Source organism: uncultured Campylobacter sp., assembly GCF_938045205.1.
In the GTDB taxonomy this organism is placed as follows: Bacteria; Campylobacterota; Campylobacteria; order Campylobacterales; family Campylobacteraceae; genus Campylobacter_B.
Genome location: NZ_CALIMY010000168.1, coordinates 1 through 57,197 on the forward strand (window position 1 = coordinate 1; position 57,197 = coordinate 57,197).

57 protein-coding genes and 1 pseudogene (1 of these 58 running past the window's edge) are annotated in these 57,197 nt (G+C 48.8%); 30 read left to right on the plus strand and 28 right to left on the minus strand.

Annotated elements, in window-relative coordinates; translation table 11 throughout:
- Window positions 1-181: hypothetical protein (locus Q0198_RS10390; protein ID WP_297897878.1), on the plus strand; the 181-nt coding region annotated here is incomplete at its 5' end.
- 262 nt (window positions 182-443) lie between these two features.
- On the opposite strand, the gene Q0198_RS10395 is transcribed toward Q0198_RS10390, so the two are convergent.
- The 19 genes from Q0198_RS10395 to Q0198_RS10485 all read right to left on the minus strand — a co-directional run bounded on the left by Q0198_RS10395 (window position 444) and on the right by Q0198_RS10485 (window position 18,648).
- Entirely contained in the window at window positions 444-1,580 is a 1,137-nt protein-coding gene (locus tag Q0198_RS10395) for a PLP-dependent aspartate aminotransferase family protein (RefSeq protein WP_297897880.1), read from the minus strand.
- A gap of 25 nt (window positions 1,581-1,605) precedes the next feature.
- Entirely contained in the window at window positions 1,606-2,340 is a 735-nt protein-coding gene (locus Q0198_RS10400; RefSeq protein ID WP_297897882.1) for an amino acid ABC transporter ATP-binding protein, read from the minus strand.
- On the minus strand, window positions 2,340-3,008 hold the full coding sequence (locus Q0198_RS10405) for an amino acid ABC transporter permease (protein ID WP_291939919.1): 669 nt from the start codon (window positions 3,006-3,008) through the stop codon (window positions 2,340-2,342). The genes Q0198_RS10400 and Q0198_RS10405 overlap by 1 nt, the downstream gene beginning before the upstream one ends.
- Entirely contained in the window at window positions 3,005-3,754 is a 750-nt protein-coding gene (locus tag Q0198_RS10410; RefSeq protein WP_297897885.1) for an amino acid ABC transporter substrate-binding protein, read from the minus strand. Before Q0198_RS10410 ends, Q0198_RS10405 begins: the two co-directional genes overlap by 4 nt.
- A gap of 93 nt (window positions 3,755-3,847) precedes the next feature.
- A complete protein-coding gene (locus Q0198_RS10415; protein WP_297897887.1) occupies window positions 3,848-4,591 on the minus strand; it encodes an amino acid ABC transporter substrate-binding protein in 744 nt (247 codons plus the stop codon).
- Between the two features lie 388 nt (window positions 4,592-4,979).
- Complete coding sequence (locus Q0198_RS10420) at window positions 4,980-6,239, minus strand: glutamate-5-semialdehyde dehydrogenase (RefSeq protein ID WP_297897888.1); 1,260 nt, start codon at window positions 6,237-6,239, stop codon at window positions 4,980-4,982.
- Window positions 6,240-6,248: 9 nt separating this feature from the next.
- Window positions 6,249-7,004 carry a CAAX protease gene (locus Q0198_RS10425; protein ID WP_297897891.1) on the minus strand — a complete coding sequence of 252 codons (756 nt, stop codon included), beginning with the start codon at window positions 7,002-7,004 and terminating at the stop codon, window positions 6,249-6,251.
- A gap of 379 nt (window positions 7,005-7,383) precedes the next feature.
- Window positions 7,384-7,602 carry a hypothetical protein gene (locus Q0198_RS10430; protein ID WP_297897893.1) on the minus strand — a complete coding sequence of 73 codons (219 nt, stop codon included), beginning with the start codon at window positions 7,600-7,602 and terminating at the stop codon, window positions 7,384-7,386.
- A 76-nt stretch (window positions 7,603-7,678) separates the two neighbouring features.
- Complete coding sequence (proB, locus tag Q0198_RS10435; RefSeq protein ID WP_297897895.1) at window positions 7,679-8,800, minus strand: glutamate 5-kinase; 1,122 nt, start codon at window positions 8,798-8,800, stop codon at window positions 7,679-7,681.
- A gap of 282 nt (window positions 8,801-9,082) precedes the next feature.
- On the minus strand, window positions 9,083-9,745 hold the full coding sequence (locus Q0198_RS10440) for a NapC/NirT family cytochrome c (RefSeq protein WP_297897988.1): 663 nt from the start codon (window positions 9,743-9,745) through the stop codon (window positions 9,083-9,085).
- A complete protein-coding gene (locus Q0198_RS10445; RefSeq protein WP_002947156.1) occupies window positions 9,742-10,182 on the minus strand; it encodes a cytochrome c3 family protein in 441 nt (146 codons plus the stop codon). The genes Q0198_RS10440 and Q0198_RS10445 overlap by 4 nt, the downstream gene beginning before the upstream one ends.
- A 244-nt stretch (window positions 10,183-10,426) precedes the next feature.
- Window positions 10,427-11,977: a flavocytochrome c gene (locus tag Q0198_RS10450; protein ID WP_297897898.1), complete on the minus strand. Its 1,551-nt coding sequence runs from the start codon at window positions 11,975-11,977 to the stop codon at window positions 10,427-10,429.
- A 268-nt stretch (window positions 11,978-12,245) separates the two neighbouring features.
- Entirely contained in the window at window positions 12,246-13,073 is an 828-nt protein-coding gene (locus Q0198_RS10455) for a radical SAM protein (protein WP_297897990.1), read from the minus strand.
- Window positions 13,073-13,849 (minus strand): 4Fe-4S binding protein, encoded by a 777-nt coding sequence (locus Q0198_RS10460; RefSeq protein ID WP_297897900.1) that lies wholly within the window; start codon window positions 13,847-13,849, stop codon window positions 13,073-13,075. Before Q0198_RS10460 ends, Q0198_RS10455 begins: the two co-directional genes overlap by 1 nt.
- Window positions 13,842-14,699: a substrate-binding domain-containing protein gene (locus Q0198_RS10465; RefSeq protein WP_297897902.1), complete on the minus strand. Its 858-nt coding sequence runs from the start codon at window positions 14,697-14,699 to the stop codon at window positions 13,842-13,844. Before Q0198_RS10465 ends, Q0198_RS10460 begins: the two co-directional genes overlap by 8 nt.
- Window positions 14,700-14,770: 71 nt before the next feature.
- The gene (locus Q0198_RS10470; RefSeq protein ID WP_297897904.1) at window positions 14,771-15,880 is read right to left on the minus strand and encodes a double-cubane-cluster-containing anaerobic reductase; all 1,110 of its coding nucleotides are present in this window, start codon (window positions 15,878-15,880) and stop codon (window positions 14,771-14,773) included.
- The gene (locus Q0198_RS10475) at window positions 15,877-16,653 is read right to left on the minus strand and encodes an acyl-CoA dehydratase activase (protein ID WP_297897906.1); all 777 of its coding nucleotides are present in this window, start codon (window positions 16,651-16,653) and stop codon (window positions 15,877-15,879) included. Before Q0198_RS10475 ends, Q0198_RS10470 begins: the two co-directional genes overlap by 4 nt.
- A gap of 150 nt (window positions 16,654-16,803) precedes the next feature.
- Window positions 16,804-17,736, minus strand: coding sequence for a DMT family transporter (locus tag Q0198_RS10480; RefSeq protein WP_297897908.1), 933 nt, complete (start codon window positions 17,734-17,736; stop codon window positions 16,804-16,806).
- Between the two features lie 6 nt (window positions 17,737-17,742).
- Entirely contained in the window at window positions 17,743-18,648 is a 906-nt protein-coding gene (locus Q0198_RS10485) for a DMT family transporter (RefSeq protein WP_297897910.1), read from the minus strand.
- Window positions 18,649-19,191: 543 nt separating this feature from the next.
- Between Q0198_RS10485 and der the strand changes: the two genes are divergently transcribed.
- From der to Q0198_RS10520, 7 genes and pseudogenes are all read left to right on the plus strand, one after another.
- Complete coding sequence (gene der, locus Q0198_RS10490; RefSeq protein WP_297897912.1) at window positions 19,192-20,577, plus strand: ribosome biogenesis GTPase Der; 1,386 nt, start codon at window positions 19,192-19,194, stop codon at window positions 20,575-20,577.
- Window positions 20,564-21,058: pseudogene (locus Q0198_RS10495) on the plus strand (shikimate kinase); the annotation flags it as partial. The gene der and the pseudogene Q0198_RS10495, both read left to right, overlap by 14 nt.
- Window positions 21,059-21,545: 487 nt before the next feature.
- On the plus strand, window positions 21,546-22,514 hold the full coding sequence (gene trpS / locus Q0198_RS10500) for a tryptophan--tRNA ligase (protein WP_297897914.1): 969 nt from the start codon (window positions 21,546-21,548) through the stop codon (window positions 22,512-22,514).
- Between the two features lie 10 nt (window positions 22,515-22,524).
- Window positions 22,525-23,025 (plus strand): DUF2628 domain-containing protein, encoded by a 501-nt coding sequence (locus Q0198_RS10505; RefSeq protein WP_297897920.1) that lies wholly within the window; start codon window positions 22,525-22,527, stop codon window positions 23,023-23,025.
- Between the two features lie 55 nt (window positions 23,026-23,080).
- On the plus strand, window positions 23,081-23,347 hold the full coding sequence (locus tag Q0198_RS10510; protein ID WP_002944456.1) for an ACT domain-containing protein: 267 nt from the start codon (window positions 23,081-23,083) through the stop codon (window positions 23,345-23,347).
- Window positions 23,348-23,356: 9 nt separating this feature from the next.
- Window positions 23,357-24,694, plus strand: coding sequence for a PFL family protein (locus Q0198_RS10515; RefSeq protein ID WP_297897922.1), 1,338 nt, complete (start codon window positions 23,357-23,359; stop codon window positions 24,692-24,694).
- Window positions 24,695-24,734: 40 nt separating this feature from the next.
- Window positions 24,735-25,049 carry a hypothetical protein gene (locus Q0198_RS10520; protein WP_297897924.1) on the plus strand — a complete coding sequence of 105 codons (315 nt, stop codon included), beginning with the start codon at window positions 24,735-24,737 and terminating at the stop codon, window positions 25,047-25,049.
- Between the two features lie 213 nt (window positions 25,050-25,262).
- Here Q0198_RS10520 and Q0198_RS10525 read toward each other — a convergent pair whose 3' ends face one another.
- Window positions 25,263-25,385: a hypothetical protein gene (locus Q0198_RS10525; RefSeq protein ID WP_297897926.1), complete on the minus strand. Its 123-nt coding sequence runs from the start codon at window positions 25,383-25,385 to the stop codon at window positions 25,263-25,265.
- 135 nt (window positions 25,386-25,520) lie between these two features.
- Here Q0198_RS10525 and Q0198_RS10530 point away from each other — a divergent pair, with 135 nt between their 5' ends.
- The gene (locus Q0198_RS10530) at window positions 25,521-25,973 is read left to right on the plus strand and encodes a hypothetical protein (RefSeq protein WP_297897928.1); all 453 of its coding nucleotides are present in this window, start codon (window positions 25,521-25,523) and stop codon (window positions 25,971-25,973) included.
- 187 nt (window positions 25,974-26,160) lie between these two features.
- Entirely contained in the window at window positions 26,161-27,198 is a 1,038-nt protein-coding gene (locus tag Q0198_RS10535; protein ID WP_297897930.1) for a hypothetical protein, read from the plus strand.
- 393 nt (window positions 27,199-27,591) lie between these two features.
- On the opposite strand, the gene uvrB is transcribed toward Q0198_RS10535, so the two are convergent.
- Complete coding sequence (uvrB, locus tag Q0198_RS10540; protein WP_297897932.1) at window positions 27,592-29,568, minus strand: excinuclease ABC subunit UvrB; 1,977 nt, start codon at window positions 29,566-29,568, stop codon at window positions 27,592-27,594.
- 69 nt (window positions 29,569-29,637) lie between these two features.
- Between uvrB and Q0198_RS10545 the strand changes: the two genes are divergently transcribed.
- The 3 genes from Q0198_RS10545 to Q0198_RS10555 are packed head-to-tail and all read left to right on the plus strand — an operon-like array spanning window position 29,638 to window position 30,595.
- Complete coding sequence (locus Q0198_RS10545; RefSeq protein ID WP_297897934.1) at window positions 29,638-29,898, plus strand: hypothetical protein; 261 nt, start codon at window positions 29,638-29,640, stop codon at window positions 29,896-29,898.
- Window positions 29,895-30,131, plus strand: a complete 237-nt coding sequence (locus tag Q0198_RS10550; RefSeq protein ID WP_005871317.1) for a hypothetical protein — start codon at window positions 29,895-29,897, stop codon at window positions 30,129-30,131. The genes Q0198_RS10545 and Q0198_RS10550 overlap by 4 nt, the downstream gene beginning before the upstream one ends.
- Window positions 30,128-30,595, plus strand: a complete 468-nt coding sequence (locus Q0198_RS10555) for a hypothetical protein (RefSeq protein ID WP_297897935.1) — start codon at window positions 30,128-30,130, stop codon at window positions 30,593-30,595. Before Q0198_RS10550 ends, Q0198_RS10555 begins: the two co-directional genes overlap by 4 nt.
- Window positions 30,596-31,071: 476 nt before the next feature.
- Here the strand turns inward: Q0198_RS10555 and Q0198_RS10560 are convergent, their stop codons facing one another.
- The 5 genes from Q0198_RS10560 to ispF all read right to left on the minus strand — a co-directional run bounded on the left by Q0198_RS10560 (window position 31,072) and on the right by ispF (window position 37,521).
- Entirely contained in the window at window positions 31,072-31,779 is a 708-nt protein-coding gene (locus Q0198_RS10560) for an alpha/beta hydrolase (protein WP_297897937.1), read from the minus strand.
- A 597-nt stretch (window positions 31,780-32,376) separates the two neighbouring features.
- Entirely contained in the window at window positions 32,377-32,913 is a 537-nt protein-coding gene (locus Q0198_RS10565; RefSeq protein WP_297897940.1) for a phosphatidylglycerophosphatase A, read from the minus strand.
- Window positions 32,914-33,549: 636 nt separating this feature from the next.
- Window positions 33,550-35,445 carry a hypothetical protein gene (locus Q0198_RS10570; RefSeq protein WP_297897942.1) on the minus strand — a complete coding sequence of 632 codons (1,896 nt, stop codon included), beginning with the start codon at window positions 35,443-35,445 and terminating at the stop codon, window positions 33,550-33,552.
- Window positions 35,423-36,286, minus strand: a complete 864-nt coding sequence (locus tag Q0198_RS10575; protein ID WP_297897944.1) for a response regulator — start codon at window positions 36,284-36,286, stop codon at window positions 35,423-35,425. Before Q0198_RS10575 ends, Q0198_RS10570 begins: the two co-directional genes overlap by 23 nt.
- Window positions 36,283-37,521: a 2-C-methyl-D-erythritol 2,4-cyclodiphosphate synthase gene (ispF, locus tag Q0198_RS10580; protein WP_297897946.1), complete on the minus strand. Its 1,239-nt coding sequence runs from the start codon at window positions 37,519-37,521 to the stop codon at window positions 36,283-36,285. The genes Q0198_RS10575 and ispF overlap by 4 nt, the downstream gene beginning before the upstream one ends.
- Before the next feature lie 217 nt (window positions 37,522-37,738).
- Between ispF and thiC the strand changes: the two genes are divergently transcribed.
- The 17 genes from thiC (at window position 37,739) to Q0198_RS10665 (ending at window position 55,655) form a co-directional block, all read left to right on the plus strand.
- Entirely contained in the window at window positions 37,739-39,046 is a 1,308-nt protein-coding gene (gene thiC, locus Q0198_RS10585) for a phosphomethylpyrimidine synthase ThiC (RefSeq protein ID WP_297897948.1), read from the plus strand.
- On the plus strand, window positions 39,043-40,137 hold the full coding sequence (locus Q0198_RS10590; protein WP_297897950.1) for an Mrp/NBP35 family ATP-binding protein: 1,095 nt from the start codon (window positions 39,043-39,045) through the stop codon (window positions 40,135-40,137). Before thiC ends, Q0198_RS10590 begins: the two co-directional genes overlap by 4 nt.
- A gap of 840 nt (window positions 40,138-40,977) precedes the next feature.
- Complete coding sequence (locus tag Q0198_RS10595) at window positions 40,978-42,003, plus strand: hypothetical protein (protein WP_297897952.1); 1,026 nt, start codon at window positions 40,978-40,980, stop codon at window positions 42,001-42,003.
- Between the two features lie 82 nt (window positions 42,004-42,085).
- Complete coding sequence (locus Q0198_RS10600) at window positions 42,086-42,370, plus strand: hypothetical protein (protein ID WP_297897954.1); 285 nt, start codon at window positions 42,086-42,088, stop codon at window positions 42,368-42,370.
- Window positions 42,371-42,468: 98 nt separating this feature from the next.
- On the plus strand, window positions 42,469-43,131 hold the full coding sequence (locus tag Q0198_RS10605; protein WP_297897956.1) for a hypothetical protein: 663 nt from the start codon (window positions 42,469-42,471) through the stop codon (window positions 43,129-43,131).
- Window positions 43,132-43,258: 127 nt separating this feature from the next.
- Complete coding sequence (locus tag Q0198_RS10610; protein ID WP_297897958.1) at window positions 43,259-44,452, plus strand: tetrahydrodipicolinate N-succinyltransferase N-terminal domain-containing protein; 1,194 nt, start codon at window positions 43,259-43,261, stop codon at window positions 44,450-44,452.
- Window positions 44,453-44,811: 359 nt separating this feature from the next.
- Window positions 44,812-45,198, plus strand: a complete 387-nt coding sequence (locus tag Q0198_RS10615; protein WP_297897960.1) for a hypothetical protein — start codon at window positions 44,812-44,814, stop codon at window positions 45,196-45,198.
- A gap of 18 nt (window positions 45,199-45,216) precedes the next feature.
- Window positions 45,217-46,344: a cation diffusion facilitator family transporter gene (locus tag Q0198_RS10620; RefSeq protein ID WP_297897961.1), complete on the plus strand. Its 1,128-nt coding sequence runs from the start codon at window positions 45,217-45,219 to the stop codon at window positions 46,342-46,344.
- 215 nt (window positions 46,345-46,559) lie between these two features.
- On the plus strand, window positions 46,560-48,152 hold the full coding sequence (locus Q0198_RS10625; protein ID WP_297897963.1) for an ABC-F family ATP-binding cassette domain-containing protein: 1,593 nt from the start codon (window positions 46,560-46,562) through the stop codon (window positions 48,150-48,152).
- Window positions 48,145-48,348, plus strand: coding sequence for a sulfur carrier protein ThiS (gene thiS, locus Q0198_RS10630; RefSeq protein WP_297897965.1), 204 nt, complete (start codon window positions 48,145-48,147; stop codon window positions 48,346-48,348). The genes Q0198_RS10625 and thiS overlap by 8 nt, the downstream gene beginning before the upstream one ends.
- 976 nt (window positions 48,349-49,324) lie before the next feature.
- Window positions 49,325-50,119, plus strand: a complete 795-nt coding sequence (gene thiF, locus Q0198_RS10635; protein ID WP_297897967.1) for a sulfur carrier protein ThiS adenylyltransferase ThiF — start codon at window positions 49,325-49,327, stop codon at window positions 50,117-50,119.
- 84 nt (window positions 50,120-50,203) lie between these two features.
- Window positions 50,204-50,389 (plus strand): hypothetical protein, encoded by a 186-nt coding sequence (locus Q0198_RS10640; RefSeq protein WP_297897969.1) that lies wholly within the window; start codon window positions 50,204-50,206, stop codon window positions 50,387-50,389.
- Window positions 50,390-50,544: 155 nt separating this feature from the next.
- A complete protein-coding gene (locus tag Q0198_RS10645; protein WP_297897971.1) occupies window positions 50,545-51,306 on the plus strand; it encodes a thiazole synthase in 762 nt (253 codons plus the stop codon).
- Window positions 51,307-51,559: 253 nt separating this feature from the next.
- A complete protein-coding gene (thiH, locus tag Q0198_RS10650) occupies window positions 51,560-52,693 on the plus strand; it encodes a 2-iminoacetate synthase ThiH (RefSeq protein WP_297897973.1) in 1,134 nt (377 codons plus the stop codon).
- Window positions 52,686-53,462 (plus strand): hypothetical protein, encoded by a 777-nt coding sequence (locus tag Q0198_RS10655; protein ID WP_297897976.1) that lies wholly within the window; start codon window positions 52,686-52,688, stop codon window positions 53,460-53,462. The genes thiH and Q0198_RS10655 overlap by 8 nt, the downstream gene beginning before the upstream one ends.
- A complete protein-coding gene (locus tag Q0198_RS10660) occupies window positions 53,450-54,475 on the plus strand; it encodes a thiamine phosphate synthase (protein ID WP_297897978.1) in 1,026 nt (341 codons plus the stop codon). The genes Q0198_RS10655 and Q0198_RS10660 overlap by 13 nt, the downstream gene beginning before the upstream one ends.
- 181 nt (window positions 54,476-54,656) lie before the next feature.
- Complete coding sequence (locus tag Q0198_RS10665; RefSeq protein ID WP_297897980.1) at window positions 54,657-55,655, plus strand: hypothetical protein; 999 nt, start codon at window positions 54,657-54,659, stop codon at window positions 55,653-55,655.
- Between the two features lie 142 nt (window positions 55,656-55,797).
- Here Q0198_RS10665 and Q0198_RS10670 read toward each other — a convergent pair whose 3' ends face one another.
- Window positions 55,798-56,655 carry a DUF3108 domain-containing protein gene (locus Q0198_RS10670; protein ID WP_297897982.1) on the minus strand — a complete coding sequence of 286 codons (858 nt, stop codon included), beginning with the start codon at window positions 56,653-56,655 and terminating at the stop codon, window positions 55,798-55,800.
- A 369-nt stretch (window positions 56,656-57,024) separates the two neighbouring features.
- Window positions 57,025-57,197, minus strand: the 3' portion of a protein-coding gene (locus tag Q0198_RS10675) for a hypothetical protein (protein WP_297897984.1). It continues 37 nt past the right edge of the window; only the last 173 of its 210 coding nucleotides appear in the window; the start codon falls outside the window, past its right edge; its stop codon occupies window positions 57,025-57,027.

Genomic DNA, 57,197 nt, shown 5'->3' on the forward strand with positions numbered 1-57,197 from the left:
GTTTAGCAATATCAAACGGCGGTTAGATAGATTTATCCAAATTAAATTTAAACGATGTGTTTTAACAAGAGGTCTGGATAAATCTTGCCGTGCATATAAATTAAAATTTCATTTCAACGCCGTAGTGGCAGAATTTTTAAATTTAAATTTTACGCAAAGCCGCGTCCCTCGTGAAATTTAACGAGTGAAAATTCATACAAAATTTAGCCCGCGAGAAAATAGACATAGGTTTTGCGAAAAGGAATTTTTAGAAAATGAAATGAGCGGTAGGAGGTCTTTTTAAACCCACCCTGCGTGCCGGTCCGTAAAAACCGGCGCCCTTATAGCTTCACGAGCGAAGCTATAAGGATTTCGGACTAAATTTTGGCATGAATTCTGCGCGCTCGCGTAAATTTTACAAGCCTGTATAGAAATTTCGCGAGCTTGCGCAAATTTCGCGCCGCCTATTTTTTAGATTTTTCTAGCGCGGCGGTAAGGTCTGCTATGAGATCGTAGGCGTTTTCGATGCCTATGGCTAGGCGCAGCAAATTTTGACTGATGCCGATGCGCTCTTGCAGCTCGCGCGGATAGCTCTCATGCGTCATCGACGCGGGGTGGCAGATCAGGCTCTCTACGCCGCCCAGGCTCACGGCTAGATCAAATAGCTCAAGGCTGCGCGCAAAGGTTTTATAGTCGTATTGCGGCTTAAGTACCAGCGAGATGACCGCTCCGATGCCGCTGGCTTGGCGATCTTGTATCTTTTTCTCGCTCTCAGAATGCGAGCCTGCGAAATTTACCGCCTCTACCGCAGGATTGCCGCGTAAAAATTCTATTATCTTTAGCGTATTTTCGCTCTGACGGTCGAAGCGCACGCTTAGTGTTTTAAGCCCGCGTATGAGCGAATACGCATCGGTAGGCGATAGCGTCGCGCCCAGAGTGTTTTTCATAAACTGAATTCTTGCAGCAAGCTCATCGTCGTTCGTCGTAACGATGCCAGCGATCAGATCGGCATGTCCGCCTATGTATTTGGTCGCGCTATAAACTACGACGTCTGCGCCGTGCTCTAGCGGGCGCTGATAATACGGGGTCAAAAAGGTATTATCCATCACCACAAGCGCGCCGTTTTTATGCGCGAGCTCGCTTATGCGCTCAATGTCGGTTACGCGCAAAAGCGGATTTGATGGCGTTTCGATGAACACCATTTTAACGTCGCTTGGAATTTCGGTGATCAAATTTAGATCGTCCACCAAGTCGTAATTGATCCCTTGATTTTTAAAAATCCCGCTTACGTAGCGATAGGTGCCGCCGTAGACGTTATTATTTAGCAGCACGCGATCTCCGCTTTTAAGCAGCGCGAATGCAGCGCTCGTAGCCGCCATGCCCGAGGCTAGCGCGAAGGCGTATTTGCTGCCTTCAAATTTTGCAAAAAGTTCCTCGAAGGCGTTGCGCGTAGGATTTGCGCCGCGCGAATAGGCGTATTTGCCGAAATCATCCAGGCTTTCTTGCACGAAGGTGCTGGCTAGATATATCGGCGGAATCACCGCGTTGTGAGGGTTGGACTTAGCCTCTATGCCCTTTACGATTAGGGTGTCTATTTTCATATTTTCTCCTTGAAATTTAATGGATTTAAAAGCTCATCGCTCCGATAAATTTAGCTATGCGCTCGTCGTTGCTACCGAAGAATTCCTCTGCGTCGCCGTCGAATGCGATAACTCCGCCGTCTAAGAATAAAATTCTATCTGCGATCTTGCGCGCAAAGCCCATATTGTGCGTGACGATGATAAGCGAGCGATCCTCTGCGGCAAGCTCGGCGATAGTCTTTAGCACCTGCGCCTCGAGTTCGGGATCAAGCGCGCTCGTAGGCTCATCCAGTAGCAAAAACTCAGGCTGCATCGCAAGCGCCCGCGCGATCGCTACACGCTGGCTCTGACCGCCGGAGAGGCGAGCCGGATACGCGCCAGCTTTATCCGCCATGCCGACCTTTTTTAGCAGCGCCATTGCATTTGCCTCGGCAAGTTCGCGTGGCTGTTTTAACACGTGTACGGGCGCTTCGATGACGTTTTGTAAGACGTTGAGGTGCGGAAAGAGATTGAAGCTTTGAAAAACCATGCCCGTATGCGCGCGGAATGGATGATATTCGCTTGTTTTATGCTGAGCGTCGAAATTTATCTTAAACTCGCCTAGCTGTAGCTCGCCGCCGTTTGGAATTTCGAGCAGATTTATGCAGCGCAGCATCGTGGATTTGCCAGAGCCAGAGCTTCCTAAAATCACTGTCGTTTGCCCGTCGCGAAATTCTAAGCTTAGCCCATTTAGCACGACGTGATCGCCGAAGCGCTTAGTTAAGTTCGTAAATTTTATCATCACACGAACCTTGAAAATCGTCGCTCTAGCTTGGATTGTAAGAACGTAAGAAGGGTGCAGACTGCTAGATAAAATAGCGCCGCCAGCACGTATAACGTGAGCGGATCGAATGCCCGCGCAGCAATACGTTGAGCGACCATAAACATATCGACCATCGTAATCGAGGCTACGAGCGAAGTGTCTTTAAGCGTAGAGATAAATATATTTGATAGCGGCGGCAGCGATATGCGCGCTGCTTGCGGAGCGATAATACGGCGCAGAATTTGAGCGTAGCTCATGCCTAAAGAGGTAGCCGCCTCCCATTGCCCCTTTGGCACTGATAGGATCGCAGCTCGCACCGCCTCTGAAGCGTAAGCGCCGATATTGAGGCTAAAGGTAATGATCGCAGCAGCCCAAACATCAAGTGTGATCCCGATGATTGGAAGCCCGAAATAGACGATAAAAAGCTGCACTAAAAGCGGAGTGCCGCGAAAAATCCAAATATAAATTTCGCTTAGCTGCTTTAAAATTTTAAAATTTGCGATGCGTGCGACCGCCGTCAGCACCGCAAGCACGAGCCCGAGCAGAAATGAGATTATCGTAAGCGGGATCGTAACTTGCAGCAGGGCTAGCGCCATCGGCTCTAGCGAGCTGCTAACAAGCTCTAGAATTCTGCTTGTTTCGTTCATTTACTCACATCTTTGCCGAAATATTTAAGCGAAATTTCTTTTAGCTTGCCTTCGGCTTTGAGTTCGTTTAAGGCTTTGCTGATTTGATCTGCGAGCTCTTTATTGCCCTTCTGCACGATTGCAGCGCTATAATCGACATCTTTTAGCTTTGCGGCGATCTTAATCGGAGCGTCCGGACGTTGTTTTAAAAAGTCGTAAAATACGGTATTATCGCGCACGACGGTATCTACGCGGCGAGCGATCAGCAGCTCCATACTTTTGGCGAAACTATCGACGGTTACGTTTTGCGCGCCGTATTTTTTAGCGACTTGCGCCCAGTTGCTGGTAGCGGAGTCTGCATTTTTCTTGCCTTTTAAATCCTCGAAGCTTTTAATGTCGTTGTTATCTTTATGCACGATGATAGCTCCGTAAACGACGGTGTAGGGCACTGAATATTCATATTTTTTCTTGCGCTCATCAGTAATGCTTACTTGATTAAACACAGCGTCTGCCTTGCCTGCATCAAATGCTGCAAGCATCGCATCCCAAGGCGCGGTTAGAAATTCTATTTTTAGACCAAGCTTTTCGGCGACTGCGCGCGCGACATCTACGTCGTATCCTACGAGCTCATTTTTGTCGTTATAATACGAAAATGGCGAAAAGGTGCCTTCGGTAGCTACTTTAAGCGTGCCTTCGCGTAGCGTTTTAGCGTTTGCGACGCATATTAAAAGCGCGCACGCAAGCAAAGTTTTTATTAAATTTTTCATAATTCCTCCAAAATTTTATGAGCGAAATTTAAAATGCAAAATTCCGCTCAGCTAAGTTTAAAATTCCACGCTTCAACTAAGCGGTCGTAGAATTTATTCCGTAATGTCTTTGCCAAAATATTTAAGTGAAATTTCTTTCAGCACGCCTTTTTGCTTTAGCGATTTTAGCGCGGAATTTATCTGCGCAGTCAGCTCGTCGTCCTTTTTAAGCAGCACGGCGGAATAGATCGGCTCATTGCCTTGAGCTGCGATCTTTAGCGGTGCGTTCGGGCGCTGCTTCATATAGTCGAAAAATGTGATGTTATCGTTGATCGTAGCGTCTGCGCGACGAGCTATGATAAGCTCCACGCCCTTGCTAAATCCGTCTGCCGTAACGATCTCGGCGCCATAGCTGCGCGCCATGTCAGCCCAGTTACTGGTAGCGGAGTGGACGCTTTTTTTGCCTTTAAGATCCGCAAAACTCTTAATCTCCTCGTTATCAGCTCGCACTACTAGCGCAGCATAAGCCACGGTATAAGGCTCGCTGAAATTATATTTTTTCTTGCGCTCCTGCGTGATGCTTACTTGATTCATCGCTATGTCCGCTTTGCCTGCGTCAAATGCCGCGAGCATCGCATCCCACGGCGCGGTTAAAAATTCCGCCTTTAGCCCTAGCTCTTTTGCTAGTGCGCGAGCGATATCGACATCAAAGCCGGTAAGATTATTTTTCTCGTCATAGAAAGAATACGGCGAGTAAGTCCCCTCTGTGGCTATTACGAGCGTGCCCTCTTTGAGCGTCTTAGCGCTTATGGTGGCGGTGATCAGCGCTGTTGCGAGCAGGGCTTTAAATATTTTCATTACATCTCCTTGAAATTTAGCTATCGCTCGCGCTGCGAGCAGATGCGCGATTATATCGTGCGGAATATATAATTTTTATTAAAAATTTTAAATTTTAGTAAGACGTGATACAAAATTTCGCCTGTATGGCAAAGCTTTAGCGTCATATATTTTTAAAATTCTGACAGAGGTGATTTATAAAATTTCAAGTTTATTTGATAAAAGTATCGCAGACCGAATTTGGCCTGCGATACAAAATAAAATTTGCAAGTATTTCGAGGCGATTTTTTTGAGTTAGAAGCTAAAATTTTGCGCAAGCTAGACTTCTGCTTGCAGTTGCGAGCGCAAGAGAAGCAAAATTTCTCTCAAAAGCGCTCGCAAGATAAGCCTTTTAGAAAAAGACGAGCCGCTAACGAATTTGTCCGCCTCCGCGGACGACGTATTTGTAGGTCGTGAGCTCCCTCACCCCCATCGGCCCTCTGGCGTGCAGCTTTTGCGTGCTTATGCCGATCTCGCTGCCGAATCCAAACTCGCTACCGTCGCTAAAGCGCGTCGAGGCATTGGCGTAGACGACCGCGCTGCCGACTTCGTTTAAAAACCGCTCGACGTTTGTGTAGTTTTCGCTTAAAATCGCGTCCGAATGCCCGCTGGAATGCGCGTTTATAAAGCTGATCGCCTCATCCGTATCTCGCACCGCGCGCACGGCTAGCACGAGATCCAAAAACTCGGCGCCAAAGTCGCTCTCGCCTGCAAGCTTGACGTTTTTAGCGCCTCGCAGCTCCGACTCGCACGCATTAAAAAGCTCCGAACTCACGCGAAACTCGACCTCTGGCATTTCGCGCACAAGCTCAGGCAAAATTTCGCCCGCCACGCGCTCATGCAAAAGCACGCACTCAACGGCGTTACAGACGCTTGGACGCTGGGTTTTGGCGTTTTTGATTATCTTTGCCGCCTCGCTCAAATTTGCGCTCTCATCGACAAAGATGTGGCAAACTCCCTCACCCGTCATGATTATCGGTACGGTCGCGTTTTGCGCGATAAAATCTTTTAAGCTCTTGCCGCCGCGCGGTATCAAAACGTCGATATACTCGCTCATTTTCGCCATGTGCGCTACGACTTCGCGTTCGGCGCTCTCCACGAGCTGCACTGCGCCTTTTGGAAGGCCAAATTTAGCCCCCGCCTCGTTAAATAAATTTACTAAAAAGATGTTCGAATTTAGCGCGCTAGCACTGCCTCGCAGGATCGCTGCGTTGCCGCTTTTTAGCGCCAGAGCCGCCGCGTCGATACTGACGTTTGGACGGCTCTCGTAGATGATGCCGAGCACACCCAGTGGCACGCGCACGCGGCTGATTTGCATGCCGTTTGGATGGCTCCAGCCGCCTAGATTTTCGCCCACGACCTCTGCAAATCCCGCCACTTCGCGCACGCCCTGCGCCATCGCCTCGATACGGGCGTCGGTTAGCCTTAGACGGTCTAGCAGCGCCGCGTTAAGGCCCGATTTCTCGCCGCTTGCAAGGTCTTTGGCGTTTGCCGCTTTTATCGCATCCTTTTGCGCGAGCAGCTCGTCTGCCACGGCGTTTAAAATTTCAAATTTAGCCTTGCTACCAAGTCTCAAAAGCTCGTCGCAAGCGGCTTTTGCGCGCTTACAGATCTCTAAAATTTCGTTCATTTTCGCTCCTTAATCATATTTATATTTTAAGTTTACCATATGGTTTAAATTTGATATATTTTTAAATGCATCATTTAGGTTAAACCCCAGTCGTAATAGCAAAATTTCAATATTTACAGTTATTGATTTTGCTTTGGTTTTTGGCGGATTATTGTGAAAGATATCATTGCGTGCCTTACGAATCATAGAAAATACATTTAAAAGACTATTTTTTGTGCCGTATTCTGGCAACCCTTGCCCCTTGTATTTGCACACGCTTGCAAAAATATCTCTGAAATCGCTCCAATTCGAGCCTATGACGTTTTGCAAATCACCTAGCGTAAATAAATCAAGCACCTCAAAGCTATTCATTTGCTCTGTTAGATTAACCTTTTTGGTCTGCGCTATGTGGGCAGCTTGTTTTATTAGCTTCGCATTTTTTCCGTATAAAAACCAGTCGTCGGCGTTAGAATTTGAACTATAAATTTCAGATAGTACTAGTGCAACTTTAGAACGCAATGCCGTTTCAAAAATATGGATGATTAAAAACATTTCGTGGTGCGATTTTATGCGTTTATTATAGATTGAAATGACTAAATCAAAGATGTCAACATTATTTTTGGCATATTTTTTAATAATGACGGCAGCTTCTTTACAAGCACCCAACAAATATTTATTGTGAAGCAGTGCAATAGAATTTTTAAGTTTACCAAAGCCTGGCATTTTCGTTGCATCACAGTCTAAGTTTTCACATAGTTTTTTACAGATTACACTTTCAAGATACATTTAATCATCTTTTGTTATAATAGTACCAATTTGGAGGTCTCATCGCTATGAATTAAGCGAGTATCCGAAAGGAAAGACACTCCAAATTCTATATTTTCATTCAAAATTTCACTCATTTTATTTCCTTGACTTATAAAAAATCGCAAGCTACGCAGGCTAGTCTAGCAAAGAATATCGCCACTGCCGTACTTGTGGCAGTATTGTAAAGTATGCTTTTATTCATTTTCTAAAAGATTTCTCCCTATGCTGTAAATTTACTATCAGCCAAACTCATGCCATAAATCCCTTTTTTAGCTATTTCTCGGCATTATGCCCAACCTTCTCATTCTAATTCGCGCAGGGCGCTTTTGCGTAATCCGCCAGCTCATATCCGCGCAGTTCAAGAACGTCTAGCTCCGCCGTTTTTATCGGCGTCCGGTTCGTTAAATTTCGCCGCCCAAGCCGCGCCTTGCGCCGTAAATTTTAGCTTGATATTCTTTGGGGCTACCGCTTTCTCCCGCTCGGTGCGGTTTAGCGTGCTGCCTTGGTCCTCGTCGTTAGCCTCTATAAAAATTCTAGCGGGATTTGCCTCTTTGCACGCCCACGCCGTGCCCGCCAAGAGTAGTGCAAAAAAATATAATCTTTTTCATCTTCGCCCTCCGTTTAAATTTAAATGCGCGAGCACGGCTAAAATTTCATTGCAGCGCGATATTATCCGCGTGGATCGCGTCATCGTCGCTTTTGTAGCCTAAAGCCTGCTCTATTTCATCGCTTTTTGCGCCCGCTATGCGCGCAAGCTCGCAGCTTGAATAGTTGCTAATGCCGTGCGCCAGCAGCTTGCCGTCAGTCGCGCAGACGTTTACGATCTCGCCGCGCTCAAACTCGCCGCGCACCTCGGCGATGCCTACTGCAAGCAGGCTTTTGCCCGATTTTATCGCCTCTGCCGCACCCGCGTCGATAATCACCGCGCCTTTGCTAATCGCGCCGTATGCGAGCCAGTATTTACGCGAGCTAAGCCGCGCTGCGCCCGCGCTAAAGAGGGTACCGACCTCGTTGCCCGCCGCTATTTTAAGCAAAATTCCGTTCGTACGCCCGTTTGCGATGATCAGGCTAGTGCCGATCTGATTTGCCATTTGCGCCGCCGCGATCTTGGTCGCCATGCCGCCCGTGCCGAATTTACTGCCCTCGCCGCCTGCCATTTTGACGACGTGCTCGTCGATTTTTTCGATAAAGCTTAAAAGTTTTGCGTCCGCGTGCTCGCTCGGATTTTTGTCGTACAGCCCGTCGATATCGCTTAAAATCACGAGCAGATCAGCATCGATTAGCCCCGCTACTAGTGCACTTAGCGTGTCGTTGTCGCCCACTTTCAGTTCATCTGCTACGACGGGATCGTTTTCGTTTATGATCGGCACGATGCCGCGCGAGAGCAGTTCTGCGCAGACGTTTCGCACGCTAAGATAGCGCGCTCTGTCGCTAAAATCGCCGCGGCTTAGCAGCAGCTGCGCGATAATGCGGTCATGCGCCCAAAACAGCCGCTCGTAAAGATGCATCAGCGCGACCTGCCCGACTGCCGCCAGAGCTTGTTTGCGGCTTAAAATTTTAGGTCTTTGCGCGATGCCTAGCAGCCCCATGCCCGCGCCCACGGCGCCCGAGCTTACCAAAGCCACGCAAAAGCCCGCATCTTTTAGCTTGCAAATTTGCGCGACTAGACTTTTGATAAGCCGCTCATTTAGAGAACCGTCCGCGTTCGTAAGCGTCGAAGTACCGATTTTTACGACGATACGTTTTGCGCCGCCCAGAAGCTCTTTTCTACCCATTTTCCGCTCCAAAATTTTTGAAAATTATATCGAAAACGGCTTATTTTAAATTTTATGTTTTGAGCTGAGTAGATGCGAGCTTTTGGTTTAAATTTATTCTCGAGTAATTCTAATAAAGCGTAGAGATAGTCTGTTTACGAAGATCGTAACGGGAGATAAACTCCCGTTATCGCGCGAAATTTTACTGACTTAAAATTTACCGGATCCTTGCTAAAGCGCGGCGTTGAGACTTAGTTGCATCTCCACGTCGTCGCTAACGAGCAAAATTTTCTTCATTTTAGCCTACTTTTTGGTGGCATTGCCTTCTTTATTTTCTACTTTCGGCGCTACATAATCCTCCCCAAAATATGCCTTCTTTATCTCTTCTTTTTTGATTGCGGCTTTCTTTTCGTAGATTTTGTATTCAGGCTTCCAGTAGTTTAGCATATTGTTTAGCCCGCTGTGGCCTACCTCGGCGTGACAGCTAGCGCAGGTTAGTTGCTTATCGGTATTTAGCAAGCTTTGATAGTGAGCGTGCATCTTTTGAGCCTGGGCTGAGGTTAGCTTATTATCCACCAAATTCGTATGGCAACTAACGCAACCGTTATCAAATACGAAGTGCTCTCTTTTCTCTCTATTTTTATGCCAGTCTATAGCCTCCGGGTCTTTGAAGAAATGAATATATCCCTCCATCAATCCGTTTTTAGCTTTAACTAGGACGTATTTGGCTAGGTTGTCGTGAGGTATGTGGCAGTCTACGCATTTAGCCCTTACTCCGCTTTTACCTTTGCCGCTATGTACGTCGTTACTATAAGCTATAACCATAGGATCCATCTCGTGGCATACTACGCAAAACTTCTCTCCGCTAGTTTCTTCTAGGGCGTAATGCACGGGAAGCACGACTAAAAACCCTATAATGCCGCTTACTAATATAATAAGCGCTAGTACTTTCTTTGAAATTTTCATGGCGTTACCCCCATCCATTGCGGAACTTCGTGTTCGTGGCACTCCGTGCACATATTGGTTGATTTTTTATGCTCGTTGTGGCACTCGTCGCAGTATAGCGTAGGGCCGTCGTGAACCGAGTTGTGGGGATTTGCTTTTAGCAGATCCATGTATTCTAGTCTTTTAGCTATCTTTTTCTTGTCGCCGTGACAGGACAAACAGCCTTTATCGCCTATGGATTTAAATTTACTAGCGTCGTTTCCTTGTCCTTCGTGACAATCAAGACAGGTGAAGCTTAGCTTTTCGTGATGAGGCTTTAAAGGGTGTTTGGCTCGCAGCTCGTCGGTGACGTTAAGATCTACTAAAGACGTTATCTTTGCGCTTGGTGCGCCTGCGCTAAATGCGAAAGAGCATAGCAGCATAGATGCGCATAAGGCGAGAAACGCTTTATGTTTCATGCAAATTCCTTTCGGATGTCAAATTTACAAATTTAACTGCAAATTCGGCTTTAAATTTAAAAGTACCGCAAGCCGAATTTTCAAATTTAACTTTAAATTCGGCCTGCGATTAAAATAAAATTTGCAAGTATTTCGAGGCGATTTTTGGGGTTGCGCGGCTAAAATTTTGCGCAGGCTAGACAAAATAGTCTGTCAAGCAAAATTTTAGCAAGCTCCGCAAAAAGCGTCTGAAAGACGCCGCTAATTAGCCTATATTCTCTCCCGCAATCATACCGAATGTCAGACAATCTGCGATCGCCACGCTACCTAAGCGGCTAGCTCCGTGTACGCCGCCCGTGATCTCGCCTGCTGCAAATAATCTTGGGATAGGCATCTCGGTTTGTAGCGAGATGACCTGAGCTTTGGTATTGATATCGATACCGCCCATGGTGTGGTGGAGTTTTGGCGTACCGCGCATAGCGTAGAAAGGCGCTTTGGAGATATCTACGCCGTTTGTAGTGGTTTTATCCATTGGTTTGCCAAAGTCTTCGTCTTTGCCTGATTTAACGAAGCTATTATATCTCTCGACGGTCTTTTTTAGCTCTGCAGCAGGGATTTTATAAAAAGCCGCTAGTTCGTCTAGAGTTTCAAATTTCTTTAGTACGCCAGATTCTAGCGGTTTAGTGTAGTGTTCAGGTATGACCATGTTTTTTACGCCCTCGCTATCGCAGAAGTTGATCGGATAAATATCTGCTTTTGCGTCGATTACTTTAAACATAGCTTGAGAGCGTGTGCGGCGGTCTGCTAGCTCGTTCATATAGCGTTTGCCGGTTCTTGGATCTACTGAAATTCCGTAGCGGAAGCTGCCGTTTACGTTAAACATAGAGCCTACGCCAAAGCCTTTTTCGTCAGGGCATGCCCATGGACCGAATTGTATCCAGCTTAGCTGCACTGGAGTTGCGCCGATCCTAAATGCCTCTTTCATAGCACCCGCTGTTGCTCCTGGGTGGTTGGTGCTATCTGTGGTTGGTAGGATAGACGGATCTTGGACTTGTCTAAAGAATACGTCGCGGCAAAATCCCCCTGCGGCTAGTACTACGCCTTTTTTAGCTTTTATAGTCTTTTTAGTTCCGGTAGTGTTTTCGGCGTCGTCTTTTTGGCTCTTTGGATCAAATTTATAATCCTCTCTGATGATCACGCCGTCTACGCCGCCATCTTCGCCTAGGACGAATTCGTCAAATTTAGCTCTTTGTCTTAGCTCGCAGCCTTGTAGGTTTTTAAAGTATTCTACCATCGGCTGAACGATACCTGAGCCTGAGCCGTTAGCGGTTTGAAGCGATCTAGGTACGCTGTGTCCGCCTGCGTGAGTAACTTTATCTATGTATTTAGCGCCGCATTTTAGAGTTAGTTTATATGCATCCTGCGCGCGAGTAGCGATGGTGTCGATGAGATCTACGTGGTTTAGTCCGCGGCCGGCTTTTAGGCAGTCTTTGATAAATAGCTCGTTGCTATCTTTGATGCCTTCGGCTTTTTGCTTGTCGCTGTTTGGAACGGCAAATATTCCGCCGTTAATAACGGAGTTACCGCCAACGCGTCCCATCTTTTCTAGGATTAGGACTTTATTGCCCTTTTCGGCTGCGGTGATACCAGCTGCAAGTCCTGCAAAACCGGAACCAACGATAACTACGTCCCACTCTTCGTCAAATTTGACGTCTTTAGCGTTTACCGCAGCATTTGCGTTTACGGAGCCGAGCGCTAAAGCACCCGCGCCAACTAGGCTCATTTTGAGCAGATCACGTCTTGAAACGTTTTCCATGATACATCTCCTTTGTTTTAAACCGAAATTTCGGTTTTTGATGTGCCTAATTTTGGGAGAATTATAGCCAAAGTTAAATAAAAGCAAAATAATATTATTTAAAAATTGTTTTTAAATTTTAAAAAAGCGTCGCTGTCAAAAAGCCGCTTATCGGCTGCCTACTAGCTCTAAATTTAGACAAATTTTAAATTTAAATCTCTACATAAAATTTTGTGCGCTATGAGAGCGTGTATCCTGCGCCGGATAAAAGACCCGCAAAAGCAGGTCTTCATTTCTCGCAAAGCTTGCCGCATGCGTCGGCGCGACATCTGCTGCAGTGAGTCATTTGATGAATGGAGCCGCCGATGAGCTTTCGCATGCTGCGAATTTCTTCGTTTGAGGGCGATTTGATATTTGCAAAAGGGGTGTCATGCACGGGGATCATCGCCATACAGTTCATGATATCGGCCTGCCACTCTTTGGCCTTTTTCGCGATACATGGGACGTGATCCATATTGACACCGGGGATTACGACTGTATTGATCTTTACGATCATGCGGGCTTCTTTTAGCTTGCGGATCCCTTCCTCTTGGCGCTCCCCAAGAATTCTAGCGCCATCTTCGCCGTGGTAAATTTTGTTTTTGTGGCGCACCCACGCATAAATTTTGCCGCCTACGCCTGGCGTTACGGCATTAACGGTCACCGTCACGTGGCTCACGCCTATCCGCACGATATCATCCACATGCTCGGGCAGGGACAGGCCGTTTGTGGATAGGCAAAGTAGGGCATGAGGGAAGCGGGCTTTGCATTTTTCAAAAGTCGCTAGGGTCTTATCGGCATCACACATAGGATCCCCGGGTCCTGCGATACCGATGACCGAGATATCCTGTCTAAATTTAAATAGATTTTCCACGTATTCCACGGCCTCGTCCGGGCTTTGCACTCTCCTCGTTACGCCTGGGCGATTTTCGTTGGCGCAGTCGTAGATGCGGTTGCAAAAATTGCATTGTATATTGCAATGCGGCGCTACGGGAAGGTGCACGCGCCCGTAGCTGGCGGACGCTTTTTTGCTAAAGCAGGGGTGGTTGTCGAAAGAGGGTCTGGCGAAAAAATTCATCAATCTTTTTTCCTTCCAAATTTGATAGCGTCCGCGTGGCAAACATCCATACAATCGCCGCAGTTCGTGCAGTTCATCTCGTCCGGTCTCGTGCCCATTTCGCATTTGCGCAAACAGGCGTTGCAGTTATCGCAGGCGCTTGTTTTATAAACGCGAAATATTGAAATTTTACGCAGTAGCTCCATTATGCCGCCGCTAGGACAGGCGAAGCGGCACCATAAATTTGCGACGATCAAGGATGCGGCGATGAGAGCTACGACGACGGCAGTGCGAACCGCCCAGTACCAGTCGGAAAATTTAAAAGACATGATAACGGCGTTTAGATACTCGTCGCTGGTGCGGATAGGGATCATAACACGAGGATTGCCGTAGATAAAATACACGCCGAGGCAAAGTAAAACGGCTAGAACCATGCCTATTTGCGCATATCGTAGCTTCCTGTTATTTTTTAGCTTAAGCTTAAAAGCGGCAAATTTGCCGAGCATTTGATTTACGAATCCGCCCGGGCAAAGCCAGCCGCAAAACGCGCGCCCGAGGAAAATAACCAGCACGGGGATAAACAGCCAAAAGCCGAAAAACACGGTCGCGATCCGCCCCCAGCACGTAACGATCGGACAGGATTGGCAGTTTACGAAAGGCACTATAAAAGGACATCTAAAAATTCCGTAATACGCCCATTGCCCGATTGCGCCGATAAAAATGAGCTGCACCAAGCGACGAATTTTAGTTAGCCTAGAGACTTTTTTCATCTTTGCCATATTTACGATACTAAACATCTTTTACACCAAACCTTTCTATGAGTTCAAGCCCGCGCGCCGAATGGATGGAGGTAAAGCCGTGCCGCTCGAAAATTTCCTGCCCGTCCGAGCAGACGAAGTCCGCAAAGTCATCGGCAAGCTTCTCGTCTTTTACGTATTTCATGATATTTAGCGTAAAGGTAAGCGGCCCGGGCGGGATGAGTTTCTCGTCGATAGGCATGTATTCGATTTTGTCTTTAAATCTATCGTGCGTCGTTAGGCGCTTTTCGATGATGGACGCATCACCCTTGCCATCTACCAGATCGCACATCATCTGGATGACGCATGAACCGTTGGCGATCATATTTTTCATAACAGGCCCCGTGAGGCCGGAATTTTTCAAAATTCCCTTTACCGGTCCGCTACCCGGAGGCGAAGCCCTTAGCGGCAACATCACCCGCACGCCGGGTTCCGCTAGATCCTTCAGATCGCGAATGCCCGCGGGATTTCCTTTCGGCACCACTAAGACGTAGTCGGTAAAACACAGCGGTCTAAAGCGAAGGCTAAGGCCAGCCTTGCGTAGTTTTTGGCTTAGCTCCAAAACGCGAGCTCCGAAAACCTCTGTCTTGCCCTGCAAGGCCAGTAGCGACTTTCCGAGCGCACCCGCAAAGGCGCCGGTGTACTGGATATTATGCCCCGTTTTGGACTCGTACGCTGCGTTTATCTGCGCAAAAGCCTCAGATAACCCTCCGCACGACCAAACCTGCAGCGAATCGGGCTTAAACGGCGTGAAGCCTGCAAGCATAGATTCGGGTCCGGCGATGGCTGCCGCTGCCAAAGCTCCTTTTAAAAAGCCGCGACGAGATGCGTCTACTTCTTTAAATTTCATCTAATCTCTCCTTTCTTTGGATTGTTTTTAAATTTAGAAAATTCTTCATTTTAAAATTTCGAGCTACCCGCTTAAAGCAGTTCTATAAACGCCTCTAGGCGCGTTCGGATTTGCCCGACGTCCTGTTTGGAGTAGTCAGTCTCCAGACTCATATAGCTTACTCCCGCTTCTTTGCTTGCCTCCTTTATTTTATTTGTCTCGATCGCGTAGGTGTGACAGCCACTTAGCATGACGTCGATGACACCGTCTGCTTGATACTCGCGTACGAAATCCTTGATAACATCTGAGCGCGCGTCGTTTTGATACATCACCGAACAGGGGATTTTGAGGTAGCGCTCGGCGATATTTGCGACCAGATTGCCCTTTGTTTGCACTTGGTTTTGATAGCCTTTGGTGCCGGAGCAGTTTTCAAATGCCACTACGTCCGCGCCAAGATCTTCGATCTGTTTGATAACCTTTTCATACACGCCTCCGCTTGGACAGCCTGTGATGATGATCCGCTTTTTGCGAGTTTTCGGCGGGGCCATCTCCTTTGCGGCGGCTATGTAGGCGCGTATCATTTTGAGCTTTTCGCGTTTGTCGTATATAAAGTCACTCGCAAATGAAATTTGATGAATTTCGCTGCCCGCTACCGGCATCGGATTTAGTTTGCCAAGCTCTAAAAGCTCCAACATCACATCGCGCTCTTCGTTGTAAATTTGCACCGCATCGAGCAGTGCTTCATCCGTGATTTTCGTATTAAATTTTTGCTCTAAAACTTTGCGAAATTTCCTAAGCTCATCGGTGAAAAGCTCCAAGCTCTTGCCTCCGGTCATATTTGGCAGTTGCAGTACGTGGACGTCCTTATGTTTTGCCAGCAGCTCGTACATCTTTTTCTTGCCGTCACAGGTCGTTTCGCCTATGACGAGATCGCTGGCGTTCATGTAGGGGCATTTTTTCGTAACCGCGTAGCCGTAGCTTGCTTTGATTAGTGGGCAAAGATTGCGCGGAAGCTCGGCATGAGCGGCGTCTATAGGACTCTCGTCATAGGCGCAAAGCCCAACTGGCACGGCGCCCGCTGCGTAGATGAGCTCCTTGGGAGAGTAGGTACAAAACATCCCCACTACGTGTTTGCCTTGCTCTTTTAGATCGTGAAGAGCCATTGCATTGCGCTTTTTAAGCGCGTCAAAATCCATCTTCATCTCGTCTCCTTTAAAATTTCGTTTGCTTTGCGTGCTCCGATGAGCACAGCGCCCATCGCGCCGCAGTAGATTGCGTTTTCGCAAGTAAAAATTTCAGCCCCCAGATGCTCGCCTAGAAGCTGCTTAAAGAGCGGCACGTTGCTAAGTCCGCCGCTTAAAAAATAAATTTGATTTTCCAGCCGTTTGATGAGAGAGGCGACCTTGTGCGCGGAGGAATCCACGATAGCGTAGGCGATTTCGCTAGTTTCAGCTCCGTTTGCACTTAGCGAGACGATTTCGCTTTCTGCAAAAACAGTGCATGTCGAGCTAATTTTAATCGAGGGATTTTTGCGGGCGGTTTTGTAAATTTCGCTAAGTTCAAGCCCCAAGCGGCCCGCACTGATCTCTAAAAATTTGCCCGTGCCCGCCGAGCATTTGTCGTTCATGATAAAATCCGCTGGTTTGCCGTTTTCTATTTTGATCGCTTTGGTGTCTTGCCCGCCCACATCGATGACGGTGCAGTCTTGCTCAAATAAAAAGTGTGCCCCAAGCCCGTGGCATAAAATTTCGCTCATGCTAAGCTGCGCGTACTCCACGCTAACGCGTCCGTAGCCCGTAGCCGTCACTAAGCCCTCTGCGTAGCCTTTTTGCTCTAAGGCTTGCTTGATCTGGCGCGCGACCTTGACCGCGCTAAAGCCGCTTGGCAGCAAAAACAGTTCGCAAAATTTGCCGCGTTCGTTCATAACGGCGACCTTTGATGAGGTCGAACCGATGTCGATACCGATAAAATGCATAAAATTTTAAATCCGTCGAAAAATATTTCTACGCCGTAGAACTTTGATTTGAATGTTAGTCTTTTTAAGCTTTTAGACTGCTGAAATTTAGCGTAGGCTTGCGGCGCGGATAAAATTTAGCTTTGCGCCGCATTTGAATTAGATTTAAATTTAGCGCTCGCGGGCGATTAAAATTCCGCTTAAAATCACCACCGCAATGCCTGCTAGCACGATCGGACCGGGCAGATGATCGCCTAGCATAATGCCGAGTGCCATGCTAAAGAGGATGTCGCTGTAGCTGATCGCAGCGACTATGCCCGCTTTGCGCGAAGCGGCGTAGGCGCGCGTCATGTAAATTTGAAAGTAGATCCCGCTGACGCCCAGAAGCGCCACGAGCACCCAGCCAAAAAGGCTTGGCGGGTTGAAGTAAGCAAGCCTCGCCAAATCTGCCCCGCTGAAAAGTCCTAAAATTTTAACCTCGCTACCTTCAAGCACCCAGCCCGTTATCATCATCGCAGCACTTAGAAAGGTAGCGGACGAGACGAAAACCAGCACGATGAGGTTTGTGGCGTAGTGTTTGCGGAGCTCGCGCACGCTCGTGTATGCAAGCCCCGCGCACATGCCGCCGAAGATTCCCACCGCGTCGGTTGCGCTGATGCCGATGTGCGGGCGCACGACGAGTAAAATTCCGCCAAAGCCGAGCAGTATCGCAAACCAGCCGCGCGAGCTTAGCTTTTCGCCTAAGAAAAATGCCGAAAATAGCGCGGTGAAAATGGGCGCCGTCTTTTGGAAGGTAAAAGCGGTGCCAAGATCGATGTGAGCGATGTTGTAAAAGGTCGCTAAGATACCGCAGCTGCCGATAAAGCCGCGAAACGCGAGCAGCCACGGCTTGCCGCCCGGGCCAAGATTTTTTACCCGCCGTAGCGAAAACAGCACGATCGCGATGCCTACGACGTTGCGGAAAAACACGATCTCGGCGCTACTCATCCGCTCTGCCATGACCTTGGCTAAAGCGCCGTTTAGCGCGAAATAAAAGCTCGCTACGAGCATATAATAAACGCCCAGATGTTTCAGCCAAAACGCGGAGTAAAATTTCTGCTTCATCGCCTGCTACTTTCGGTTCGCTACGAGTGCGCCCGCGGCGATGATGAGCGCCATACCCACAAGCGCCATGAAACTGGGCAAGGCGTCGCCTAGCAGCAGCCCAAATAGCGTCGAAAAGATGATGTCTGCGTAGCTGATCGTAGCTACTATGCCCGCTTTGCGCGTCGCGGCGTAGGCCTTGGTGACGTAGGTTTGATAAAACAGCCCCAGCAGTCCCAAAAGCACGGCAAAGAGCCAGCCCTGCGCGTTTGGAATTTTAAATTTGCAAAGCATAAAGCTAAGCGCCGGCGCATCTATAAATTCCGCCGCGATCATAAGCACTACGGGCATTAGCGTGCCGGCAAGAAGCGCCGAGAGGATGATCGTATCGGAGCTATAGTATTTGCGCAGCCCGCGCACGGAGGTAAGCGCCATTGCGGCGAATAATCCGCTTAAAATTCCAAAAATATCGCTCGGCTGCAAGCCAAACTGCGGCTGAATTACCAAAACGATGCCCACAAAGCCTAGGCAGACCGAAAACCAGCCCATCGCGCCGAATTTTTCGCCGAGGGTGAAGTACGCAATGATCGCCGTCCAAATGGGTGCCGTTTTTTGAAAGGTAAATGCCTCGCCTAGGCTAATGTTAGCGATGTTATAAAAAAATACCATCAGCCCCAAAATCCCGATAATGCCGCGAAACGCGAGCGTAAAAGGATGACCGCCCTTGTTTGCGAAGCGCGCCGCGCGGGGACGCGCCTTGATTTTATAAAGCAGGATCAAAAGTCCGGGCAGATTGCGAAAGAGCACGACCTCAAGCGATGAAATTTGCGCGCCCAAAAGCTTGGCAAAAACGCCCGTAAGAGAGTTGTAAAAGCACGCCATCAGCATATAATACACGCTTAGATGGTGCAGCAAGAAGTTGTTGTATTTCATCGCGTCCCTTTAAATTTGCGGAATTATACACGCATAATGATTAAATTTTAATATTCCGCCGTTTTAATATTTCGTCGCGCCGCCTGTTTTTGTGCGCCTGGCGCGACGGCTCGATTTTGCACTTCGGCGCTTGAATGCGCAAAGCAGCCAAATTTGCGCAGCTGCGGGCTTTTATGCTTTCGCGCGGTTGTGCTCGTTCCGTGCCTCATTTGCTAGTTTTTCGCGCCCAGGCTGCGGTTTTTAAATTTATAAAATTTACGCGCAGCTCCGCGCTTCGCGCTATCTGCGGCGACGGATCGCGCGTTTTGATGCCTTGCGTCCGTGCGGCGTCCCGCTAGTGCCGCTGCTCGCGTATGTGAGCCGCAAGCGCATCTCGTCGAATGCGTCCGTCGCGCTGATGTCTATGCGAGCTGCGGTAAAATTCCATAAAATTTAGCGCCTAAATTTCATAAAATTTTGCCGCTTCCTTTCGCTAGCGAGCGCGTAGAATTTGGCTTTAATCTATTTTTGGTTATAATCGCGCCAAAAACTACAAGGACGAACGTGAAAAGTTTGATCATCATCGGGCGCCCCAACGTCGGCAAGTCGAGCCTTTTTAACCGCCTAGCGGGCGCTCGTATCGCCATCACGAGCGACGTTGCGGGTACGACGCGCGATACCAATAGGGTCGAAGCCGAAATTTTCGATCGCCGCGTGCGCGTGATCGATTCGGGCGGCTTAGACGACACATCCGAACTGTTTGCGCGCGTGCAGGCTAAGACGCTAAGCGAGGCCAAGAGCGTGGATTTGATAATCTTTATGACGGACGGCAAGCTGCTTCCGAGCGATGATGAGCGGCGGATATTTTTCTCGCTGCAAAAGCTCGGTAAGCCCATCGCCCTAGCGGTCAATAAGATCGACGGCAAGCGCGATGAGGAGCGTAGCTGGGAGTTTAACGAATTCGGCGTTAAATTTTTCCCGATCTCCGTTTCTCACAACAGCGGCATCGACGAGCTGAAAGAGTGGATCTACGGCTTTTTGGATCCTGCGCCCGCACAGCAGGACGAGGATGAAATTTTTGATGATTTTATAGAGGGCTTTAACGACGAGGGCGAGCCGAAAGAGGGGCGCGACGAGGAATTTTATGCTAGCAAAACCATCGGCGTGGGTATTATAGGGCGGGTAAATGTCGGTAAATCAAGCCTTCTAAACACGCTTGTAGGCTCGCAGCGCTCGGTCGTGAGCGATTACGCGGGCACGACGATCGATCCGGTGAACGAAAGCACGGAATTTGAAGGGCGCACGCTTGAGTTTATCGACACGGCGGGCATTCGCCGCCGCGGCAAGATCGAGGGCATCGAGCGTTTCGCGCTAAATCGCACCGAAAAAATCTTGCAAAGCTCCGACATCGCGCTTTTGGTGCTTGACGCAAGCGAGCCGCTAAACGAGCTGGACGAGCGCATCGCGGGGCTTGCGGCTAAATTTGAACTCGGGCTTATCATAATTTTAAACAAATGGGATCTTTGCGAGCGCGATTACGACGAGTTTTGCCGCGATCTACGAGATAGGTTTAAATTTCTTTCATACGCGCCGATCATTAGCGTCAGCGCGACGGACAGGAAGCGGATTCATAAAATTTACCCGCTCATTTTGGAGGTTTATTCAAATTTCACGCGCAAGCTCGGCACCGCAAGGATCAATGAAGCGGTAGAAGCCGCGATAAAGGCGCATCCGATACCTCGCGAGCGGGGCAAATCGGTTAAAATTTACTACGCCGCGCAGATCGGTTTTGCGCCGCCGAAGATCGCTCTTGTGATGAACCGCCCGCAAGCGCTGCATTTTAGCTACAAGCGCTATTTGATGAACAGACTGCGCGCGAGCTTTGCTCTTTCGGGAAGTCCGCTAGTGCTGCTGCCGCGCAAAAAAGGGGAGAGCGATGAAGAGCGGTAATATCGTGCTCATCGGCTTTATGGGGGTCGGCAAGGGCACGGTAGCGCGGGCGCTGGCTGCGCAAAGCGGGATGTTCGCGCTTGATTGCGACGATATGATCGAAAGCTACGCCAATAAAAAGATCGGGCAAATTTTTAAAGAGCAGGGCGAGCAGAGCTTTAGAAAGATGGAAGATGGCCTTGCGAAATTTTTAGAAAAGTCTGTCCGCTGCGCTGTGATCTCCACCGGCGGCGGCTTTTACGCCGTGAAAAATTTAAACAAAATCGGCACCGTCGTGTATCTGAAATCAAGCTTTGAAGGGATTATTGAGCGCTTAAAAAATAGCGAAAACGCGGAGAAAAAATTTGCCAAGCGCCCGCTGTTAGCGGATCTGCAAAAGGCCGCGGCGCTGCACGCCCAAAGAGACGGGGCGTATGAAAAAAAGGCCGACATAGTAATTGATGTCGAAAATAAAAGCGTAAAAAAGATCGTAAAAGAAATTTGCTCCGCCTGCGACGGGCTAAATTTAAAGGGGAAAAAGATGTCTAAGCAGAAGTGCTCTGGCGGCGGCAAAAATTCCAAGCTGCACGGCAAAGAGGGCAAAAGCTATAAGCTTGAAAAGAAAGAGGCGCTAAAGCAAAAGCTGCGCGAGCTACTGGAGGGTTTAGAACGCGAGGAAATTCCAAAGCGGGTGATCGCGTGGCACTTCGATCTTTACGAGCCTTACGCGCTTGAGCTCGCGGGATCGAGCAGCTTTGATGCGGATGACGACGACTGGGCGTGCGAGGACGAGGATGAGTTCTATCCGCAAAGCTCGCGCTTGCAGCTTGATTTTTTAAGCGAGCTTTCGTGGCGACAGGTTTTAAAAATGCTCGTGCAGGCTCTGCGCGAGCTGCGAGAGCAGATGCCTGGCGCTAAAATTTTTAAGTGCAAGCACGTCGCCGTAGGCTTTATAGACGGCGATCTGATTTTGATTTAAAGGAGCAATGATGAGAATTTTAACGGGTCTTCAGCCCAGCGGCAAGCTGCATTTGGGCAACTACTTCGCGAGTATCAAGCAGATGGTGGATGCGCAAAACGCGGGCGAGCAGATGTTTATGTTTATCGCAAACTACCATGCGCTCACGTCCGTAAGCGACGGCGCAAAGCTTAAAAACTCCACCTACGAGGCCGCCGCGGCGTTTTTATCGCTGGGAATCGATCCGAAAAAGACGGTGTTTTGGGTGCAAAGCGACGTAAAAGAGGTGTTGGAGCTTTACTGGATTTTAAGCGGATATGCGCCGATGGGGCTGCTCGAGCGAGCGCACGCATACAAAGACAAGATCGCCAAGGGTTTTGAGAGCAAGCACGATCTGTTCAGCTACCCCGTGCTGATGGCGGCGGACATCCTGCTATACAGCGCGGAGGTCGTGCCCGTGGGCAAGGATCAGATCCAGCACGTCGAGATCGCCCGCGACATTGCGCTTAAATTTAACAACGCCCACGGCGAAATTTTAACTATTCCGCAAGCGCGCGTAAATGATGAAGTAGCGATCGTGCCGGGCACAGACGGCGCGAAGATGAGCAAAAGCTACGGCAATACGATCGATATTTTTGCAGATGCCGCGACGCTAAAGAAGCAAATTTCAAGTATCGTAACGACTTCTGAGCCGCTAGAAGCGCCTAAGCAGTGGCGCGGGTGCAATGTCTATAATATCGCGAAGCTATTTTTAAACGAAGCGGAGCAGACGGAGCTACAGGCTCGTTACGAGCGGGGCGGCGAGGGGCATGGGCATTTTAAGGCGTATCTAAACGAGCTCGTGCTCGGCTACTTCAAAGACGCGCGAGATAAATTCGAATACTATCAAAGCCACCGCGAAATTTTGGATGAGATGCTAAGACAGGGCGCGCAAAGGGCGGCTGCGACGGCTACTTCATTGATGCAAAAGGTTCGCGCTGCCGTAGGGATTTATCGCTAAGGAGGGTGAGATGACGGATTACGCTAGAGAAATTTTATCTGATGGTAAGCTGCTTCGGCAGAAGCTGGAAATTTTCTTGCAAACTCCTAGCAAGGTTGAAATTTACGCACGCGCCTGCGAGAAATTTTTCGCCGCGGGCAAGCAGCGCGAGTTAAATTATGTAAGCACGTGGAGTTGGTGGGGATTTTTCGGCACGCTGTTCTTTTTTCTGTACCGCAAGGAGTATAAAATTGCCGTAGCCCTATTTGCCGTTGTGTTAATTTCCTGCTTTATTCCGTTTTTGGATGAATATGATAGAAGTATAGGAATGGCGATTAGCGTCAGTAGCGGAACTATGGCGAAATATTTCGTTTGCTATAGTTTTGTTTCATTGCTGGATAAACAGGACGATGAAGCCCTAAGACGGGGCGGCGGCGTGAATAGATGGGCGATATGGCTCGCGGTAATATTTTACGCTTTTGTCGCAATTGTGTTTGCGCTAATAATTTCAAACGGCGGCAAAATTCAGTAGTTTTAAAGGGCTTCCGCGCTCAAAATAGCTAAATAAATTTTAAAAAGGAGTAAGAGTGAAAGCGATCGTAACGGTGATCGGCAAGGACAAGGTTGGCATTGTAGCGGGCGTTTCGGCTAAGCTCGCGCAGCTTGGGCTAAACATAGACGACATCAGCCAGACGGTTTTGGATGAGTTTTTTACGATGATGGCGGTGGTTTCCAGCGACGAAAAGCAGGACTTCACGGCTCTGCGCGAGGAGCTAAACGAGCTAGGCGAAAAGCTAAAAGTTAAAATCAACATCCAAAGCTCGGCGATATTTGACGCCATGCACAACATCTAAGGCGCGCAGATGGACATCAAAAACGTAACCGAAACGATCGCGATGATCGAGGAGCAAAATTTCGACATCCGCACGATCACGATGGGCATCAGCCTGCTTGACTGCATCGATCCCGATATGGGCAAAGCAGCGGAGAAAATTTACGCAAAGATCACCGACAAGGCGCGCGATCTAGTAAAGGTCGGCAATGAAATTTCAGCAGAGCTTGGCATCCCGATCGTAAATAAGCGCGTCTGCGTAACGCCGATCGCCATCATCGGTGCGGCTACGGATGCCGTGAGCTACGTGCCGCTTGCTAGAGCGATGGACGAGGCTGCTAAAAAGGTCGGCATCGACTTTATTGGCGGCTTTTCGGCGCTAGTGCAAAAGGGCTACGCAAAGGGCGATAAAATTTTAATCGACTCCATCCCCGCCGCGCTCGCCGCGACGCAAAAGGTCTGCTCGTCGGTCAATATCGGCTCGACCAAAACGGGCATAAATATGAGCGCGGTCGCCGATATGGGACGCGTGATAAAAGAAACCGCGCGGCTTTCGGATCTCGGCGCAGCAAAGCTAGTCGTATTTGCCAACGCCGTCGAGGATAATCCCTTTATGGCGGGCGCATTTCACGGCGTGGGCGAGGCAGAAGTCGTTATAAACGTGGGCGTATCGGGCCCCGGCGTCGTTAAACGCGCGCTTGAGAAGGTGCGCGGAGCGAGCTTTGACGTGGTAGCAGAGACCGTGAAAAAGACGGCGTTTAAGATCACGCGCATCGGACAGCTCGTCGGCCAAATGGCGTCCGAGCGCCTGGGCGTGAAATTTGGCATCGTCGATCTCTCGCTAGCTCCGACTCCGGCGGTGGGCGATTCGGTCGCGCGCGTGCTTGAGGAGATGGGGCTAGAACGCGTCGGCACGCACGGCACGACGGCTGCACTTGCGCTGCTAAACGACGCGGTCAAAAAGGGCGGCGTGATGGCGTGCAACCAAGTAGGCGGGCTTAGCGGCGCGTTTATCCCCGTCTCCGAAGACGAAGGTATGATCGCCGCAGTGCGCGCTGGCTCGTTAAATTTGGAAAAGCTCGAAGCGATGACCGCGATCTGCTCGGTGGGGCTCGATATGATCGCAATCCCGCAGGATACGCCCGAGCAAACGATCGCCGCGATCATAGCCGACGAGGCCGCGATCGGCGTGATAAATCAAAAAACGACCGCCGTGCGCATAATCCCAAAGGGCAAAGAGGGCGACACGCTGGAATTTGGCGGGCTTCTGGGCAGCGCGCCCGTGATGAGCGTAAATAAAAACTCATCGGCGGACTTCATCGCCCGCGGCGGCCAGATCCCAGCACCCATTCATAGTTTTAAAAACTAAATTTAACCCGCTTAAGGAGAAAAAATTCGAGCTGGCGGGCTTGGGGCAAGACGGGGTCTATAGGACCTCGGACGGCAGCGCAGACACGCTAATAAAAATAATGTCCGCCCGCACAAAAGAGGGCGAGCCGTATCGTATAATCCACACGCTGGAAATTCCTAAAAATTCTACCCAGACGGATTTTGATAGCAACGATAAAGAGGTATTTAAAATAGACTGCTCAAAGAATCGTTGTTCGCCCGAATATGACAGGGAGCCGAAAAGAATTGCCATTTCTTGGCCTGCGCCGAATGGGGGCGGCGTTTTTGACGGCGTCATATATCTAAAAAATTTACGGCTCGTAAAGGCGTATTAAATTTGCGGATTTAAAAGAGCGCAAAATTTATAAAATTTAGCGAGTAAAATTCTAAGTCGCCGCGATGGAATTTTTCGGGCTTTAAATTCTGTGCTGCGGACGTGGAATTTTGAGTTAAAATTTCGGTGCGGAATTTCGCTTTTAAATTTTACGGCGTGAAATTTTACGATGCGCTACCTCTAAGGCGCGCGATCCCCGCGGCGAGCTAAAATTTTAAAATTTCGCCGTAAGACGCGGCGTTAAAATTTCATTGCCGTGCAAGACGGACAGCGGCGGGTCTTTTAAAATTTTAAATTTTAAAGCGGCTTGCATTGAAATTTTAAAATTTAAAAGCAACCTGTTTCGTTATCATTGCCCGTCCGCTTAAGAAGCGAGCGGGATTCTATTTCGGCGGGGATTAAACACGGCGCGCAAAAACAGGTGCAGCATCGAAATTTTAAAAGATGAGCGAAAATATGAGGCGGAAATAAAATGCAAAAAATGGCTTGGAAATTTGGCGAGCTTGAAAAGGTCGCAACGGACGAGGGCTTTATTTGGTATGCGGAGCTGGAGTTAAAAAGCGAAAGCTTCGGTGAGGTGCCGTTTTGTCTTGTATCTGCAGATACGGCGGATGTGGACGATGAGACGATTTCGCTTGCTCGGCGGATCGCCCGAAATATCGATCGGTACGTAAAAGACGCCCTTGCCTTCCTGCGAGACGAGCTTAGGCGCGAGTATCGTTTGGGCGAGGATGAGCTTAGGCTGCTTGACGTGCCCGTTTGCGATCTGCCGTTTGAGCTGCCGCAATGCACGTTTTACGCGCGCGATACGCAGTGGCTACTGAGGTTTGCCGAGGGTGCGCTTGATATTTGCGAGCCTTTCGGCATCGGGGTGATTTTCGAGGGTGAAAGACCGCTGCGCGTGGAAAATTTAGAGCTTTGCTAGCTGCGGTAAAATGCTAAATTTAAAGGCGGACGGGAATTTTAATGCTTTGCCGAGTTTAAAATTTTTCGACTTTTCGCGAATGTAACGCGGTAAATTTTAAAATTTAACCGCAAGGTGTGACATCAAAAAGACGCGGCGCCGAATTTAATATAATCTCTAAAATTTAAACGCTTAAAAGGAGAGGACCGTGAGCGAAAAATTTCAAGCCGAGATGAAAGAGCTAGACGAAAAATTCGCCGCAATACCGGAGAAGTTAAAGAAGCGATATGACAAACATAGGCTAATTAGGTGCTCTAGTATGGTATTTTTAGCGCTTTTATTCGGCATTACATCGGTAGCTTCGCGACTTATTTCTTACGTGGATATTCAGATGCCCGAGCCTCTTTTGTTTTGTGTGGCGGTAGTTTTATCCATTTGCTTCACGACATTTTGTTTAAAGTGCTACAAGACAAAAAAATACAGCAGCTTTTTCATAAAAAATCAAGATGCCAGTTTGATGATTTTTACTTTTGAGAATACGGCTAGCTTAGTCTTGGTTTTATTTCCCACTTTGCTATTTCTATCTTCGGCAATGGGAGGTTCGCGAGATGAGTTAAGCGGCGCCGGCACTTTATACGGAATCTCTATAGCCCCGATTTGCATATTAGTTTTTCTTTTATGCTATTTTTATAATAAAGGCTCATATACTCCAAGGGTCCATATCTGCGGCTCTCAAACGAAGCTTGATTTGTCGGTGCGAGAAGCCGAATTTAAAGAGGATGAACTAAACGAGAAATTTGCCAATATTCCAAAAAATTTAAAAAGGCGATATGACATACATAGATTGATTAGGCGTGCGAGCACAATATTTTTGGCGTTTTTATTTATCATTGTCACATTTGCGAGCGCTATTGCTACATTGCGCAGCGTTGTTATTGTTTTAGTAATGTTATTTTCGTCCATTCTATTAACTATAGGTTATTTAAAAAGTAATTCTATTAAAGAATATAGCAAGCTTTTCATAAAAAATCAGCGAATTTCTTTAGTGGTTTTTACTATTGAAAATTTAGCTAGTGCGGCTTTGATTTTGTATCCGCTAGCGCTCATAATAGTGGCATTGATCGCTAAAAATAATGAGAGGATAATAGACTTGCTTTTAAACGGCTCGAATATATCGTCTGTTTGCTTGATCGTTTTCGCAGCGTGCTATTTTTTCAACCGAAGCACATATTCCAAAAGACGATAAATTTTGCTAAATTTAAACGGGATGAGAGCTCGCGAATATTCTTGCTGATGAATTTTGTGGTGCCCGCGGCTGTTCTTATTCGCGTGGTTTCGGACGGAAAAAATTGCTTAGAATCTTACGGATGTTTACGTAAGAAATTGGGCGAAATTCCGCTTCGGCGCGGAATTTAAGCATAGCGCGACAAACGCGTAAAGATGGCTGTAAATATGGACGCACGGAAAAGCAATAAAAGTCGCAAGATGCAAAGATGGGCACGGAGCGCGTTGCGGAATATAGGCGCGAGCTGCTGTGAATTTCACATTGCGTTACGCGCGCAAATTTTATGCTCCGCCAGGTGGAATTTAACGCGCAAATTTCACGACGAAATTTCACGGCGCTTTTAGGCCTTGCGACTTACAGCTTCCTGAGCTTCGCGATCTCATCGCGCAGTGCGGCGGCCTTTTCAAACTCTAGTGCGGCCGCGGCGTCGAGCATCTGCTTGCGAAGCTCCTTTACGAGCTTGGCGCGCTCGGCGGCCGGCATCTTCTCTAAATTTGCGCCCTTTCTTAAAATTTCGGTGCCGTCCTCGATCTTTAGGCTCTCTTCGATATTGCGGCTCGCAGAATGCGGAGTTATGCCGTGGGTGCGGTTGTATTCATCTTGAAATTTACGGCGCTTTTGGGTGATGTCGATCGCCTCTTGCATCGAAGCGGTGATCTTTTTGCAAAACATCACGACCTGTCCGTTCACGTTTCGCGCGGCTCGCCCCATCGTCTGAATGAGGCTGGTGCGTGATCGCAAAAAGCCCTCCTTGTCGGCATCCATGATCGCGATAAGGCTTACTTCTGGCAGATCAAGACCCTCGCGGAGCAGATTTATACCGATTAGCATATCGTATTCGCCGCTGCGTAGGCCGCGGATGAGCTCGTTGCGCTCGATCGCATCGATGTCCGAGTGCATATATTTGACCTTAAGCCCAAGCTCCAAATAGTATTTGCTCAGCTCCTCCGCCATCTTTTTGGTTAGCACGGTCACCAATATCCGCTCGCCGCGCGCGATGACCTCCTTTGCCATATCGTGTAAAATTTCGACCTGATTGTCGCTGTCTTTTAAGACGATCTGTGGATCGAGTAGTCCCGTCGGGCGCAGTATCTGCTCATATACGGCGCCGCGGCTAAGATCCAGCTCGTAATCATTGGGCGTTGCGGAGACGAATAGAAATTTAGCTTTTTTATTGATAAACTCATCAAACATCAGCGGGCGGTTATCAAGTGCGCTAGGCAGGCGGAAGCCGTATTCTACGAGCGTTTCTTTGCGGCTGCGATCTCCTGCGAACATCCCGCGAAACTGCGGCAGGCTCACGTGGCTTTCATCGACGATGACGAGATAGTCCTTGCCCTTGCTCTCGTAGTAATCAAAGAGCGAATAGGGCGTCTCGCCCGGCTTTTGGCCGGTCAGATAGCGCGCGTAGTTTTCGATCCCCTTGCACATCCCCGTAGCGCCCAGCATCTCAAGGTCAAATTCCACTCGCCCTTTCAGCCGCTGCGCCTCGACGAGCTTGCCCGCGTCCTCAAAAAATTTCAGCCTCTGCTCAAGCTCCTCCTCGATCCCTTTGATCGTCGATTTCAGGCGCTGCTCGCCCACGATGAACTGACTCGTCGGGTAGAGAATAAATTTTTTTACGCTCTGAGTCTTTTTATTTTCGAGCACGTCCAGATGATACATCGCCTCTATCTCGTCGCCGAAAAACTCGACCCTAAACGCCTCGTCGTTAAAATATGCGGGGTAGATGTCGATCACGTCGCCGTTTACGCGAAAATTCCCGCGATCAAAAAAATCGTCGTTGCGTTTGTAACCCATATCGACGAGCTTGCGAAGTAAAAATTTAGTACTAAATTTTGATCCGATCTCAAAAAACAGCACCATGCCTTTGTATTCGGCGGGATCGCCCAGGCCGTAGTTTGCCGAAACCGACGCCACGGTGATGACGTCGTCGAAGCTCAGCAGGCTCGCCGTGGCGCTTAGCCGCAAGCGCTCAAGCTCAGCATTTACGTCGCTGTCCTTTTCGATGAAAAGATCCTGCCTGGGGATGTAAGCCTCGGGCTGATAATAATCGTAGTAGCTGATGAAGTACTCGACGTGATTTTGCGGAAAAAAGCCCTTAAATTCGCTATAAAGCTGCGCCGCGAGGGATTTATTATGCGTCATTACGAGCGCGGGAATTCCGAGGCGCTTGATGATATTTGCCATAGTAAATGTTTTGCCCGAGCCGGTAACGCCGAGAAGAGTTTGGTATTTGTTGCCGCTTTGAAAGCCTACGACGATGCCTTCGATCGCTTTTTCTTGATCCTCGCTCGGAGAGAATTTGCTCTCGATTTTAAAATTTTGCAAAATTTTTCCTTTTTTAAAGCCAAAATTGGGTAATATTTTCATTTAAATTATATCAGAAAAGGCGAAATAATGGAATCAATCTTTGACGAAGAGAAAAAGGTCGAGGGCTTAAGCAATAAAATAGCTGAGCTGATTAGACGTTATAGCGAGGCTAGAGACGAGAACGAAAAGCTACGCACCGAGCTAGCGACGGTCAAGGCGCAAAATGAAGCTTTGGGAATGCAGCTTGGCACGCTAGAAAATGATCTGGCGTATCGCAAGATGAGCGATGAGGATCTAAGCAAGCAGATCGACGATATTTTGGCAGGCGATAATTTAGGCGAGAAATGAAAGAAATTTCGGTTCAGCTGACGAGTAAGTCTTTGACGAAAAAATACGCGATAAGCCTGGATGATGACTTTGCGAAGGTCTTCGGCAGGGACTGGCGAATTTTAACTCGTGGCAGCGATCATCTGGATGCGGGCGAACTACTTGAAGCCTATATCCAAAAAAGCTATGAAAATTTTATGCTTAATAAAAAAATAGATGCCTTGGTAAAGGACATCGACGAAGGAGTAAAATGATGAAAATGAGAAAAGGTGCGGCAGTAGGCGGCGGCGTAAGTGGGATAATATTTTTAGCTATTATAATCTTCGTGATAGTAAAAATAATATATCCTAAATTAAGCGGTGCTAAGGATGAGGTTTTAGTAAAAGCTTACGCAGTCGAGCTTGAAGGTGTATTTAAGGATATACAAAGAGATTACCTCAATCAAGGTGGATTTAGAATGCTTAAAAGTATGACGGGCTCCAGGCAGTTTAGTGATAGCGATCTAGAAAAAACCGTCACTTTAAATCAATCCTTTGATTACGGAGTAGGACCGAAGTTAAAAAACGATATGATCTTTTGCGCGACGATCACCTTGCGTCAAGATAGTGATGGCTATTTCTTTACAACCGAAAACATCAACCGCAACAGGGAGCGCTGCGAAGCATTTCATAAAGATACAACTTATATGAAGTTAAATGGCTTTAGGATAGGCAAATAATTTTTAAAATTTAATCGCGCTACTGCTATGGATTCGTAAAGCATCCGTGCAGCATAAGCGCGATAGTGCTAGTGAAGTGCGATAAGCCGTACGTCGGCTCGCACCTCGTGCCAAAAACATGTTAAGATTTCAAGAATTCATCTTTATAGGTATTTTTTTAAAATTTAGCTTTAAAATCGGCATTTTTACATTTATATTGACAGCTTATCGGCTAAATTTTAATCATATTTTAGTTTGTAATTCATATCGGTCATGATTTATGCTATTGCGGTTAAATTTATGAAATGGGTGCTTTGAAGCTATGCCCCTCGCGTGACGCGATGCGAGCTGGGATTTACGAAAAGCGCCTCATAAAACAAGCGTATTAAAGCAAAATATCAAGATCATCTTAAATTTATTGAAATTCGCACTCCAAAAACGCGCGGAATTTTATCGGTGCGGGCTTGGGCGTGAGTTTTAAAATCTCTCATAGAATTTTATCGCCGATTTACAACCACCGATTTGATCCAACTACGCAAATAATCTAGCTGCTGCGGCGTATGGAACCAATGCTCGCCGTTTTTCATAACGCTTAAGTCGCAGTCGAACTTCTGCGCGAAATTTCTAACGATACAAAGAGGCGTCATATCGTCGTTTTCTGCATATAGAATTCTACTGGGCGTTTCCCACTTAGTTATCGGATTATTCAAAACAAAACTCCAATATTCCCAAAAAAGCGGTTGCCCGGTAGGGGCCAAAATCATCCGCTCTTGCTTTAATCGCTCTTCGCTAACGCCAGCCCTACGCATAATATTTGAAATAACGTATTTCATATCAAGTATCGGCGAGACGAAGAGGCAGTCGCTAAGCTTTTCGTCGCGGAAGCTTTGCAGGCCGAGCCATGCCCCTAGGCTAACGGCAAACAGCGCGACCTCGTCCCAGCGGTTCCTTGCATACGATAAAATTTCGCGAAATTCCAAAATAGCGCGCCGCGGATCGCAAAAAGCGGGCTCGTGCCGCCTCTGTCCGTGCCCGGGCAGGTCAAAGCTAATAACCTGCCAGCTTTGCTCACAAACGACGGAAGCCAAAAGCTCCGCATCATCTTTGCTTCCGCCTTGCCCGTGAGCGTAGATATAAACCTTTTCCGAGCAGCTTCCCCAAACGGCGGCGGGAACGCCGCGTATCTCAATAGCACTCTTTTGCATTTTTCGTTCCTTTAAATTTTTTGCGTCGATACCCGCATTTTGCGGCAATGTTACAAGCAAAACCATAAATATTGCTGGAATTTAATAGCACGCCCTGCTAGACTACCTGCGATTAGCGATAAATTTTAAAATTTTACGCGCGAGCTGCGCCTGCCGCTTTGTTTTAAATTTAGCCGCACGAAATTTCAGGCGTCATAATTTTGATTCTTGCAGCGTAATTAAATTTTTATATCGTAGAAATTCTGCGCCGTCAGACTGCAAAAATTCTTGCTACGAAATTCTGTATCGCAATTGCGCGTGCCCTGAAATTTGTGTCTTAAAATTTTTACGCCGTAGAATTCTGCAAGCTGCGAAATTTAAAATTTAAGACCACGCAAATTTTATCGCGACTCGTGTAAAATTTTAAATTTTACGTTTGCTTTATTTGCAGGCTGCGCGGATAAATACCGCTTAAATTTTAAATTCCAAGCGTGCTCACGCCTCAGAAGTTAAAATTTGCGCTAATTCATAAGCCCGCTCAAGATGCGGTTTTTAAAATTTCGGTGCTTGATAGCGCCCGCAATCGCGCTGTATTCTCAGCAATCCACCCAAAAAAGCTTAAAAAATCAATCCCGCGGCACCGAGCTTGACCCCTAAAGAGATAACTATCAAAACCCCAAGCCCCGCGAAAAAGCCCGCCAGCACGTCATCTAGCATAACGCCGAGCCCGCCTGGTACGTCGCGATCCACGCGCCCGATGATCGATGGCTTGAGGATGTCGAAAGCCCTGAAAAACAGCAGCGCCAAAATCATCGAAAGGATCGATATCCTGCTGCTCTCAAAGCCCGCGATCAGCTCCCGCAGCGGCAGCGAAAAGATCTCGCCCGCGGGCGCGGCGACGCACATCGCAATCCACACCCCCACTACCTCGTCGATGACGATCTCGCTGTTATCGTGCGCGCCTACCCGCCTTTCGTAATCGCTTACGATCTTAAGCGAGACGAAAAAGACGAGAGCGGCGCACAAAAACAGCGTCACCTCTCCCGCTAGCATCAAGATCGCAAGCCCCGCTATCCAGCCTGCGATGCTGCCCCAGGTGCCGGGCGCGGGTTTTAGCAGCCCTGCGCCGAAAAATGTAACGAAAATTTTATCCATAATTGTCCTTTTAAATTTTGCTTTTTAAAATTTTACCGCTTATTTTAATTAGAGCATCTGCTCGCGCGAAAATTTTAAATTTCGTTCGCGCGTGCGAGGAAATTTTAAATTTTGTTCGTGCATGTAGAATTTAAATTTCGCCTGCCCGCACGAAATTAATTCTACTCGCTCGCCACGAATTTTGCTCACTAACGTAGGAATTTTAAAATTCTACTCATTTGCGTAAAAATTTTAAAATTTTGCTCGCCTGCGTGGAGATTTCAAACCCGTCCGCAAACGCACGGCATTTTGCGCGAGCGAGCAGTCGTTGCGCCTCGCCCAAATTTATGCACTGCGACTTACTGCGAGCATCTGGCTAAATTTAAACTTGCTTGCTGAAAGCTTAAATTTTAGATCCGCTACACTGCTAATTACGCATATGCCGCGCCTTAAAATTTTAAATCCGCTTCGCCACAAAATTTTATGCCAAATCTGCGTCCGCCGCTCTTTATTCTATAAAATTCCGCACAGTCCTTTCTTTTCACACTATGGAATTTTACTTTACGCCTAGTCGCCATAAATTCTAACGCCGCGAAATTTTACCCTCTGCCTAGATGCTGCAAATTCCACATCATTTTTGCGTTGCGCCCTCGGGCACTACGTCTTTAGCGCGCTGGTTTGATACAGCTGCATAAGCTGCTCGTAAAACTCGCTCTCGCCGTGGCTCTGTAAGATCCCGCTGTTTGGAAAAAGCTCGTCGTAAAGCTTTTGCAGATCTGAAAACCGCGCGGGGAAAAGCTCGCTTAAAATCATCGCCGAGATCTCTTTACGCATAAAAATCGCGGGCGGCAAGATCCCCACGCGCAGCAGAGCTTTGAGATTTTGAGTGCGGTAATGCACGTGATGATGAGCGCCGTGAGGGCAGTTTTTCGTGCTTACGAGCACCTTGCACTTCTCGCAATAGACGTATTCTGGCATAAGCAAAATCTCTATTTCGCCGCGTTTTTGATACTCGTCCAGCACCGAATGCACGCCGCCGCCTTCGAAAAATAGCTCCATATTTGCGTGATTTTGCCCAAAAATTATTTTGTTTATACCTAAATTTTTTGCGATCGCGCATTGCAAGGCGGGCTTATCGTCAAAAATCGCAAGCGAGCCCAGATCGATCATCATGGCGCGCTGCGCGACCAAAAAATTCTGCAGCAAATAGCTTAGTGTTTTTTTGCGTAGCTCGTAGGGCAGGGCGTCTGCGCTGCTCGTGCCGGTTAAAAAAATCACCACGAAATCCGCCTTGTCGATCATATGCCTAATCAGCCGCTCATGCACGCGGTGGATCGGATCGGCGCAGGTAAAAAACGCTGAAATTTTAGGCGCGGCAAGCGAGCTTGCGACTTTTTTTATGCGCGCGATTTGCTCTGCAAGACCATTTTTTAGCAGCGTGATGCGCCCTTGCACCGCAGTTTGCTCTGCGTATGCGTTTTGAAATACCGAGCCTGCGACCTCACTTGCGCTTGGAGCATAAACGTCGCTAACATCTATGCGCGCGACAAGCTCGCAAGAGGCGGGATTTTTTATGAAATTTTCGGTGGAATTTGAAATAAAATTTCCCGCCGAATTTGCTACGGATTTTGCATCTGCGCTACAAACGGGATTGAGTGCGGAATTTTCGGCAAAGCTCCGCGCGGAATTTACTGCAGAATTTTCACTGGAGCTTTTCGCCAAATCCAAAGCGGCGTTGTTTGCAGATTTTGTATCTGCGCTGCTAGTAAAAGTTCGATCATAGCTCGCAGTAAGGCTTTCTATATGGTCTAAGCCCTCGCTTGTGGCGTTTATAGTGCTTTGCGTACTTGCAGTGCGCGCGAGATCCGTGCCGCTTTTCGCAAAATACTGCTCATTTTGTGCCGCGGCAGAAACTCTATCCTGCAAGTTGCGCGATTCTTTAGCTAGCAAATACGCACCACTTTCGCCGCTAAGCGAATTTTTGGCGCGTTCGGCTATGCCGTCCTTGCGGAGATAAAGCTCTAAAATATCGCCCTTTTTTGCGTCCGCGCAGGAAAAAACGAAATTTATGCCGCAGATGCTAAGCTTGCTTGGGCGCAGTAGCTCGCAGTTCTTGCCGAAAGCGCCGTTTGCGAGCAGGCTCAGGACGTTTAGGTCGGAGCGCGATATCACTATCTTGCGGATTTGCGTTGCGCTATTATTTGTGCCTTTGCTCTCGCTTCCAGCTTGCTCTGCTTTTAAATTCCTTGCCGCTCCCTTAGCTCGCGCCTCATCCTTACTAGCATCGCCAGCCCTTGACGCTTCTAAATTCCGCACCGTTTTTAAATCGCGCTTTGCTTTTGAGTTCTGTGATGCTTTTAAATTTTGCTTCGCTTCTAAATTCTGCGCCGCGTCACTCGAAGCTATTGCGACGTTTAGAGTTTTTGTGCCATTTGAAATTCCTTCACTTTCAAGCGGTTTTATTTCGTGCAAATCGTCCGCATCGCGCGAAATTCCCATCTCGCCTGCGATCCGTACCGGATGCGCGCGACTATTTTTTTCTTGCGATGCCATATTTTTTCCTTTTCTCCCAAAGCGATTTTCGCGAAATCCCAAGTGCCGCCGCCAGATCGGAGTCGAAATACTCGTCTTGGTGCGCTACGATCGTGAGCTTTACGTATTCTTCGATGCTTAAAATTTCACTGCGTTCTTTGTTGCTGCCAAGCGTAATTTCGTCGTTAAAGCCCTTTTGCGCGCCGATGGATCCGGCGATTATACGCATGGATTTGGTTTTGCTTAGAAATTTTTCCTTCTGTGCGCCGCTTAGGCTATCGAAATCTGGTGCGTAAAAAATCTCCGCGCCGCGTTCTAGCGGCTCAGGGCTTTGCGCGGATAGAATTTTAAGGCGCGATTTTAGCGCGAGTGCGATCTTAAATACCGCCGCAGCTCGCGCTGCCGCATCGCCGCGCAAAAGAAGCGGAAATTTTATCTGCGCCAAACGCGTATGCGGTATTTCGCACGAAAGGGAGGCTTCTTTAAGCAGTGCTTCGTAGGCTTCGTTTTGCGATTTTAGCGAGCGAAACTGCGCGTAGTGCTCGATCTTTTTTATGAGCTCCTCTATCATAAAAGGCTTTTGGATATAATCCGTAGCGCCCGCTTTTACGGGGTTTAGCACCGTTTCGCTATCGACGTAGGCGACCATCAAAATTATGATCGAGCGCCTAAATTTCTCGATCAGCGGATAAAAGCTCGCGCCGCTCCAGCTCGTAGAGAGTAGCACCGCCTCAAACTCCTCCGCAAGGCCCGCCGCGGTTGCTAAACTCGCCGCGTTAGTGCATTCATGCCCAAGCGCGCCAAGCTTGTTTGCGATACTTTGAGCAAGATAGCTTTCGCTCTCGATTATTAAAATTTTCATACGTCCTGTGCCTTTGCTGCGTGCTTTTGCCAGTCGTAGAATTTCAAGTTTACCGCAGCCTGTGCGGCGATGCCTTCGCTTCTGCCCGTAAATCCCAGCCCTTCGGTCGTGGTCGCTTTGACATTGACGCGGGCGCAGTTTAGAATTTCGCTCAAAATCTCTTGCATCTGTGCTTTGTAGGCGCCGATCTTCGGGCGCTGCGCAATGATCGTAATATCGGCATTTACGAGTTCATAGCCGTAACTTCTGACGCGCCGCATTACATTTCGTAACAGCTCCTTGCTGTCCGCGCCTTTAAGCTTGGCGTCGCTGTCGGGGAACAGCTCGCCGATGTCGCCCAGCATCGTCGCGCCGCAAATAGCGTCGATTAGGGCGTGGATCGCTACGTCACCGTCGCTGTGCGCGATCAGCGCGAACTCGCACGGGATCTGCACGCCGCCGAGCACGATGCCCACGCCTTTTTCAAGCGCATGCACGTCGTAACCCGTACCGCAAAAAATATCGCGCGAGCATGGTTTTAAATTTAGCGCCGCCAGATCGCTTGCGCGCGTGATCTTAAGCGCGCCCGCTTCGCCTTTTATAAATTCCAACCGTCCGCCCGCGCTGCCGACTGCCGCGCTGTCGTCGGTAAAAATTTCGTCTCCCTCAAGCGCCTTTTTAAGTAGCGCCGTACGCGAAAGCTGCGGCGTTTGGATGAGGCGCAGTTCCTCTCGCTCCACAATGCGCTCGCCGAGATAGGTCGTGTCATTTACGCCAAGATAGGGGCTGACGCAGTCCGCGCCGCCTAAATTTCGTATCAGCGAGGAGATCAGCTCGGGCGAAATTTGCGCGCGGGCTACGTCGCTTACGAGCACGAGTTCGCTCTCTACGAGCTGCAGCGCGTTTTTTAGCGAGCTTTGACGATTTGCACCGCCCGGGGCGAAGTGAAATTTTAAATTTGCAGAGCCGCGTTCATCCGCGCCGTGCTCGCTTTGAAATTTATACTCGCTCGTGTCGTACTCCGCGCTTTCGCCGCGCGCCGAAGCCGAGCTGCACGCATAGAGGCGCTCGCAATAGCTCACGTCCTCCTCATTTACGGCGATTACGATCTTTTTAAATGGGTGCGCCCGCGCGATATTTTGCGCGACGTATTGCCAAAGCGGCAGCTCGCCCACGCGCAGCCACTGCTTTTTGACTGGGAGCTCAAACCTGCTCGAATCGCCCGCGGCGAGCAAAATCAGCGATATATCTTTCAAATTTTATCCTTGAAATTTTGTTACGAAATTATACGTATTAAAAATGAAAGCAAAATTAATCGCGACTCGCGGGCTAAAATATCTTAATCTTAGGCGTAAATTTACGCGGCGCGGTGGTAAAATTTCATCCTGCGTTACGAAAATAAACGGCAAAAGAAAAGTAAGGATTAATGAAATTTGTTATATTATACGCGCATTTTTAAGAAACGAGGCGAAAATGACCGAAAGCTGCGTATCACAGATCTATTTTGCAAAAAAGGGTGAGCCGACGCCGCAGATGAGAGAGGTCGCGCAAAGCGAGCGCATGGACGTGCAGGCCTTGTGTGATCTCATCGCGCAAGGAAGAGCGATCATCCCTGCAAACGTTAATCACAAAAGCTTAAAGCCGATCGGTATCGGGCGCGCGCTGCGGTGTAAGATCAATGCCAATATCGGCTCTTCGGGCACGACGAGCGATATCGAGGGCGAGCTGGAAAAGCTTGAAGCGTGCTTAAAGTACGGCGCCGATACGGTGATGGATCTAAGCACGGGCAGCGATCTGGACGAGATCCGCGCCGCGATAATCGAGCGCTCGCCCGTACCCATAGGCACGGTGCCGATCTATCAGATGATCCATGAGCTGGGCGATATTAAAAATTTAAAAACGAGCGCTATTCTTAGCACGATCGAGAAGCAAGCGCGGCAGGGAGTGGATTATTTCACGATCCACGCGGGCTTTAAGCTCGAGTTTATGCCGCTGCTGTCCCGTCGCAAGATGGGTATCGTAAGCAGGGGCGGCTCGCTGATAGCGTCGTGGATGATGAAATTTCATAAGCAAAACCCGTTCTACGAAGCGTTTGATGAAATTTGCGATATCTGCGCCGCCTACGACGTATCGCTATCTCTGGGAGACGGCTTGCGCCCTGGTTGCTTATACGACGCGACCGATAAAGCGCAGCTTAGCGAGCTTGAAATTTTAGGCGAGCTGGCCCTGCGCGCGAATGAAAAAAACGTGCAGGTGATGATCGAGGGGCCGGGGCACATCCCGTTTAACGAGATCGAGCTAAATATGCAGCTAGAGCGCAAGATCTGCCGCGACGCGCCGTTTTATGTGCTGGGGCCGCTTCCGACTGACATCGGCGCGGGCTACGATCATATCAGCTCGGCTATCGGCGGGACGATGGCTGCGTATTGCGGCGCAAGCATGCTCTGCTACGTAACGCCGAAGGAGCATCTAGGCCTTCCCAATGCAAGCGATGTCAGAGAGGGCATCATCGCGCACAAAATCGCCGCTCATGCCGCAGACGTCGCGCTAGGCAAAGCGGGCGCAATAGAGCGCGATCACGCGATGAGTGACGCGAGGTATGGTTTTGATTGGAACAGGCAGTTTGAGCTTAGCTTCGATCCAGATCATGCGCGCGAGCTACACGACGAGAGCCTGGGCGATGAAATTTACAAGGGCGCGGAGTTTTGCTCGATGTGCGGGCCGAAATTTTGCGCATATAAAATCAGTAGAAATTTAACCGAAAATAAGGAGAAGGAATGAGTAAAGACGAAGTCTTAAATTTGCTTAAAAGCGTGATCTATCCGGGCTTTTCTAAAAGCATCGTGGATTTTGGATTTGTAAAAGAGGTCGAGATCGGCGATAGAATTTTCGTAGGGATCGAAATTCCGAGTGCCAAGCCTGAGATTGCAGCAGAGCTCAGATCGGCGGCGCAAAAGGCGCTAGGGGCGGACGCCGAAATTTTAATCAAACAGCCTAAGATCGCCGAGGAAAAGAGCAACTCTCGCAGCGGCAAAAATATCGCGCCGCAGATCAAGCATTTCGTGATGATCAGCAGCGGCAAGGGCGGCGTAGGCAAGAGCACGACGACGCTAAATTTAGCCATCAGCACGGCAAAGCTCGGCAAGAGGGTGGGAATTTTGGATGCCGATATTTACGGACCGAATCTGCCGCGAATGCTAGGCGAGGATAAGACGCAAGCAAGTGTCGTGGGACAGAAGTTAAAGCCAATCTTAAGCCACGGCGTGGAGATGATGAGTATGGGCGTGCTGATGGAGGAGGGCGCGAGCCTCATCTGGCGCGGCTCTATGATAATGAAGGCGATCGAGCAGCTGCTAAAAGACGTGGCGTGGAGCGACCTGGACGTGCTATTTTTGGATATGCCTCCGGGTACGGGCGACGCGCAGCTTACGCTTGCTCAAAGCGTGCCGGTGACGGCGGGCGTATGCGTTACGACGCCGCAGACGGTCGCGCTGGACGACAGCGCGCGCGGGCTTGATATGTTCGAAAAGCTTCACATCCCTATCGCAGGCCTTATCGAGAATATGAGCGGCTTCATCTGCCCAGATAACGGCAAGGAGTATGATATCTTCGGTCGCGGCGGCGCGCAAAAGCTGGCGCAGCGATACAACACCGAAGTAATCGGCGAGATCCCGATCGAGATCGCTATTCGCGAGGGCGGCGACAGCGGCAAGCCGATAAGCTTTTACGCGCCCGATTCTTTAAGCGCGAAGCGCTACGAGCAGGCTGCGCGCAAGCTGTGGGAGAAGATCGAGAAGATCGATCGCGAGGAGCTGGCGGACAACTCCGCGATCCAGCCGGTGATGGACGGCAAGAGCGCCTGCTCGAATTAGGACTTTGGCGGGCGCGGTGTCAAAGTTCGCGTGGAATTTCTCTTGAATTTTGCAGATTGAAATTCAACGCGGAATTTCATAGTTTGAAATTTCACGCCTAATTTCGCTGCAAATTTTATAATGCTCGCAAAATTTCGGTATGCAAATCCGTCATAGAATTTTGCCCGTAAATTTAACGGGCAAAATTTCACGCGGGTTTTGCGGCTTGAAATTCTGCGCCGAATTTTGTAGCTCGAAATTCTGCGTTAAAATTTCGCCACGAAATTTCGTAGTTTGAAATTTCGAGCTAGAATTTTACTCAAGCTCCGTTGCATGAGGTTTTGGATAAAATTCTAAGCGCAGAATTTTACGGCGAAAATTAAATTCCAAACGCGCAATTCAACGAGGTAAAATTTGCCGTAGAATTCCGCTTTGGAGTTTTAAATGTAAAATTTTAAGCATAAAGCTTTGCCGCGGAATTTTAAAATGTGAAATTTTAGCGCCAAAGCTCTGTTTTAAAATTTTAAGATGGGGCTTTAGCGATGAATTTCTGGCTTGAAATTTATCGCGCCTAGCTTTTTAGCGGTAACCACAGCATTGCGCTAGTCTAAATTTTATTTCGCCGGGTTTCATGGCGGTGGAGTTTATCTGCGAAAACCTCTGCGAAGCTTATTTGGGATGGAATTTTATCTGTAGCGGTCGCGGCAAGGGAATTTCTCGCGTAGCTGAAATTTAAGCAGTTGAAATTTAAACAGCTGGAATTTATTCGTATAGGCTGTGAAGCCAAGGCAGTAAAATCCCTAAGCCTAGGGCTTTTAGGTTTATGGATTTTACTTTTATACGAAAGAAGAAAGGTCGGTAATGAGGTTTTTGATTATTTTGGTGCTTACATTTGCGGCGTTCGCGCAAGAGAGTAATATGCAAAAATGGGCGAAAGAGATTACCGCGGACGCGCAGATCCCGCAGGATAAGTTTTTGGCGTTTTATCTGAATAAAGATGAGCCTAAAAAGGTGGTTTTCTCTGAAAACGTCGATCGCATCAGCGTCAATTACGAAGGAAATTCCTTCCATGAAATTCCATCTCCAAATCTTATGGCGTATTGGGTCGGCGAGTTTAATTTCGACGCAGATGTCGAAAAGATGGTGCTAGGAGATTACGGCTGGTCCACGCTGGTAATCGCTGTGGATGGCACGGACGTGCTGGGTGGGACATCTAGCAATCAAAAGCGCCCGCTTACGTATAAATTTAGCAAGGGTAAGCACAAGATCGAAGCGTGGTTTTTAAATGACGCGCATTCCAGCGAGCTTTTCGTAGATTTTAAAGATGTAGAGCCCTTTTATCGTCAAAAAGACGCCGTAGCCAAGATCCCTGCGGATAAGGACTATGACCTGTGGCTGGGCGCGATCTACGAAAGCGCGCAGATGAATAATCGCGTCAAGCTAAATTTAGCTAAATCCGATAAGCCCATCGTGCTACTGCTTAGCTCATATCGCGCCGTGGAGTGGGAGATCTCAAATCCGCAAAAGAATGAAATTCTAGCCGTGTTAATTTACAACCCCATAAGTAGCGTCCGTGGTGTAAGCGGTGCGCTTTACGTCGAGGACTACAGATACACGGAGGCTGCGGATGGACTTAAATGCGAGTGCATATCGGGCAATGTCTTTCACTGCGACGGCAGCGAGATTTATGATATGAACGGGCGCGTAAACGGGATATTTGGCAGAGGCTTGGGGGCATTTGCCGGTAAGCACGCCGTAAATTCCTTAGACCTACCGGGGCTTGTTATCACTCCGAAAATTTTAGACGAAAGCAAAGCTCGCCTACTCTCGGTAGAAGCGGACCGCAAGAAATGCGAAAGCACACCGATGGATGATGTGTTTAGGTAGGATAAAATTTAAAATTTGGAGGAAAAAATGAGTAAAATTTTATATAATTTTTTGATTGATTTGTATTTTATGGGAGAAAGATATGGCTGATAATACGAAAGATATATCTGAAAATCCTAGAAATATGCCTGAAAACTCTAAAAATATTATTGACGAGCTAAAAGAATTTTATGAGAAAATTTCGCCGATTGTAAAATTGACTTCCTTAATAGCATCCGCATTCTATAGTATTATAAGCTTTACATTTGCTATGACATATATGAGAGATAATGGCTTTTTTAGTTATGAAATTTTTAGTATAAATTTTATGTGGATTTTCTTACTTGTGGGTATATCACTGGGTATATCACTGGGGGTATATTGTTAATAGTTATTCACGGACTTTATGTTGTTGGTATATATTTACGTACATATAAATCGTCTAAAATTTGGAATCATATTTGCATTATTACAAACGCATTTATTATGGTTTTTGCATTTTTGAAATATTGTCATGAGTTATATAATAATACCATTTTTGTGAAATTTAACTTGATTGCATTTTTTATATTGTCTATTATTGTATTAATTATTTGCTTTTATCAAAAATGCAAAATAGCAAAGCTTGCTTTATTTGTTCTAATAGTATATATAGTCTTGTTTATTTGCTTTATTGAAAAATTTGGTTTTAAGGTCGTGTTATTTGTTTCTTTTTTTCTTTTCTTCGAAATTTTAATAATTGCCATTTCATATACAGCTTTAGATATCAAAAGATGGTTTACAACGTTTAGCGCGATATTTATTGGTACCTCTTATATATTATTTCCACTAATCGTAGCTCTATACCCCGAATTGCTTAATGATATTTACAAAAAAATTTTAAAGTCTATCAACTTAGCTTCCGATCATGTTGAAATTTATCTAAAAGATAAAAATGAATCCATTAACGGCGAACTGATTTTTGACGATGGCAAATATGCTTATGTGAAATTTGACCGCACGGTTAGCAATTGCGGCGATGTCGGCAATTCTTGCATTAAAACTATAAGAAAGAAAGTTCCTAGCGAGGACGTTAGCATTATTACCAAAGTTAAAAAAATACTAAAGCAAGTGTTCCGAAATAAAACTACAAGAAGCCAAGCAATATAAAACAAAATAATCAAGAATTTAAAAGCGCGTGTTTTCGCTTTTAAATTCCATTCATGCGCCTTTTCAAATCCCCTTTTAAATTAAATTTAGCTATACTCCCGCGCAATTTTGCGATTAAGGATTAAATATGAAAGAGATTAAAAGCCTAAGCGAGCTTCAGGCTTTTGCAGATAAAGTTCGCGCCACAAAGGGCTACCGCGATCCGATCATGTGGGCGATCGGGCGTGTATTTAAGGGGCGTGCGGAGGGGCATAAAAGCTTAAGCGTGAATTACGCGCACGTAAATTTTAAAGATGGGCTAGTAAGCGCAGCAGTGCTAATCCATGCTCTAACCGAATGCGGAGAGGTCATGGATTTTAGCGGTAGTGAGTGCGTCCTTCCGCTAACGCACAAAGCCCTAAAAAAGGCGATCGAGGTTTTAAAATTTCTGCAGCCAGACGCCAAAGAGGGCGCGCACAAAAATCTGCAGGTGCTACTTGCGGTTAAAGAGGCGATGAAATCGGACGAGCACGCGAGCTTTTGCGCTAGCTTTATCTTTGAGGATACCGCGCCGAAAAGCGTCGAGAGCGTCTATCTCAAGCTTTACGCGCTTTCGCTAAATCTCTGCGAGCCGCGCACGCTCAATCTAGACGGCGCATTTAGTGTGCTTCCGAACGTCGCGTGGGACGAAAACGCCCGTCCGATCGAGCTTTGGTGGCTGCGTGAAAGCGAAATCCATTTAAAAATGCAAGGCCGCTATCCGCGTATCATCAGCGTCGATAAATTTCCGCGCTATCTAAGTCACGTCGTACCGCCGCAAAATGTTCGGATTTTAGACGATGCGAAAGTGCGTTTGGGTGCGCATATCGCCGCGGGTACGACCGTGATGCCGGGTGCTGCGTATGTGAATTTCAACGCAGGCACGACCGGCAGCGTTATGATCGAGGGGCGCGTCAGCAGCTCGGTCGTCGTGGGCGAGGGCAGCGATATAGGCGGCGGCGCGTCGATTTTGGGCGTGCTAAGCGGCACCAATGGCAATGCTGTGAGCATCGGCAAACACTGCTTGCTGGGCGCAAACTCCGTCACGGGCATTCCGCTCGGCGATCGCTGCATCGTGGATGCCGGTATCGCGGTACTTGAGGGTACGAAGGTTTTTATCGCGCAAAAGGATCGCGAGGCGCTAGCAGCGCTAAATCCAGGCTTTGCGTTCGATCGTGAAATTTATAAAGGGCTTGAGCTTGCCGGGTTTAGCGGTCTGCACTTCCGACAAAACAGCCAAAGCGGGCAGATTACGGCAAGCGTTAGCAAGCGTGCGATCAAACTCAACGCGGAACTGCATTAAATTTATAAATTTAAACGGCGGGCGCGGATTGGCTGGAGCTTTTCAAAACTGCGTTAAATCTATAACTTAAACGGCGAGTTAAAAAAGATACGGACGGATCTCGTCGCGCGCCGCTTTGAGCGATAGCATGTGATCCATCACAAAAATTTCCGCTCATAGAATTTCGCGCGGAATTTAAAGAATTTTTGCCGCGATTTAAAAATCTCTAGCGGTGATTTATGGAATTTATGCCGCTATTTTAACGCAAGTAATTTTGGCGGCTAGCGGATTTTTGCCGTGCAGAGGATTCTTAAATTTTAAAAATAGATTGAATTTAAAATTTGAATATGATAAATTTCAAATAAAATTAGGAGGTTAAAATGAAAAAATTTATACCCGCCCTGTTTGGCGTATTTATCTGCAGCGCAGCGCTTGCGGAAGATATAGATGCCCAACGCTGCAAAGCTTTGGCGGACGCTGTAAATGGGCACAGTCACCCCGCGACTAAAAATATAGAGTTGAGCGCGGCTGCGTGCGAGGGCGATAAATTTGTAATTCCCACGATTCTAAAAAATGAAATTTGGGATAAAGTAGACCCTAAGATCAAGCAAAATTTTGAAAGCATTTTGCGCGCTAACAGGCAAAAGGACGTCTGCGCGACGATGAAAGCGGGCGGTCTAAAGCGCATAGGCGTGCGACAATTTCTGCAAAGCGGCGAAAAAATCGCCGATCTGACCTACACGCGCAGCGATTGCGGCTTAGAGTAAAATTTCAAAGGAGAGATAATGGAAGTGCCTCAAGCGGCGTATAGCAGGGATAAAATCATCATTCGCACCGGCGCGATCGGTATCATTTCAAATGTAATTTTAGCGGCATTTAAGGGCGGCGTGGGGCTGATCTCAGGCTCGATCGCGATCGTACTTGATGCCGTAAATAACCTAAGCGACGCGCTTTCGTCCGTCATTACGATCGTGGGCGTGCATCTTGCTAGCAAGCAGCCCGATCGCGCGCACCCCTTCGGGCACGGCAGGATCGAGTATCTAAGCGCGATCGTAATCGCCGTCATCATCCTCTATACCGGCGGCGTCTCGCTCGTCGAATCGATCAAAAAGATCATCCATCCGCAAGCGGCGAATTATAATGCGGTTTCGCTCGCCATCATCGCCGTAGCGGTCGCGGCAAAATTTAGCCTGGGACTTTACACGCAAAAGACGGGCGAGCGCGTGAACTCTGACTCGCTCATTGCTAGCGGCGTGGACGCCAAATACGACGCGCTCGTATCGCTAGCCACCCTCGTAGCGGCTTTTATTTCGCTTATTTTCGGACTGAGCTTGGAAGCGTATCTGGGCGCGATAATTTCGGCGCTTTTGATAAAAACGGCGTATGAAATTCTACGCGATACGATCAGCAAGCTTTTGGGTTCGCGTCCGAGCTTGAAGCTTACGAATGAAATTTACGACGTCGTGCGCGGCTTTGAGGGCGTCATCGGCGCGTATGATCTGATGTTTCATGACTATGGGCCCGACAAGATGGTCGGCAGCATCCACATCGAGGTTGCAAGCGACACTACCGCGGCGCAGATTGACGCTCTTACGCGCCGCATCCAAAACGCCGTTTTTGCGAAATTTAATATCATCCTAGACACCGTAGGAATTTACGCGTTTAACAGGAACGATCCGCGCGCCGCCGAGATCCGCGAACATATCAAGCAGATGGCGCTATCGCATGAGTTCGTCTCGCAGATACATGGATTTTATCTCGACGAGCCAAAACACTCGATCAGCTTCGACGTTATCGTCGATTTCGCAGCGCCCGACATGGAGGCGACGTTTCGCGCGGTCTGCAAGCAGGTACGCGCCGCGTATCCGAACTACACGCTCATCATCACTCGCGATAGCGATTACAGCGGCTAAAATTTAAATTGCTCTAGCTTTGGCAGTCTAAATTTAATCGCACCCGCCCGCACCCCCTTCGGCGAAATTTCAGAATTTTAAGCTACAATAGGAGAAATTTATCGCAGCTCCGCGCGGCGCAAATGCCGTAATAAACCGCGAGATAAAATTTGCGCGCAAAACCTGGCAGAAGCCCGCGCGCAAGGCAATGCAAAGAGAAATTTAAAAGGAAAAATATGGTTGAAATCAAAGATCTTACGATGCGCTTCGGCAAACAGCTGCTTTTTGAAAACGTAAATTTGAGCCTCGATAAGGGCAGACGCTACGGCCTCATCGGCGCAAACGGCGCGGGCAAATCGACGCTACTTAAAATTTTAAGCGGGCAGATCGAAGCAAGCAGCGGCGAAATTTTAATAGAGAGCGGGCTTAAAATCGGCGTTTTGGGGCAGGATCAATTCGCCTTTGAAAGCTTCAGCGTCAAAGACGCCGTGCTCTACGGCAACAAGCGCCTTTATGACGCCGTGCGCGAAAAGACGCAGCTTTACGAGGCGGGCGAGTTTAACGATGAGATAAACGAGCGCCTCGGCGAGCTTGAGATGATCTGTGCCGAGGAGGACCCCGCCTACGAGTACGAAACGCGGATCGAGAAAATTTTAAGTTCGCTGGGGATTAGCGACTTCGATAAAAAGATGAGCGAGATCGAGACGAGCGATAAATTTAAGGTTCTGCTCGCGCAGGTGCTCTTCCCGCGCCCCGACGTGCTGTTTTTGGACGAGCCTACGAACAATCTCGATATCGACGCCATTTCGTGGCTTGAGTTTGAGCTAAATCGCCACACCGGCACGCTCGTAGTCATCAGCCACGACCGCCACTTTTTAAACCGCGTCTGCACGGACATCCTCGACGTGGATTTTAGGCGGGTGCGCGAATTTAGCGGCAATTACGACGACTGGTTCATCGCGTCCAATCTCATCGCCAAGCAGGCGCAGTTCGAGCGCGAGAAAAAGCTCAAAGAGAAGGCGGAGCTTGAAAAATTTATCGCTCGCTTCAGCGCCAACGCAAGCAAAGCAAAGCAGGCCACGAGCCGTCAAAAACAGCTCGACAAGCTCGATCTTAGCGAGCTTGCGACCTCTTCGCGCAGAGAGCCTAGCATTTTATTTAAGCCCGCCCGCGAGATCGGCAATGAAATTTTAGAGCTAAGTGGCGTGGATATGAGCTTCGGCGAGATTGAAATTCTGAAAAATTTTAACCTCAAGCTCGCTCACGGCGATAAGATCGCGATTATCGGTCGAAACGGCGTGGGCAAAAGCACACTTTGCAAGATCATCATGGGCGAGCTCGCGCCTCTTAGCGGCAAGGTTCACATGGGCGCCACGATCGAGCCCGGGTACTTCGCGCAGGATACGAATAATAAAATTTCAGGCGAGCTTAAGCTCTACGAATATCTACAAAGCCCGCAGAATAGGGATCTGGATGAAATTCGTAAATGCCTTGGACGTATGCTTTTTAGCGGCGCGGAGCAGGAGAAAAGCGTGGGCAGCCTAAGCGGCGGCGAGAAACACCGCGTGATGCTAAGTAAGCTAATGCTGCAACGCCCGAACCTGTTGGTGCTCGACGAGCCCAACAACCACCTTGATCTTGAGGCGATCATCGCTCTGGGAGAGGCGCTGTATAATTTCGCGGGATGTGCGATCTGCGTGAGCCATGACCGCGAGCTCATCGATGCGTTTGCAAATAGAATTTTGCACCTCAAAGGAGACGCCGAAATCGTCGATTTTAGGGGCACTTACGAGGAGTACCGCGAGAGCTTGGGGGCGAGCGATGATTGAGATCTTCGTAAACGGCGAGCCGCTGCGGCTTGAGCGCGATATGAGCGTGAGCGAGTTTTTGCGCTTGCGCGGACACGATCTGCGCTTAGTAGCGCTCGAGCGCGACGGCGAAATTTTAAAAAAGCAGGAGTGGGAGCGCACGCAGATCTCAAGCGGCAAAAAATATGAGATCGTTGAGTTCGTGGGCGGCGGCTGAGGTCGGAGCTTTGAATTATTTTAAAATTGCGGCAGCCGAGGTTTAAATCCGCGTGGAGACCGCTAAATTTTAATCGGCGTAGCGACACAGCGGCTGGGGCTTAAAATTTGCGCGCGCGTCGTTAAAATTTTAGCGGTACGGCGGCGCGGAGAGATAGCGGCGTTTGGGTTTTTAAATTTATGAGGAAGCCGCGGTAACCTGGCGCCTGCGGCGAGCCTTTAAATTTTTAAAAGTGAGCTAGGCCGCGGCGGCTGAGCGCAGGAGTTTTAAAATTTTGTATCGGTATTGTAAAGTTTGAGCGTACGGCTTTAAAATTTCGCTGCGTCGCGCTCGGTAACGGCACCCTACGCGCAAATTTTACCCGCGAGCGCGCTAAATTAGCTCGTAAACACGGTATGTGCCGCGTGATCTATTTATATTAAACATAAAATTCCGCGTTCGGCGGCACGCCGCAGTGCGTAAAATTAACGGATCGATTCGGAGATCTATCGATATGCCGCGTTACAATACTGCGACGTAAAAAGGAGTGGGAATGCGACTCTGTTGCGCGGCGCACGGTAAAAAAAGCGGCTTGCGCCGATTAAATTTGGGCGGCGCGATAAATTTAAAAAGCTTAAGGCCGGTCAAAACAAAGCGCACGATACGGCGTCAAAATTTTATCGATTGGGCTTGCTTCGGGTTTACGCGCGATTGATCGTAGCGTTTCGCTAGTTGCAAGACAAAGCGCACTTGCGTTAAGCTCAAGTGCGGGTGCGTTGGCTAATTGAGCTCAATCATGGCGGCGGGCTGAGCTTCGGTCATCAAGACCGCGCAAATTTGTCTTAAGTATAAATCGCCATGGTGCGAAGCGAGCAATTGCGCGCTACAGCTCGTAGAATCGTTAAAATTTTCGGCTTTGCGTGACGCAAAAAAGGCACAGGGTCGAAGCTCGCGCGGCGAGGCTTGGGCGCGCAAAAAGATAAAATTTAGGATAAAAATGCAGATAAAATTAAACGGCAAAGCTTACGAAACGGGCACGAGCGATCTTGAGGGGCTGAAGCGCGAGGTTAAATTTAGCGGCGAGATCGCCGTGATAAACGGCTATGCGAGCACGCAGAACTGCGAGCTAAAGGCGGGCGACGAGCTCTTTTTGCTCGCGCGTGGTGCTGATCTGGCGCCGCGGGAGCTTCGCGAGCTGATGTTTGCTCGCAACGCCCCCGCCGTAAACGAGGCGCTGCAAGGCTCGCGCGTGGCGATCTGCGGGCTCGGCGGGCTCGGCTCCAACGTCGCGATCCTGCTTGCGCGCGCGGGCGTGGGCGAGCTCTTTTTGATCGACTTCGACGTCGTCGAGCCTACCAACCTAAACCGCCAACAGTATGAGATCGGCGATCTTTACAAGCCCAAAACGGCCGCTCTGCGCGAAAAAATCGCGCGCATAAACCCGTTCGTGCGCGTGCGAACCTTAAACGAGCGACTTACTGCGCAAAACGTAGCCGAAATTTTAAAAAACGAGCGTATAATTTGCGAGTGCTTCGACGACGCGGCGGCGAAAGCGATGATTTTCGATGCGCTCGGCGGCACGGATCGCTTTTTGATCTGCGCTAGCGGCATGGCGGGCAGTAGCGATGCCAACGAGATCCGCACGACGCGACTCGGCAAAAACGTCTTCGTCTGCGGCGACCGTAAAAGCGCCGCAGCTCAGGGCGTGGGGCTGCTCGCTCCGCGCGTGGCGATCTGCGCAGCACATCAGGCAAACGTCGCGCTTAGGCTGATTTTGGGCGAGGAGAACTAGGCCTGACCGCTCATCGCGCGTCCGCACTTCTAATTTTACGCGCCTTTGTACATTGCCGCTAAATTTAGCTTTGTGCGATTGTTTTTGAAAAGCATAGGGCGTTTCGGCGGCATACACGGCGCGTTTAAAAACGGTATGAAATTTACCGCGCGCCGCGTAAATTTAGCCGCGCCGCATAAATTTAAAACTGCACTCCGGCGTAAAATTTTAAACAGCGCTTTGAAATTTTGCGCCGTCTGTTTGCGACTAAAATTTGACGAGAAATTTTAGAGCCTCGATGCGGTCCGTTCAGCGCGTAAAATAGCGACATAAGCAAGTAAGGATCTGTGCCGCAATCTCGCGCTGTGTATAATGCGCTGCGCAAGCACTGATATTGCGCCATCTGCGCCGTATCTGAAAACAAAATTTAAACTAAAGAGGATAGAATGGACGATAAACTGATCTTAGGCGGCAAGGAGTTTAGCTCGCGCCTGATAATGGGCTCTGGCAAGTTCGATCACGCGATGATCGACGCCTGCGTGCGGCACGCGGGCTGCGAGATCGTCACGCTTGCGCTGCGCCGCGTGAACGAAAGCAAGAGCCGTAATATCTTGGATTTCATCCCCCGCGGCGTCACGTTGCTGCCGAATACTAGCGGCGCACGAAATGCCGAGGAGGCGCTGCGAATCGCACGGCTCGCGCGCGAGCTTGGCTGCGGCGACTTCGTAAAGATCGAGATCATAGGCGACAGCAAATACCTTCTGCCCGACAATGCCGAGACGATCAAGGCCTGCGAGGCTCTGGCGCGCGAGGGTTTCGTGCCGCTTGCCTACATGCACGCCGATCTGTGCGTCGCGCGCGATTTGGTAAGCGCAGGGGCCGCCGCCGTGATGCCTCTGGCTGCGCCGATCGGCTCCAATCGCGGGCTGATGATGCGCGGGATGATCGAAATTTTGCTGGGCGAAATCGACGTGCCGATTATCGTAGATGCGGGGCTCGGCGCACCTAGCGAGGCTTGCGAGGCGATGCAGATGGGCTGCGCTGCGGTGATGGTAAATACGGCGATCGCCACGAGCGGGGATCTGGCGCTGATGGCGCGGGCGTTTGCGCTCGGCGTGCAGGCGGGGCGCGATGCCTATCTGGCGGGGCTCGGCGCCGTTTGCAAAACGGCCAGCGCAAGCTCGCCGCTAACGGGATTTTTGCGCTAGCGGTTAAAATTTTAAGTGCGCTTGGTTGCGCGAGCTGTGTTTTTTTGCGCCGAATTTGCCTTTATTGGGCTTGTACAGATACAGATCGCGCAAGCTCGGCGTAGCAGCCGATAGATGCAGCGTGAAATTCTAAAATTTCGCACGGCGCAATATGAAATTTTAAAATTTGCGCGGCGAGAATTTTCGCACAAAAGCGTGCTGCGTAGAATTTAAATGAAAATTTAAATGAAAATTTAAAAGGAAAATTTTAAAGATGAACGAAACTGGCTATCTAGCGGGCATGGAGGATATCGGAAGCGAGATAATGGAACGTACGCTCGCTCTGCGCGAGAGCTTTTGCGAGGAGGCGAGCGAGGCGGACGTGCAAAGGGCGATCGGCGCGAAAAACAGAAGTCTGCGCGATTTTGCTGCTCTACTAAGCGTGCGCGCGGGCGAGCATCTGGAGCAGATCGCGCAAGCCGCAGCGCGCGAAAAAGCAGCGCATTTTGGCAGCAACATCGCCGTTTTTACGCCGATTTACATCTCAAACTACTGCGACAATCTGTGCGTTTACTGCGGCTTTAACTGCAAAAACAAAATCGCGCGCGCAAGGCTCGATGAGACGCAGCTAAAGGCGGAGTTTGAGGCGATCGCGGCGAGCGGGCTAGAAGAAATTTTGATCCTCACGGGCGAGAGCGAGAAAAACAGCCCCGTGCGATACATCGGGCGCGCCTGTGAGCTCGCGCGGCAGTATTTTAAGGTAATCGGCGTCGAAATTTATCCGCTAAACTCCGCCGATTACGCTTACCTACACGCTTGCGGCGTCGATTTTGTGACCGTCTTTCAAGAAACTTACGATCCCGCGCGCTACGCGCAGCTGCATCTTGTGGGCAATAAGCGCGTTTTTGCGTATCGCTTCGCAGCCCAAGAGCGCGCGATTAGAGGCGGTATGCGCGGCGTGGGCTTTGCGGCGCTTTTGGGGCTCGGGGACTTCCGCCGCGATGCCTTTGCTACGGGCGTGCACGCGTGGCTGCTTCAGCGCAAGTACCCGCGCGCCGAGACCTCCTTTTCGGTGCCGCGCCTGCGCCCGATCATCAACAACGACAAAATAAACCCGAAAGACGTCGGCGAGCGCGAGCTACTGCAGGTGATGTGCGCGTATCGGCTGCTGCTGCCAAGTGCGCAAATCACGATCTCCACGCGCGAGAGAGCGGGCTTCCGCGACAATGCGATCAGGATCGCGGCAAGTAAAATTTCGGCGGGCGTAAGCGTGGGTATCGGCGGGCACAGCGAGCAGAGGGGCGACGAGCAGTTTGAGATCAGCGACGCGCGCAGCGTAAGCGAGGTCTGCGAGGCGATCCGCGGCGGCGGGCTGCAGCCGCTGATGAGCGAGTATATCTATGTGTGAGAGCGCAGATATGCGAGCTTACGCCGCGAAACTTCGGCACGAAAGGCTTGCTTCAGCGGCGAAATTTTTAGAATTTTATGCGGCGAAATTCTGCGCTCGCATGGGTAAAATTTGCAACGCTTTTTTAAGAGGCGAGATTTGCGGTGCGCTACTTGCGAGCAAATTTTGCGCGGCTAGATGCAGCAAAATTCGTAGCGTAAAATACTACGCCGAATTTTACAGCGCCGCACATGGCAATAAAATTTATGGCGTCATGACGGATAATAAAATTTTAGGCACCGCATTAGCGAGCGCGGGAAATTTTGAGCTACAAAATACGCGTGTAAATTTAAGACCTAGGAACACATACGCGGATTTAAAATTTAAAGGCGGCGCAAATTCCAAGCTCGAGGGCGACTTAAATTCTAAATTTAAAAACGGCGCGAGCTTTGGGTTCTTATGCGGCGGCAACGCAAAGTCGATAAAATCTAATGGTTCGGCAGATGCTTTAAACCATAGCGGCGCAAACAAAATTTTAGCCTCTGTCTGGACGGACAGAATTTTAAGCTCCGCCATCTCGGCTGTGGATTTAGTTTTCAATGCGGCGGCGAAGAATTTTATCTCTAGCGCGGAGACAGGGATTTTGGCTTCAATCCTGGTGAATGAGATTTTAAACCTTAGCGCTGCGGGTGAAATTTCAAAGCCAAATGCTACGGGCAAAATTTTAAACCTCAGTGCTGTGCCGCTCGCGGATTTTGGACCTAAAGGAGCGGGCGGATGCGAGATTTAGAGCTTGCTTCGCGCATTACGATCATCACAAATCGCGCGCTCTGCGGCGGCGAGGCGGCACTGCTTGCGCGTATAGCGGATTTTGCCGCAACGGACGTAGGCGAGATCGTCGTACGCGAAAAAGACCTGAGCGAGAAAGCTTACGCAGCGCTGTTTTGTAAAATTTTACTCGCCTGCGAGAACGGATTTTGTGCGGATACGGTCCGCAAGCACGCCGCTACAGATGAGATTTGGCCTAAAAATTCCGCTTGCGTTTTAGATGAAATTTTGTCTGAAAATTTTACCGGCGCCGCAAATCGCGCGGACGATAGCACGCCAGGCGAAATTTCGCTTCGCGGTGCCGTATGCAAAACGAAACTAGCGGCAGAAGGCGTACGGAGCGCAGAAAATACGGAAAGTATGCGGAGTACGCAAAGTGCGGAAAATACGAATGATGTGCATAGTGCAAAAAATGCGCGGAGTGCGCAGTACATAGGGAGCTCAGAAAATGTAGGGGGCGTAGAAAATTCACAGAGCGTAAAAAAGGCGGAAAACTCGCAGAGCGCGGAGGGCGTGCAGAGTGCAGAGAGTGTAAGGTGCCCACCCGCGATCTTTGTGCATAATTTTGCAGATTTTGCGCTGAGCGCGGGAATGAGAAATTTATGGCTGCCGCTCGGGGTTTTGCGGAGCTTTAGCGCGGCGCACGGCGCGGAGTTTTTGCGCGCGAATTTCAAAAAATTGGTCGCTTCCTGCCACAGCGAGGCGGAGGCGCGCGAGGCGCTGGAGCTGGGTGCCAGCGCGATCTGCCTGAGCCACATCTTCACGACCGATTGCAAGGCGGGGCTCGCGCCGAAGGGGCTAAATTTGATCCGCGCCGTGCGGGAGTTTTTCGCGGGCGAAATCTATGCGCTGGGCGGCATAACGCCGCGCAATTTCGCCTCCGTCCTACGCGCAGGAGCCGACAGGATCGCCGTTATGAGCTCAGCGATGGCGGCGCGGGACGCGAGCGATTTCATAAGAAAATTTAAGAAATAAATCGATCCAAAAATGCGGTTTGTTTCCGTTGCCGCGCCCTTGCTGCCGTCTTTGCGCTGCATGCGGCGCGACGCAAGAACACATATTTTAATAAAATCAAAAACGCGCGAAACGAACGCGATTTATTGCGATTTAAGCCCAAAGTTATAAAATACGAGCGATTTAAGCTTAAGGATATTTTTTGGATAAAGTGCGGCTTGAGGAATCAAAAAAGCTTCTAAACGAACAGTGCCGAAATTTAAAACAAAAGCTGCGAAAAGGCGCTAGCGCCGATATCTTTGACAATGCGGATTTAAGCGATGCAACGGATCGCAGATCATTAAATTCAAACGATGCAAATTTGAATAGCGAAAACCCTAAAGATACGAATTTTAATCAAACAGATCCCAAATCGCAAGCCGATTATCTTTGTGGCGCAAATTTTCGAGATAGAAATTTAAAAGGCACGAATTTAAACTCACAAGCCGAGGTAAAATTTCAAAATTTAAACCCAGGCGGTATTTCATCGCGGGGCGCTAAACCTCGTGATTACGACAAAGAGCCGATAATCATAAAAGACCACGCTATAATTTTAAATGCTATCATCGGCACGATCTATATCATTACTACGATATTGATGGCGATATGCGGTAAATTTTCCGCCCAGCAAATTTTATTTCTCGTTTTGCTGGATTGCTATTTTCCGCTCAGAGCATTAAATAAATTCTCAAATTTCGGCAAGTGCTATATATGCTTTAAAAATGACGATATAACTCTATACTCTAAAAAGACGGAAGCCGTTTTATATGAGACCAAAATTTCAGATATAACTTGTATCAAACGAACCACGGGACCGTCATACCCCGAAATATCAAAAAAGACAAAATGCCTTATGCTGCTGTTTGCTTTTATATATTTGCTTTTAGTTTTTTTCGTATCGGTAGTGATAGACGGAAGGGAGGAAAATTTTTGGATAATTTTTGCGGTAATTATACCTATTAGCTTCTTTCCTTTATTGCTATATAGGCTTTTTAACGGGCTAGGCTTTGATATTATAAATGACAGCATATTGATATATGACAAAAATTCTTTTATAGAGGTTTCGTTTCTAAGCAGCAAAGAATACGGGGAGCTAAAAGCCTATTTTATACTGAAAATAGGGAAAAATTTAGATAAAATCCCGCCACAAATTTTTGTGTAGATCATAAAAGCGGACTCTATTTTAAATTTATATTAAATTATGATCGATCAAATTTGCCCTTTTTCAGCGATATGAAAACGATGACGTTTGAAGCGAGCAGGGATAAATTTGAACAAAATTTACCTCGTAAATTTACGAAGTCTCATTCCACGAGCCGCGCGCGGATGTCGCCGAAGAGCAGCACGTCCTTCAAAACGGCGCGATCGGCGTAACCGCGCTCGTTTAGGCTCAGGTGCAGCTCGCCTCGGCTGCTCGAAAATATCGGCTGGTTTATGAAAACCACGTAAATCGCCGCAGCCTGCTTATCCGCGCCCGCGCCGCGCCCTTTAAAATTTACGTCCGTTGTGCCGGTTTTCGTGTCTGCTCCACTAGAGCTTGCGCTTGCCGCTGCGTCGGAGTTGGCATCCGTCTCGCTAGGCGGCGCGACGCCAAGCTCGCTCGCGATATCTGTGGCGGCGCTTCCGCGCGGCCTTTCGATGTCGATCCTTCCGTCGGCGCCTTTTGCGCCCGCGGCTCGGACGAAAAATTTATCGCCCGAGTGCGGGATTTTAGAGAAATTGAAAAACAAACTCAGCAGGTCGTTCGTCGCAAAATAGGGCAAAATTTCATCGCTTACGAGCTGTAGCTCGCCGCCCGCGCCCTTGAACTTTTGAAATTTTATCGTTTTGCGCGCGTAGTCGAAGGCGTAGGTTTTGCGCTCGTTTTTCGTCGTTTTGCCCTTTTTGCGCGAGACGTCGTGGACGTAGAGATCGGGCATCAAAAGCCCCGCCACGATGCGCCCCTTCGAGCGGAAGCTCTCGCGCCTTTGCCCGCTTAGGCTGCCCGCGACGCCCTGCGCAACGGCATCCATGACGATCTCGTAGCGATCGCCCTGCCGCACGAGCCGCGTGTTTGCGCTGCCGACCGCGCCGAAAACGCCGAACGAAATCTCATATTTCGCGCTGATCGTCTCGCCAAAAAGCGCGCTCGCGCACAAAATTAAAGTAGCAAAAAATTTCATCTCTACCGTCCTTCCGCTTTGCGGCGCCCCAATTATACGGCGCCCGTTAAATTTACGCTCTTTGCGTCGCTTTATCGCATTGTGCTCGCAAAGCTCGCGCGGGAATCTGCGCCGCATTCGTAAAATTTACCATAAAAATCAAAACTCGCGCCGCCTATTTCATTTCTCCATAGCGTGATTATTAAATATCAGCTGCCACTCCTTACCGTCGTGAAAGGCTGCGCCGTGCGTGCCCGCCTAAAAAGGCACCGACTGTCGCCGCTTTTATATTTACGACGCATATACGGCTCGGCGTGCGCTTGCCCGAAATCGGAGCGATTTTATATTTCGTACAGGCCGCTTCGTCGCAAAGCGTGCCTGCGAATAAAATCAAAATTTCATATTGCGGCTATGTTTGTACTTCGCACTAGCCGCTACGCCGCGCCCGTAAAATTTACGCTCTTTGCGTCGCTCTATTGCATTGTGCTCGTAAAGCTCGCGCATAAAATTTGCGCCGTCGCCATTAAAGCGCTTGTTAAATTTACGCTTTTTACTCGGTGCTA

What these genes read in the sequence shown, in the direction of transcription:
- Q0198_RS10450 (WP_297897898.1), bottom strand. Translation starts at nt 11,977, where the DNA reads ATGGAAAACGTTTCAAGACGTGATCTGCTCAAAATGAGCCTAGTTGGC.
- Q0198_RS10590 (WP_297897950.1), top strand. Translation starts at nt 39,043, where the DNA reads ATGAGTAAAGACGAAGTCTTAAATTTGCTTAAAAGCGTGATCTATCCG.
- Q0198_RS10620 (WP_297897961.1), top strand. Translation starts at nt 45,217, where the DNA reads ATGGAAGTGCCTCAAGCGGCGTATAGCAGGGATAAAATCATCATTCGC.
- Q0198_RS10645 (WP_297897971.1), top strand. Translation starts at nt 50,545, where the DNA reads ATGGACGATAAACTGATCTTAGGCGGCAAGGAGTTTAGCTCGCGCCTG.
- Q0198_RS10475 (WP_297897906.1), bottom strand. Translation starts at nt 16,653, where the DNA reads ATGCATTTTATCGGTATCGACATCGGTTCGACCTCATCAAAGGTCGCC.
- Q0198_RS10410 (WP_297897885.1), bottom strand. Translation starts at nt 3,754, where the DNA reads ATGAAAAATTTAATAAAAACTTTGCTTGCGTGCGCGCTTTTAATATGC.
- Q0198_RS10505 (WP_297897920.1), top strand. Translation starts at nt 22,525, where the DNA reads ATGACGGATTACGCTAGAGAAATTTTATCTGATGGTAAGCTGCTTCGG.
- Q0198_RS10595 (WP_297897952.1), top strand. Translation starts at nt 40,978, where the DNA reads ATGAGGTTTTTGATTATTTTGGTGCTTACATTTGCGGCGTTCGCGCAA.
- Q0198_RS10445 (WP_002947156.1), bottom strand. Translation starts at nt 10,182, where the DNA reads ATGAAACATAAAGCGTTTCTCGCCTTATGCGCATCTATGCTGCTATGC.
- Q0198_RS10470 (WP_297897904.1), bottom strand. Translation starts at nt 15,880, where the DNA reads ATGAAGATGGATTTTGACGCGCTTAAAAAGCGCAATGCAATGGCTCTT.
- Q0198_RS10600 (WP_297897954.1), top strand. Translation starts at nt 42,086, where the DNA reads ATGGCTGATAATACGAAAGATATATCTGAAAATCCTAGAAATATGCCT.
- Q0198_RS10480 (WP_297897908.1), bottom strand. Translation starts at nt 17,736, where the DNA reads ATGAAGCAGAAATTTTACTCCGCGTTTTGGCTGAAACATCTGGGCGTT.
- Q0198_RS10460 (WP_297897900.1), bottom strand. Translation starts at nt 13,849, where the DNA reads ATGTTTAGTATCGTAAATATGGCAAAGATGAAAAAAGTCTCTAGGCTA.
- Q0198_RS10465 (WP_297897902.1), bottom strand. Translation starts at nt 14,699, where the DNA reads ATGAAATTTAAAGAAGTAGACGCATCTCGTCGCGGCTTTTTAAAAGGA.
- Q0198_RS10415 (WP_297897887.1), bottom strand. Translation starts at nt 4,591, where the DNA reads ATGAAAATATTTAAAGCCCTGCTCGCAACAGCGCTGATCACCGCCACC.
- Q0198_RS10455 (WP_297897990.1), bottom strand. Translation starts at nt 13,073, where the DNA reads ATGAATTTTTTCGCCAGACCCTCTTTCGACAACCACCCCTGCTTTAGC.
- Q0198_RS10425 (WP_297897891.1), bottom strand. Translation starts at nt 7,004, where the DNA reads ATGTATCTTGAAAGTGTAATCTGTAAAAAACTATGTGAAAACTTAGAC.
- thiH (WP_297897973.1), top strand. Translation starts at nt 51,560, where the DNA reads ATGAACGAAACTGGCTATCTAGCGGGCATGGAGGATATCGGAAGCGAG.
- Q0198_RS10615 (WP_297897960.1), top strand. Translation starts at nt 44,812, where the DNA reads ATGAAAAAATTTATACCCGCCCTGTTTGGCGTATTTATCTGCAGCGCA.
- Q0198_RS10545 (WP_297897934.1), top strand. Translation starts at nt 29,638, where the DNA reads ATGGAATCAATCTTTGACGAAGAGAAAAAGGTCGAGGGCTTAAGCAAT.
- Q0198_RS10605 (WP_297897956.1), top strand. Translation starts at nt 42,469, where the DNA reads ATGGTTTTTGCATTTTTGAAATATTGTCATGAGTTATATAATAATACC.
- thiS (WP_297897965.1), top strand. Translation starts at nt 48,145, where the DNA reads ATGATTGAGATCTTCGTAAACGGCGAGCCGCTGCGGCTTGAGCGCGAT.
- Q0198_RS10610 (WP_297897958.1), top strand. Translation starts at nt 43,259, where the DNA reads ATGAAAGAGATTAAAAGCCTAAGCGAGCTTCAGGCTTTTGCAGATAAA.
- Q0198_RS10530 (WP_297897928.1), top strand. Translation starts at nt 25,521, where the DNA reads ATGCAAAAAATGGCTTGGAAATTTGGCGAGCTTGAAAAGGTCGCAACG.
- Q0198_RS10565 (WP_297897940.1), bottom strand. Translation starts at nt 32,913, where the DNA reads ATGGATAAAATTTTCGTTACATTTTTCGGCGCAGGGCTGCTAAAACCC.
- Q0198_RS10400 (WP_297897882.1), bottom strand. Translation starts at nt 2,340, where the DNA reads ATGATAAAATTTACGAACTTAACTAAGCGCTTCGGCGATCACGTCGTG.
- Q0198_RS10395 (WP_297897880.1), bottom strand. Translation starts at nt 1,580, where the DNA reads ATGAAAATAGACACCCTAATCGTAAAGGGCATAGAGGCTAAGTCCAAC.
- Q0198_RS10575 (WP_297897944.1), bottom strand. Translation starts at nt 36,286, where the DNA reads ATGAAAATTTTAATAATCGAGAGCGAAAGCTATCTTGCTCAAAGTATC.
- proB (WP_297897895.1), bottom strand. Translation starts at nt 8,800, where the DNA reads ATGGGTAGAAAAGAGCTTCTGGGCGGCGCAAAACGTATCGTCGTAAAA.
- Q0198_RS10440 (WP_297897988.1), bottom strand. Translation starts at nt 9,745, where the DNA reads ATGAAAATTTCAAAGAAAGTACTAGCGCTTATTATATTAGTAAGCGGC.
- Q0198_RS10570 (WP_297897942.1), bottom strand. Translation starts at nt 35,445, where the DNA reads ATGGCATCGCAAGAAAAAAATAGTCGCGCGCATCCGGTACGGATCGCA.
- Q0198_RS10405 (WP_291939919.1), bottom strand. Translation starts at nt 3,008, where the DNA reads ATGAACGAAACAAGCAGAATTCTAGAGCTTGTTAGCAGCTCGCTAGAG.
- Q0198_RS10655 (WP_297897976.1), top strand. Translation starts at nt 52,686, where the DNA reads ATGTGTGAGAGCGCAGATATGCGAGCTTACGCCGCGAAACTTCGGCAC.
- Q0198_RS10515 (WP_297897922.1), top strand. Translation starts at nt 23,357, where the DNA reads ATGGACATCAAAAACGTAACCGAAACGATCGCGATGATCGAGGAGCAA.
- Q0198_RS10670 (WP_297897982.1), bottom strand. Translation starts at nt 56,655, where the DNA reads ATGAAATTTTTTGCTACTTTAATTTTGTGCGCGAGCGCGCTTTTTGGC.
- thiF (WP_297897967.1), top strand. Translation starts at nt 49,325, where the DNA reads ATGCAGATAAAATTAAACGGCAAAGCTTACGAAACGGGCACGAGCGAT.
- Q0198_RS10550 (WP_005871317.1), top strand. Translation starts at nt 29,895, where the DNA reads ATGAAAGAAATTTCGGTTCAGCTGACGAGTAAGTCTTTGACGAAAAAA.
- Q0198_RS10660 (WP_297897978.1), top strand. Translation starts at nt 53,450, where the DNA reads ATGCGAGATTTAGAGCTTGCTTCGCGCATTACGATCATCACAAATCGC.
- Q0198_RS10420 (WP_297897888.1), bottom strand. Translation starts at nt 6,239, where the DNA reads ATGAACGAAATTTTAGAGATCTGTAAGCGCGCAAAAGCCGCTTGCGAC.
- Q0198_RS10485 (WP_297897910.1), bottom strand. Translation starts at nt 18,648, where the DNA reads ATGAAATACAACAACTTCTTGCTGCACCATCTAAGCGTGTATTATATG.
- Q0198_RS10555 (WP_297897935.1), top strand. Translation starts at nt 30,128, where the DNA reads ATGATGAAAATGAGAAAAGGTGCGGCAGTAGGCGGCGGCGTAAGTGGG.
- trpS (WP_297897914.1), top strand. Translation starts at nt 21,546, where the DNA reads ATGAGAATTTTAACGGGTCTTCAGCCCAGCGGCAAGCTGCATTTGGGC.
- thiC (WP_297897948.1), top strand. Translation starts at nt 37,739, where the DNA reads ATGACCGAAAGCTGCGTATCACAGATCTATTTTGCAAAAAAGGGTGAG.
- Q0198_RS10625 (WP_297897963.1), top strand. Translation starts at nt 46,560, where the DNA reads ATGGTTGAAATCAAAGATCTTACGATGCGCTTCGGCAAACAGCTGCTT.
- Q0198_RS10560 (WP_297897937.1), bottom strand. Translation starts at nt 31,779, where the DNA reads ATGCAAAAGAGTGCTATTGAGATACGCGGCGTTCCCGCCGCCGTTTGG.